Annotated in this window: 34 protein-coding genes and 1 pseudogene (1 of these 35 cut by a window edge); 15 read left to right on the forward strand and 20 right to left on the reverse strand. The window is 62.3% G+C overall.

The features are described 5' to 3' along the window. Both tssM and HU750_RS14850 read left to right on the forward strand, forming a co-directional pair. Positions 1 to 1,166 carry the 3' portion of a type VI secretion system membrane subunit TssM gene (tssM, locus tag HU750_RS14845; RefSeq protein WP_186680840.1) on the forward strand. The gene continues 2,458 nt to the left of window position 1, outside the view, so 1,166 of the gene's 3,624 nt are visible here — the last part of the coding sequence; its start codon lies off the left edge, out of view; its stop codon occupies positions 1,164 to 1,166. A 63-nt stretch (positions 1,167 to 1,229) separates the two neighbouring features. After that, positions 1,230 to 1,412 carry a hypothetical protein gene (locus tag HU750_RS14850; protein ID WP_186680842.1) on the forward strand — a complete coding sequence of 61 codons (183 nt, stop codon included), beginning with the start codon at positions 1,230 to 1,232 and terminating at the stop codon, positions 1,410 to 1,412. Between the two features lie 38 nt (positions 1,413 to 1,450). Here the strand turns inward: HU750_RS14850 and HU750_RS14855 are convergent, their stop codons facing one another. Next, on the reverse strand, positions 1,451 to 1,966 hold the full coding sequence (locus HU750_RS14855; RefSeq protein WP_186680843.1) for a DUF4880 domain-containing protein: 516 nt from the start codon (positions 1,964 to 1,966) through the stop codon (positions 1,451 to 1,453). 434 nt (positions 1,967 to 2,400) lie between these two features. After that, positions 2,401 to 2,712 (reverse strand): DUF6124 family protein, encoded by a 312-nt coding sequence (locus HU750_RS14860; protein WP_027592789.1) that lies wholly within the window; start codon positions 2,710 to 2,712, stop codon positions 2,401 to 2,403. An 88-nt stretch (positions 2,713 to 2,800) separates the two neighbouring features. Between HU750_RS14860 and HU750_RS14865 the strand changes: the two genes are divergently transcribed. Further along, entirely contained in the window at positions 2,801 to 3,499 is a 699-nt protein-coding gene (locus HU750_RS14865; protein WP_186680845.1) for a LexA family transcriptional regulator, read from the forward strand. A gap of 113 nt (positions 3,500 to 3,612) precedes the next feature. Here HU750_RS14865 and HU750_RS14870 read toward each other — a convergent pair whose 3' ends face one another. Genes HU750_RS14870 through HU750_RS14885 form a run of 4 tightly spaced genes read right to left on the reverse strand, consistent with a single transcriptional unit; the run spans position 3,613 to position 9,171 of the window. Continuing rightward, a complete protein-coding gene (locus HU750_RS14870) occupies positions 3,613 to 5,565 on the reverse strand; it encodes an acetyl/propionyl/methylcrotonyl-CoA carboxylase subunit alpha (RefSeq protein WP_186680847.1) in 1,953 nt (650 codons plus the stop codon). Continuing rightward, on the reverse strand, positions 5,562 to 6,377 hold the full coding sequence (locus HU750_RS14875; RefSeq protein WP_099454772.1) for a gamma-carboxygeranoyl-CoA hydratase: 816 nt from the start codon (positions 6,375 to 6,377) through the stop codon (positions 5,562 to 5,564). Before HU750_RS14875 ends, HU750_RS14870 begins: the two co-directional genes overlap by 4 nt. Positions 6,378 to 6,380: 3 nt before the next feature. Then, positions 6,381 to 7,988 carry a carboxyl transferase domain-containing protein gene (locus HU750_RS14880; protein WP_027592785.1) on the reverse strand — a complete coding sequence of 536 codons (1,608 nt, stop codon included), beginning with the start codon at positions 7,986 to 7,988 and terminating at the stop codon, positions 6,381 to 6,383. A 19-nt stretch (positions 7,989 to 8,007) separates the two neighbouring features. Beyond that, positions 8,008 to 9,171: an isovaleryl-CoA dehydrogenase gene (locus HU750_RS14885; protein ID WP_027592784.1), complete on the reverse strand. Its 1,164-nt coding sequence runs from the start codon at positions 9,169 to 9,171 to the stop codon at positions 8,008 to 8,010. 239 nt (positions 9,172 to 9,410) lie between these two features. Here HU750_RS14885 and HU750_RS14890 point away from each other — a divergent pair, with 239 nt between their 5' ends. After that, complete coding sequence (locus HU750_RS14890) at positions 9,411 to 11,087, forward strand: AMP-binding protein (RefSeq protein WP_186680850.1); 1,677 nt, start codon at positions 9,411 to 9,413, stop codon at positions 11,085 to 11,087. 123 nt (positions 11,088 to 11,210) lie between these two features. On the opposite strand, the gene HU750_RS14895 is transcribed toward HU750_RS14890, so the two are convergent. The 4 genes from HU750_RS14895 to HU750_RS14910 all read right to left on the reverse strand — a co-directional run bounded on the left by HU750_RS14895 (position 11,211) and on the right by HU750_RS14910 (position 20,594). Continuing rightward, entirely contained in the window at positions 11,211 to 11,444 is a 234-nt protein-coding gene (locus HU750_RS14895; RefSeq protein WP_186680852.1) for a hypothetical protein, read from the reverse strand. A gap of 70 nt (positions 11,445 to 11,514) precedes the next feature. Continuing rightward, positions 11,515 to 19,980, reverse strand: a complete 8,466-nt coding sequence (locus tag HU750_RS14900) for a Tc toxin subunit A-related protein (protein ID WP_186680854.1) — start codon at positions 19,978 to 19,980, stop codon at positions 11,515 to 11,517. 145 nt (positions 19,981 to 20,125) lie between these two features. Next, positions 20,126 to 20,335, reverse strand: a complete 210-nt coding sequence (locus HU750_RS14905; RefSeq protein ID WP_225935621.1) for a hypothetical protein — start codon at positions 20,333 to 20,335, stop codon at positions 20,126 to 20,128. Between the two features lie 97 nt (positions 20,336 to 20,432). Beyond that, positions 20,433 to 20,594 carry a hypothetical protein gene (locus HU750_RS14910; RefSeq protein ID WP_186680856.1) on the reverse strand — a complete coding sequence of 54 codons (162 nt, stop codon included), beginning with the start codon at positions 20,592 to 20,594 and terminating at the stop codon, positions 20,433 to 20,435. Positions 20,595 to 20,735: 141 nt separating this feature from the next. Between HU750_RS14910 and HU750_RS14915 the strand changes: the two genes are divergently transcribed. From HU750_RS14915 to glgB, 3 genes are all read left to right on the forward strand, one after another. After that, positions 20,736 to 22,754 carry an alpha-1,4-glucan--maltose-1-phosphate maltosyltransferase gene (locus HU750_RS14915; RefSeq protein ID WP_186680858.1) on the forward strand — a complete coding sequence of 673 codons (2,019 nt, stop codon included), beginning with the start codon at positions 20,736 to 20,738 and terminating at the stop codon, positions 22,752 to 22,754. Between the two features lie 212 nt (positions 22,755 to 22,966). Further along, on the forward strand, positions 22,967 to 26,284 hold the full coding sequence (gene treS, locus HU750_RS14920) for a maltose alpha-D-glucosyltransferase (RefSeq protein WP_186680860.1): 3,318 nt from the start codon (positions 22,967 to 22,969) through the stop codon (positions 26,282 to 26,284). Then, positions 26,285 to 28,495, forward strand: a complete 2,211-nt coding sequence (gene glgB, locus HU750_RS14925; RefSeq protein ID WP_099454766.1) for a 1,4-alpha-glucan branching protein GlgB — start codon at positions 26,285 to 26,287, stop codon at positions 28,493 to 28,495. Positions 28,496 to 28,654: 159 nt separating this feature from the next. On the opposite strand, the gene HU750_RS14930 is transcribed toward glgB, so the two are convergent. The 10 genes from HU750_RS14930 to HU750_RS14975 form a co-directional block, all read right to left on the reverse strand. Beyond that, entirely contained in the window at positions 28,655 to 29,731 is a 1,077-nt protein-coding gene (locus HU750_RS14930) for an autotransporter domain-containing protein (protein ID WP_186680862.1), read from the reverse strand. Between the two features lie 317 nt (positions 29,732 to 30,048). After that, positions 30,049 to 30,843 (reverse strand): endonuclease/exonuclease/phosphatase family protein, encoded by a 795-nt coding sequence (locus HU750_RS14935; protein WP_085272611.1) that lies wholly within the window; start codon positions 30,841 to 30,843, stop codon positions 30,049 to 30,051. Between the two features lie 64 nt (positions 30,844 to 30,907). Next, complete coding sequence (glgX, locus tag HU750_RS14940) at positions 30,908 to 33,061, reverse strand: glycogen debranching protein GlgX (protein WP_186680864.1); 2,154 nt, start codon at positions 33,059 to 33,061, stop codon at positions 30,908 to 30,910. Positions 33,062 to 33,213: 152 nt separating this feature from the next. Beyond that, entirely contained in the window at positions 33,214 to 33,462 is a 249-nt protein-coding gene (locus tag HU750_RS14945) for a DUF2934 domain-containing protein (protein WP_186680867.1), read from the reverse strand. 14 nt (positions 33,463 to 33,476) lie between these two features. Then, positions 33,477 to 36,251, reverse strand: coding sequence for a malto-oligosyltrehalose synthase (locus HU750_RS14950; RefSeq protein ID WP_186680869.1), 2,775 nt, complete (start codon positions 36,249 to 36,251; stop codon positions 33,477 to 33,479). Continuing rightward, positions 36,248 to 38,317 (reverse strand): 4-alpha-glucanotransferase, encoded by a 2,070-nt coding sequence (gene malQ / locus HU750_RS14955; RefSeq protein ID WP_186680872.1) that lies wholly within the window; start codon positions 38,315 to 38,317, stop codon positions 36,248 to 36,250. The genes HU750_RS14950 and malQ overlap by 4 nt, the downstream gene beginning before the upstream one ends. Beyond that, positions 38,314 to 40,056, reverse strand: coding sequence for a malto-oligosyltrehalose trehalohydrolase (gene treZ / locus HU750_RS14960; RefSeq protein WP_186680874.1), 1,743 nt, complete (start codon positions 40,054 to 40,056; stop codon positions 38,314 to 38,316). The genes malQ and treZ overlap by 4 nt, the downstream gene beginning before the upstream one ends. Before the next feature lie 14 nt (positions 40,057 to 40,070). After that, on the reverse strand, positions 40,071 to 41,630 hold the full coding sequence (gene glgA, locus HU750_RS14965; RefSeq protein ID WP_099454759.1) for a glycogen synthase GlgA: 1,560 nt from the start codon (positions 41,628 to 41,630) through the stop codon (positions 40,071 to 40,073). 510 nt (positions 41,631 to 42,140) lie between these two features. Next, complete coding sequence (locus tag HU750_RS14970) at positions 42,141 to 42,614, reverse strand: SgcJ/EcaC family oxidoreductase (protein WP_186680876.1); 474 nt, start codon at positions 42,612 to 42,614, stop codon at positions 42,141 to 42,143. Between the two features lie 94 nt (positions 42,615 to 42,708). Continuing rightward, positions 42,709 to 42,876: a DUF6026 family protein gene (locus tag HU750_RS14975; RefSeq protein WP_177323874.1), complete on the reverse strand. Its 168-nt coding sequence runs from the start codon at positions 42,874 to 42,876 to the stop codon at positions 42,709 to 42,711. A gap of 201 nt (positions 42,877 to 43,077) precedes the next feature. On the opposite strand from HU750_RS14975, the gene gnd reads away from it, so the two are divergent. The 8 genes and pseudogenes from gnd (at position 43,078) to HU750_RS15015 (ending at position 49,473) form a co-directional block, all read left to right on the forward strand. Then, a complete protein-coding gene (gnd, locus tag HU750_RS14980; protein ID WP_186680879.1) occupies positions 43,078 to 44,061 on the forward strand; it encodes a phosphogluconate dehydrogenase (NAD(+)-dependent, decarboxylating) in 984 nt (327 codons plus the stop codon). Continuing rightward, positions 44,058 to 45,563: a glucose-6-phosphate dehydrogenase gene (gene zwf, locus HU750_RS14985; RefSeq protein WP_186680881.1), complete on the forward strand. Its 1,506-nt coding sequence runs from the start codon at positions 44,058 to 44,060 to the stop codon at positions 45,561 to 45,563. Before gnd ends, zwf begins: the two co-directional genes overlap by 4 nt. A 148-nt stretch (positions 45,564 to 45,711) precedes the next feature. Further along, entirely contained in the window at positions 45,712 to 47,508 is a 1,797-nt protein-coding gene (locus tag HU750_RS14990; protein ID WP_186680883.1) for a glycoside hydrolase family 15 protein, read from the forward strand. A gap of 138 nt (positions 47,509 to 47,646) precedes the next feature. Beyond that, positions 47,647 to 47,733 (forward strand): annotated as a pseudogene (locus HU750_RS14995) (type II toxin-antitoxin system RelE/ParE family toxin); the annotation flags it as partial. Positions 47,734 to 47,748: 15 nt separating this feature from the next. After that, a complete protein-coding gene (locus HU750_RS15000; protein ID WP_099428796.1) occupies positions 47,749 to 48,036 on the forward strand; it encodes a HigA family addiction module antitoxin in 288 nt (95 codons plus the stop codon). 62 nt (positions 48,037 to 48,098) lie between these two features. Beyond that, positions 48,099 to 48,455 (forward strand): VOC family protein, encoded by a 357-nt coding sequence (locus HU750_RS15005; RefSeq protein WP_186680885.1) that lies wholly within the window; start codon positions 48,099 to 48,101, stop codon positions 48,453 to 48,455. Continuing rightward, positions 48,455 to 49,075, forward strand: coding sequence for a TetR/AcrR family transcriptional regulator (locus HU750_RS15010; RefSeq protein WP_027592763.1), 621 nt, complete (start codon positions 48,455 to 48,457; stop codon positions 49,073 to 49,075). Before HU750_RS15005 ends, HU750_RS15010 begins: the two co-directional genes overlap by 1 nt. 2 nt (positions 49,076 to 49,077) lie before the next feature. After that, positions 49,078 to 49,473, forward strand: a complete 396-nt coding sequence (locus HU750_RS15015; RefSeq protein ID WP_099454753.1) for a DUF4440 domain-containing protein — start codon at positions 49,078 to 49,080, stop codon at positions 49,471 to 49,473. The last annotated feature ends 165 nt before the right edge of the window (positions 49,474 to 49,638 follow it).

Here is a 49,638-nt window from a genome sequence, read left to right on the forward strand (position 1 = left end):
TGCACAGATTGCTGGAAACAGTGAAAGACAATACTTCGCTGTCTTCTTCGGTGGCTATCGAGGTGCCCGACGAGACAACTGGCCTGCGGCCTACCAACAGCAAGCCCGAGCAGCTACAAGCCGTGGCCATCCAGCGTGCGTTCGCTGGCCTGAATGCCATGCTGCAGGCAACGGGAGAAAAGCCGAGCTACTACGATGAAACGGTCGCTGCCATTGCCGCTGTTCATGATTACGCCAAGGCCGTGCAGGACAGCCCGGAGCGCGGCAAGGCGGCGTTGCACGCCGTGCTTCAACGTTTCTCCATGACCGGGCACGACCCGATTGGCACGCTGCAGCGGGTCGCTACCGGTTTGCCGGAACCGATCAATCTACAGGTCAAGAAAGTTGCGGACCAGACAGCGCGAGTGCTGAACGTCGAAGCGCTCCGTGAGCTGGAACGACGTTGGGATGCCGAGGTATACAGCTTTTTCCAGCAGCGCTTGGCAGGGCGTTACCCCTTCGTGGTGCGAGCGCCCGATGCTTCTTTGGATGACTTTGAGGCGTTCTTCGGGCCGAAAGGGCGCCTGCAGCAGTTTCATGACCAATACCTCAAAGTCTTCCTCAAGGACAATCTCGAAGCCTTGCAGGCCAGTCGGCAGGGGCAGTCCTTAATCCGCAGCGATGTGATCGAGCAGTTGGAACTGGCGGATCGCATTCGCGAAACCTTCTTCGATCAGCGCGGCAACCTGAGCGTGCAGTTCAGTATCGAACCCTTGGGACTGAGTGCGAACCAGCGCACCAGCTTGCTGGATCTGGATGGCCAGCTGATTTCCTACACGCATGGGCCCACCCAGATTGTTGGCGTCGTCTGGCCCAATACATTGGGGCAGCAAGTGCGCAGCAACCTCACCTTGCTCCGGCAGAACGGCAATAGCAGTAGTTTGGAGTATCGCGGCCCTTGGTCGATGTTCCGCCTGCTCAGCCGAGGTTCGCTAAATGGCCGTACAGCCACCAGTGTGGACTTGAGCTTTAGAACGGGAGACGGCGTTATGCGTTATCGCCTGAACGCCGAAAAAGCATTCAACCCCATTACCCAGCAGCCCTTCAAAGGTTTCACGTTACCGCGAGGTTTGCTTGAGCAGTCAGCGTCAAGGGGGGGAGTGGCCGAAGTACCTCCGGTCCTGTAGTGCTAGCCCACGCTTTACGGAGCGAGAGGCAATTCGACAATAAGAACTAAAAAGGAATTGATCTTGGATATATTGATGGGTGTCGTAGCGGCCCTGTGCTGGGGCGCTACAGACTTTCTGGTCGGCCTGAACGCAAGGCTATTTGGTGTCCAGCGCTCGGTATTCCTCGGGCAACTGCTGGGCCTGAAGATTGCAGGCGTCTGTCTCGTTTTACTGGGCGCGGTGGTGCTGCACTTCGTAGCCTGAGTCAGCACGAGCCAATGTATGCGAATGTCTTAGCGTCATCAGGCCCAAAAGCCAAACAGCACCAACGCCGCCACACCCAGCCCAACCGCAATCGAACACCCACCCAGCGACAGTGCCGCCCGGCCTTGCCGGTACCAACCGTCATGGCCCAGCTGCCGTGCTGGGGCCAGCAGGCTGCGCCAGCGCAGCTCTGTATCGTGAAACGCCTGCAAGTTAGCCTGGTCCGCATCCAGCCAACGGCGAAAGTCGATTCGCTCGCAGGCCGTCACCTGGGGGCTCTGTAACCGCACATACCATTGCCCGGCAACACTCGCCAACACATCGCGGCGGGAGCGGCCTGCTTGCAGTGCCTGGTCCATATGCCGCTCGATGCTCGCCAAGGGCAAATCGAGCCGGGCAGCAATGCTGGCAAAGTCCAGTTGGTCGAGGCGGTTGAGCAGGAACACTTGCTGAACACGCCGAGGCAGCCGTTTCAAGCCGTGCAACAGTTCATTGTCGGCATCGTGCTCTGTAGTAGGGGATTCGTGCTCAAGGGGCAGCAGCAGACGGGTCATGGACAGCTCCTTGCTCAAAGGGGGAGGGATGGGGGCATCTTCCTTGATGCGTAATCAGCGTAGTGGAAACGAGATTGATTCTCAAGTGCTGATTCCGCAAAGTTTTGTAATGAGCGTTCACGGTCTGACACACTTTTGCTATCATGCCGGCCATTCACGATCTTCATTAGCCTGAAGAGCCAAAAAAAAGACCCGGCAAAAAGCCGGGTCAAAAACCGTGATTAGCCTGATGAGGAGATAATCTGAGAGCGACCTAAGCTCCAGGTTATCCAGCAGATCTCGCGATCAGCTGAGTGCAATAATAATCGTTATCATTTGCCAGTCAAATGATATTTCGCTAATTCGGTAAAAAAGTTTTACCGATGCGCTTCCTTGTCCCGGCAATCGGGGCCATTGCCGTTACACGGCCATCACGTCTCTCCCTTCCTTTTTACCTACAGACCCGTCTGCACGGTGCGTTTGTGCTCCAGCAGTGCGCGTGCCATGTCCATCATGTGCATCAAGGCGAAGGTCAGTTCGCGCTGCGTGCCGTGCTGGTGCACGGCGGTTTCTTGTGCGGTGGCGGCGGCGCAGCGGAGCAGGGCAATGGCGTGCTCCTGGGCTTGGTCACCGGTTACGCCTTCGTGCAGGGTCCAGATTTTGTTCTCGATGGTGGGGCGTGGCGGGTTGGGGTTGAGGTAGTAGTCGAGGGCGCGGCGGGCCGCTTCGCTGTCGAGATCTGTTTCTTCGTTTTTCGGTGGTTTCATCCTGATACCTGCAAATGCCAATAGGGAAAAGGTTCAGGTCGATACTAATACCTTAAGTATTTTCATGCTTTCTGATAAATAATACAGGATGTTTATTGAGCGCTTGAAGGCAGTCCGTATCGTGCCAGCGATGAATATGGATAAATGGATTGCCCTCGTCCGTGACCGGATGGAGGAGCTTGGGCTCACCCAAGAACAGCTAGCCGAACGCGTTGGCGTGTCTCAAGGCAGCGTGGGGCATTGGGTGAACAAACGGCGCCAGCCGAAGATCGAGTCGATGAACCGCACGTTCGTCGAGATTGGCATGCCCCACTACAACGTCAGCTTGCAACTGCGCATTGTGGGCCAGGTAGGCGAGGACCGCGGCAGCTATGACATGGATGACACCGACGATGACCTGGACCTCATGCAATACATCGTGTGCTTCCGCTACCCGGTGCTGGGCTGGGATGAGCTAGAGGGGGCAGAGGCGAGCGTATTCGAGCAGACGGACTACCTGGCCAAGGGCAAGGCGTTCTGGCTGACCGTTGAGAATGAAGCGATGAGCGCCGCCAGTGGCCGCAGTGTGCCGCAGGGGATGCGGATGCTGGTGGACCCTGGGGTGGAGGTGGAGCCGGGGCGTTTGGTTATCGCTCGACAGCCGGGCAAACCGGCGATTTTCCGTGAGCTGGCTGAGGAGGGTGGGCAGCGGTATCTGAAGGCATTGAACAGCAATTATCCAACGCTGTTGTGCGAAGACGGCTGTGAGTTTTTGGGGGTGGTTGTGCGGGTGCATGGCACTTTCTAGAGAGAACCCAGCCTGCGCGTGCCAATCGCCGGCAAGCCAGCTCCAACAAGTTTGGCGTTGCTCTGAAAGCCCGCGTCATCCCTGTGGGGGCCGGCTTGCCGGCTCCGGTTAACTTACTCCACCAGCTCGACCAGCACGGTCCCTTCGCTGACCATATCCCCTTCCTGGCAGAACAGCGCCTTCACCGTGCCGGCATGCGGCGCACGAATGCTGTGCTCCATCTTCATGGCCTCCAGTACCACCAGCGCTGTGCCGGCTTCTACCACTTGGCCTGGCTCGACCAATACCCGCACGATGCTGCCGTTCATGGGCGCGCCCAGGCCGCCTTGGTGGCTGTGGCTGGCCTCGGCCTCGGCAATGGGGTCGAAGGCTTCGATGGCATGCATTTCACCGTCCCAGCGCAGGTACAACGTGCCTCCGCGGCGTATCGCCAGGTGCTGGCGGCGCACGCCCGCCTGGTCGTGTACCAGTTGCTCGCCGTTGAGTTGCCAGGTGGATGTCGCGCTACGTTCCAGTGCCACCGCCTGGTCTTGCCCGGCGCTGGTCAGGTGCAGGCTGCTGCGCGCGGGCAAGCCCAGGCGCAGGCCATTGCGTTCAGCCCACGGCGAGCGGTTGTCGTCGTCCCGTTGCTGGCCGGCCTGGCCTTGCAGCCAGGCTTCTGCGGCGGCTTCCCAGAAGGGCGCTGGCAGCGCTTGGGGGGCGGGCAGCAGAACGTCCTGGTGACGTGGGATAAACCCGGTGTCGAGCTCGGCGTCGGCAAACGCTGGGTGCGCGAGGATGCGCCGCAGGAAGGCGATGTTGGTCTTCAGCCCGCCGATGGCAAACTCATCGAGCATCGCCAGCAGGCGCAGGCGTGCCTGCTCACGGTCTTCACCCCAGGCAATCAGCTTGCCCAGCATGGGGTCGTAGAACGGCGACACCACGTCCCCCTCGCTTACTCCGCTGTCGACCCGGCGCCCTTCGCCCGGCGCCGACTCGCGGTACAGCGTCAGCGTGCCAGTGGCCGGCAGAAATTCGTTGGCCGGGTCCTCGGCATACAGGCGCACCTCGATGGCGTGGCCAATCAGCGGCACTTGGTCCTGCGTGATTGGCAACGCCTCGCCACAGGCGACGCGGATCTGCCAGGCCACCAGGTCGAGGCCGGTGATGGCTTCGGTGACCGGGTGCTCGACCTGCAGGCGGGTGTTCATCTCCATGAAGAAGAACTCGCCACGGGCATCGAGCAGGAATTCCACCGTACCTGCACCCACATAGCCGATGGCCTGGGCGGCGCGCACCGCGGCCTCGCCCATGGCCCGGCGTAGCTCGGGCGACAGGCCGGGTGCGGGGGCTTCTTCAACCACCTTCTGGTGGCGGCGCTGGATCGAGCAGTCACGTTCGTTGAGGTACAGGCAGTTGCCGTGCTGGTCGGCGAACACCTGGATTTCTACGTGACGGGGCTTGAGTACGTACTTTTCAACCAGCATGCGGGCATCGCCGAACGACGATTGCGCCTCACGCTGCGCCGAGGCCAGGGCGTCGGCCAGTTGGCTTTCGTCCTCGACCACTTTCATGCCCTTGCCACCACCGCCGGCGCTGGCCTTCAGCAGTACCGGGTAGCCGATGCGCTCGGCGGCGGCGCGGAAGGTCTCCAAATCTTGAGCTTCGCCATGGTAGCCCGGTACCAGGGGCACGCCGGCAGCTTCCATCAGTGCTTTGGCCGCTGACTTACTGCCCATCGCGTCGATGGCGCTGGCCGGTGGGCCGAGGAAGATCAGCCCGGCGTGTTCGATGGCGCGGGCAAAGCCTGCGTTTTCTGAAAGAAAGCCATAGCCCGGGTGGATGGCCTGCGCGCCGCTGGCTTTGGCGGCGGCCAGCAGTTTGTCGACCTGCAGGTAGCTTTCGGCGGCCTTGGTGCCGCCGAGGTCGACGCGGATATCGGCTTCGCGGCTGTGCCGGGCGTCACGGTCGGTGGCGCTGTGCACGGCGACGGTGGTCAGGCCCATGGCCTTGGCGGTGCGCATCACCCGGCAGGCGATTTCACCGCGGTTGGCGACCAGCAGGGTGGTCAACGGGGTGCGGCTCATGGGCGCGGCTCCTTGTTGTCGTCGGTTTGCCAGGCAGGGCGGCGCTTTTCGAGGAAGGCGCGCAGGCCCTCCTGGCCTTCGGCGCTGACGCGGATGCGGGCGATGGTGTTTTCGCAGTAGCGGCGCAGGGCAGGGCTCAGCTCGCCATCGTCGACCTCGCGCAGCAGGTCTTTGCTGGCGCGCAGGGCTTGCGGGCTGTTTAGCAGCAGGTTGGCGACCCAGGCCTCGACGTGGGCATCCAGCTCGTGGGCGGGGTACACCTCGGCCAGCAGGCCCAGTTCACGGGCCCGCACGCCGCTGAAGCGCTCGGCGGTGAGGGCGTAACGGCGGGTGGCGCGTTCACCGATGGCCTTGACCACGAATGGGCTGATCACGGCCGGGGCCAGGCCGATGCGCACTTCCGACAGGCACAGTTGAGCGTCTTCGGCGCCGATGGCCATGTCGCAGCAACTGATCAGGCCCAGGGCGCCGCCAAAGGCCGCGCCTTGCACCACGGCCAGGGTCGGCGCCTTGAGCCGGTGCAGGGCGTACATCAGTTCGCCGAGCTCGTGGGCGTCATCGAGGTTGGTGTTGAAGTCCAATTGCGCAGACTGCTGCATCCAGGCCAGGTCGGCGCCGGCGCTGAAGTGCCGGCCACGGCCACGCAGCAGCAGAAAACGCAGGCTGCTGTCTTCGGCGATCTGGCCGAGGGCGACGATCAGTTCGCGGATCATCTGTGCGTTGAAGGCGTTGTTCTTGTCTTCGCGGCTGAGCCACAGGGTGGCGAAGCCGCGAGGGTCCTTGACCACTTCTAGGGTGCTGAAATCGCTCATGGGTCACATCCGGAAAATGCCGAAGCGGCTCTGTTCGATCGGGGCGTTCAGCGCGGCAGACAACGCCAGGCCGAGCACGTCGCGGGTTTGCGCCGGGTCAATAACGCCGTCGTCCCACAGCCGGGCGCTGGAGTAGTAAGGGTGGCCCTGGTGTTCGTACTGGTCGAGGATCGGCTGCTTGAGCTTGGCTTCGTCTTCGGCGCTGAACGGCTGGCCGCTGCGCTCGCTTTGTTCGCGCTTGACCTGGGCCAGCACGCCAGCGGCTTGTTCGGCACCCATCACGCCGATGCGTGCGTTGGGCCACATCCACAGGAAGCGGGGGTCGTAAGCGCGGCCGCACATGCCATAGTTGCCGGCACCGAAGCTGCCGCCGATGATCACGGTGAACTTTGGCACCTGGGCACAGGCCACTGCGGTTACCAATTTGGCGCCGTGCTTGGCGATGCCGCCTTCTTCGTACTTTTTGCCGACCATGAAGCCGGTGATGTTCTGCAGGAACAGCAGCGGGATGCCGCGCTGGCACGCCAGTTCGATGAAGTGCGCGCCTTTTTGCGCGGCTTCGGCAAACAGGATGCCGTTGTTGGCCAGGATCGCGATCGGGTAGCCGTGCAGGTGGGCGAAGCCGCATACCAGGGTGGTGCCGAACAGTGCCTTGAACTCGTCGAACACCGAGCCATCGACCAGGCGGGCGATGACCTCGCGCACATCGAACGGTTGCTTGGCGTCGGCCGGCACCACGCCGTACAGCTCATCGGCAGCGTACAGCGGGGCGATGGGCGCCTGGCACTGCAGTTTGCCCAGCTTGTGCCAGTTGAGGTTGGCCACGCTGCGCCGGGCCAGGGCCAGGGCGTGTTCGTCATTGTCGGCGTAGTGGTCGGCCACGCCGCTGATGCGGCAGTGCACGTCGGCGCCGCCGAGGTCTTCGGCACTTACCACTTCACCGGTCGCGGCCTTCACCAGCGGCGGGCCAGCTAGGAAGATAGTGGCCTGCTGGCGCACCATGATCGCTTCGTCGGCCATGGCGGGCACATAGGCGCCACCGGCGGTGCACGAGCCCATGACCACGGCGAGCTGCGGGATGCCCAGCGCGCTCATGTTGGCCTGGTTGAAGAAAATGCGCCCGAAGTGCTCGCGGTCGGGGAACACTTCGTCTTGGCGGGGCAGGTTGGCGCCGCCGGAGTCCACCAGGTAGATGCACGGCAGGCGGTTCTGCAAGGCGATGGTCTGCGCGCGCAGGTGTTTTTTGACGGTCAGCGGGTAGTACGAGCCGCCTTTGACCGTGGCGTCGTTGGCCACGATCATGCATTCCACGCCTTCTACCCGGCCAATGCCAGCAATCACGCCGGCGGCCGGCACGTCTTCGCCATACACCTCGTGGGCCGCCAGCTGGCCGATTTCAAGGAAGGGGGAGCCTGCGTCCAGCAGGCGGTCGATGCGTTCACGCGGCAGCAGTTTGCCGCGTGAGGTGTGCCGTTCCTGGGCCTTGGGGCCGCCGCCCTGCGCAATGTGCGCAAGCAGGCCACGCAGGGCCTGGACCTGTTCGAGCATGGCCGCGCTGTTGCCGGCGAATTCCGCCGATCGCGGGTTGATCTGGGTATGCAAGGTAGCCATGTGCGCCCGTCCCTTGTGCTCAGCGGGTTTCGTTGAACAATTCGCGGCCGATCAACATCCGGCGGATTTCGCTGGTGCCAGCGCCGATTTCGTACAGTTTGGCGTCGCGCAGCAGGCGGCCCGCCGGGAACTCGTTGATGTAGCCGTTGCCGCCCAGAATCTGGATCGCTTCCAGGGCCATTTGCGTGGCGCGTTCGGCGGTGTACAGGATGACCCCGGCGGCGTCCTTGCGGGTGGTTTCGCCGCGGTCGCAGGCCTGGGCCACGGCGTACAAGTAGGCGCGGCTGGCGTTGAGCTGGGTGTACATGTCGGCGATCTTGCCTTGGATCAGCTGGAACTCGCCGATGCTTTGGCCAAACTGCTTGCGGTCATGGATGTAGGGCACCACCAGGTCCATGCAGCTTTGCATGATGCCGGTCGGGCCGCCGGACAGCACCACGCGTTCGTAGTCCAGGCCGCTCATCAGCACGCGCACGCCGCCGTTGAGTTGGCCGAGGATGTTTTCTTCCGGTACTTCGACGTCATCGAAGAACAGCTCGCAGGTGTTGGAGCCACGCATGCCCAGCTTGTCGAACTTGTTGCTGCGGCTGAAGCCTTTCCAGTCGCGTTCAACGATGAACGCGGTGATGCCGTGCGCGCCCTTGTCCAGGTCGGTCTTGGCATAGATCACATAGGTGTTGGCGTCGGGGCCGTTGGTGATCCAGGTCTTGCTGCCGTTGAGCACGTAGCGGTCGCCGCGTTTTTCGGCGCGCAGCTTCATCGACACCACGTCGGAGCCGGCGTTAGGTTCGCTCATGGCCAGGGCGCCGATGTGCTCGCCGCTGATCAGCTTGGGCAGGTACTTGAGCTTTTGCTCATGGGTGCCGTTGCGGTTGATCTGGTTGACGCACAGGTTGGAGTGGGCGCCGTAGGACAGGGCGACCGAGGCCGAGGCGCGGCTGATTTCTTCCATCGACACCACGTGGGCCAGGTAGCCCAGGCCGGCGCCGCCGTACTCTTCCGATACGGTGATGCCCAGCAGGCCCATGTCACCGAACTTGCGCCACATGTCGGCGGGGAACAGGTTGTCGTGGTCGATCTGCGCGGCGCGCGGCGCCAGTTCGGCGGCGACGAAGGTGCTGACCTGGTCGCGGAGCATGTCGATGGTTTCGCCCAGGGCGAAGTTCAGGGAGGGGTAATGCATGCGTGGGCACCTTCTTGTTCTTGAAATTGGGTAACACCGTAGCTCATGGACTTTTCATCGTCCCCTGTGGGAGCGGGCTTAGGTCGATAGATGCGATGTCGCTATAACCTTTACGTTAACGTAAACCTGCATGCCATTACTGTCAATCGCCTCATCACCTTTACGTAAACGTAAATCTGCGCCAGAGTATCTCCCGCTTGCTTCAGTCGTGCCCAGAACAACCACAAGAAGGGACACCCATGAGTCAACCGAGCTATACCCGCGGTCGCCAGGACCGGCCCTTGCTGACCCAGACCATCGGCCAGGCCTTCGATGCCACCGTGGCCCGCTGCGCCGATGGCGAAGCGTTGGTGGCGCGCCACCAGGGCCTGCGCTACAGCTGGCGGCAGTTGGCCGAACAGGTCGATGTGCACGCCCGCGCCTTGATGGCCCTGGGCGTGAACACCGGCGACCGCGTGGGCATCTGGTCGCCCAACTGCGCCCAGTGGTGCATCCTGCAACTGGCCAGCGCCAAGGTTGGCGCGATCCTGGTCAACATCAACCCGGCGTATCGCGTCGGCGAGCTGGAATACGTGCTGCGCCAGTCCGGCTGCCGCTGGCTGGTGTGCGCCGATGCCTTCAAGACGTCGGATTACCACGCCATGGTCCAGGGCCTGGTGCCGGAGCTGGCCAGCGTTGCCCCCGGTGAATTGGCCAGTGAAGGCCTGCCCGAGCTGCGCGGGGTGATCAGCCTGGCTGCCCAGCCGCCGCAGGGCTTCTTGCCGTGGCAGGCGCTGGCCGAGCGGGCAGGGCAGACCACGCTCGAGGCCTTCACGGCCCGCCAGCAAAGCCTGCAGTTCGACCAACCGGTGAACATCCAGTACACCTCCGGCACCACCGGCGCGCCCAAGGGCGCCACGCTCAGCCACTACAACATCCTCAACAATGGCTTGATGGTCGGCGAAAGCCTGGGCCTGACCTCGGCCGACCGCATGGTGATCCCGGTGCCGCTGTACCACTGCTTCGGCATGGTCATGGCCAACCTCGGCTGCATCACCCACGGCAGCACTATGATCTACCCCAACGACGCCTTCGACGCCGAGCTCACCCTGCGCGCCGTGGCCGAAGAACGCGCCAGCATCCTGTATGGCGTGCCCACCATGTTCATCGCCATGCTCGACCATCCGGCCCGCCAGGCCATGGACCTCTCGAGCCTGCGCAGCGGCATTATGGCCGGCGCTACCTGCCCGATCGAAGTGATGCGCCGGGTTATCGATCAGATGCACATGGCCGAAGTGCAAATTGCCTATGGCATGACCGAAACCAGCCCGGTGTCCTTGCAAACCGGCCCGGACGACGAGCTTGAGCGGCGCGTGACCACGGTCGGGCGCACCCAGCCGCAGCTGGAAAACAAGCTGGTGGACGCCGACGGCTGCATGGTTGCCAGGGGCGAAATCGGCGAGCTGTGCACGCGGGGCTACAGCGTGATGCTCGGGTATTGGGACAACCCACAGGCCACGACGGATGCCATCGACCCAGCCGGCTGGATGCATTCGGGCGACTTGGCGGTCATGGACGAACAGGGGTATGTGCGCATTGTCGGGCGCAACAAGGACATGATCATCCGCGGCGGCGAGAACATCTATCCGCGCGAGCTGGAGGAGTTTTTCTATACCCACCCGGCAATCGCGGATGCCCAGGTGATCGGCATCCCGTGCAACCGTTATGGCGAAGAAATCGTGGCCTGGATCAAACTGCACCCCGGGCACAGCGTCACGGTCGATGAGCTGCAGGGCTGGTGCAAGGCACGCATCGCGCACTACAAGGTGCCGCGGCATATCCGCTTTGTTGACGAGTTTCCGATGACCGTTACCGGGAAGGTGCAGAAGTTCAGGATGCGAGAGATCAGCGTTTCGGAAATCAACAGGACCTGTTGATTCAAAGCACCGTTCTTGTTCATAACAGCTAATGCGAGCATGAGTCGACGTTGACCCTCCGTGCACCAGGCTGCGTACACACTGAGAAACCACTCAGTGTGTACGCAGCCTGGTGCACGGGGGCTATTCAGTCCCGTTTATCTTATTCAGCAATTTACCAACGGTCTCAAGTTCGGACAGTTCGCTATGGGAAATGTTGAGCCCGTTGAACCCTCTCGCCAGGGCCTTGGCCCATTTACTTCCATCTCCATTAATGTCAAAGAGCGATGTTGTCTCGTCTATGGCGTATTTATAGTCTAGATACTCTTCCAAGAACGCTTGGAATGTCTCAAGCGTTGTGTTTTCTGTTGTGCTCATTGTGGTGTCCTTGTGTGGGTTGAAATGCATAACCTGTTTACGGTCCGGGGGCTGTAAGCATTACAGGTTCTCAGTCAAGGGGCGCGTCTGTTATGGGGAATGTGTAGCTTGTTTGATAGACCTCGCTTTTTAATGTGAACGTATTATTTTTTTTGTCGATACTGATCAGAATGCCACGGTCGTAATATTCGTTGCCGTTCCCTGTCCATCGGGTGATTTTGATTTCCTTGTTCATGTTTTTTTCCAGGTACGCAATTTTCTTAGTGATCAGTTCAGCCTCTTGATCTTTTTTAAGCCTGTAAGCGTCTTCGGCTTCCTTGCGGGCGTCGGCGGCTTTTTTCGCTGCGGCTTTCGCCTCGTCGGCCGCGCTTTTGGCTTCCTCCGCCGCTTTTTCTGCGTCACCCGCTGTTGTTGCGTTGTCGGCTTTTTCTCTGGCAGCCTTGGCTTTGCTGGCTGCAGTTTTGGCTTCGGTTGCCGCTGTATTGGCCGTCGCCAGTTGATCTGCAGCTTCGGTGGCTTTGAGTGCATCGGCGTTGGCGTCGTCCTGCGCGGCCTGACTCGACGCAGCAGCCTCCTGATCGGCCATCCTGGCCTTGGCCAAGGCGCTAGCTCGGCGCTGGATTTCAAGACCCTGCGCAGCCAGGCTTGCAGCGACTGCGTCAGCGGCTGCTTTGAGTGCGTCGTCTCTCGCCGTTTCTGCTTTGGTGGCTTCGGTATTGGCTTCGTTCACCTTGCCAGAGGCAGCCGCTTCCTCGGTTCTTTCTCTGGCTATTGTGGCTGCGTTAGCAGCGTTCTTCGCATCAGTGACTGCCTGCGTCGCTTTGAGCTTCTCGCCCGCTGCCACTGAGGCATTCAACGCCGGGGTAGCGGCAGCGGCTTCGGCGGCGAGCTGGGCTGCGATAGCCGCCTGTTCGGCCTTCTTGGCGCGGGCAACTGCCTTGTCGGCCTTGCCAGTCGCTCCAGATGGATTCTTAGTCGGGGCGGGGGGGTCGACGACGTTAACACCGGTTATCTGCAGTAATTTTTTTACATGCTTACGAAAGTCGGCCGAGCCGTCCAGCGCTGAGTAGATGACATGCACTTTAATATCATCGAGCTTACAAGTGTCACCCTCAAACAAACTGGAATTATTTTTTGCGCCACGCGGAAATTCGAGCCTCCAGCTGGAAAGCAATCCGGTCCCTTCGAATGGCTGGTAGCGAGACTTATCGGGAATTGAGGGTTGCAGGTCGTAGTTGGTGAATTCTTGTTTAGGTGACCAGATGGCAATCTTTTGGCCGGGGTTCAGATTTAGCATTATGTTATTGGGGTCGCCACCGTCGACACCGTAAAGGAACGTCGCGCCGTCGGAATCATCCTTTAGCAACACCCTGTTGGCGGTCTGGTAGAGCATGCCCGAGGGCGAAGAGGGTTTAGTGCTACCCCTGTATGTGAACGTGAGAAAGATGCGCTCGATCCTGCGCAGATAATGGCCGGGGAAGTGCTTGTCGAAATGGCGGGGGGCCAGATCGAAAAGAATTTCATCTTTTTTCAGCGCTTCTTCAAGTGTCTTTCCGCTGAAGCCGAGGTCCGTCACCAGGGAGAGCTCAGCGTGAATATCCAGTGGCCGATGGTTCTCACTAATGGCGGCCAAGTCCATCAGCATCAGGTCCCGTGCCAGGGCTTCGCCGGCTAGCATACCGCGCCAGTTATCCAGCCAGGCGCCGGGTTTGATCCAAGTGCTCTTGAAATTACCCAGCTCATACTGCAGGCAAGACTCGGCCATCAGGCACAGTGACAGCGTGGCATCATAGGCGGCGGCGTAGATTTGCGAGAGCCGGCCGATCAGCCACAGGTAGGTGGTGCGGCTGGGGAACACCGAGGTCATCACCTCATACTCGGCCTGGTGGGCTGCGCGGGTGGCGTGGGCTTCTTGCAGGGCGATGTTGGCGGCCTTGAGCTGCACGTCCCTTTCGCGCAGTTGTTTGTCGAGGACGGCGAGTTCGAGGGTGGCTTGCTTGGCTTCGTACTGCCATTGTTTGGCACGGAGTTGGAATTCAGCACTCTTGTCGAAGACGTTACCCTGTGTTTCCAGTAGTTCTGAGACTGATTCGATGAGGTTGGCGACCGCCTCGGGTGCCTCTTCAGGTGACCAACCACCTATTGCAGCTCCACCGATAGTGGGTAGAAAAGACATAGCGGAAGTAAGGGCATAGAACGGAGATGCGGCTATGCGGGTGCCATATGAAGCGGTCCAATACGAGAGCGCAGACTCCTCCAGGCTTTTAACCCCGACGTCGTTCAGTTCCTGGTAGTAATCCAGACGTTGCTGCACCATCGCTTTGCTGGTGAGTAACGTCTCACGCTCGCGCTTGGCCAACTCCAGCGCCTGTTGCTGAAGCTGGTAAGGGAAGTCCAGCAGTTTGATCAGGTTGCACTTGCTGAGCAATTCAAGCTGCTGGTTGGCTTCGGCCTGGTAATAGCCCAGCAGCGTATGCCCCATGCCGATCAGCTGTTCCACGGCCTCCCGGGCGAATGTGCGCGCCTCGTCATAACGGCAAGGTGGCACCTGCGGGGGCGTGAGCCTGGCTACCGGACTCTCGCTGGCGCTGGTGTGCCCCTGGGCGAGGCGCTCCAGGAAGTCGGGGTCGAGCATGATCGGCACGGGCTTGCCGTCCAGGCTCAGGCCGTGGCGCAGGTTGAACAGGCGGTTGCGCAGCAGGTTGCGCAGCTCGACCAGTTTGTTGTTCAGCGGCGGGGTGAACTGGTCCGGGGTGGCTTGTGCCAGCGTCGGCGCATCGGCCGGGGCGCTCGACAGGTGCTCGGGCAACAGGCCGATCAGTCGCAGGGCCTTGTCGTAGCATTGCGCGGCGGCCTCCAGCGTGGCCAGGGTGAGCTGGCGGTACAGTTCGTCACCCTCGCGTTGCCAGTTTTCCACCACGAACAGGTGAAGCGCTTTGCGGTAGCGCTCGGGCTCGGCATAGGCGATCAGGTCGGGATCGTCGGTTTCCGCTATTTTTCGATAGGCGCCATGGTCATCTCGGATCGGCTTGCTCAACCAGTACTGCGGGGTGTCCTGGTCTGTTCTCCAGGTACGGTAAGGGTCGAACAAGCGGCCGGTGCACCACTGCCAGGCACCCCGGTAGTCGCGGTTTTGCCGCAGCAGCCAGGCAATCAGCAGCGGGGCATGGAAGAACAATTCCCAGAAATACATGCCGTTGGCACCGCGGAAGTCGACGGTACTGCTGGTGCCGCCAGGTTCCAGGCGCGGTTCGGGCAGGTGCTGGGTCGGCCAGGACAACACCTGCATGACCGACTGCGTGGCCTCAGCGACCAGGCGCTTGCCGAACAGGGTGTTCAGGCGCAGGTAATTGACCGATAGGGCGTTTGTGGGGTCCGCTTGATTGACTTCGGACAAATCCAGGTAGAGGGCCTGCTCGGCATTGCGCCTGATGTGTACGCTGTCCACGGCATCGTCGGCGTCGTCCACCAGATTGTAGATCAGGGTCGTTTTCCAACGGCTAGCAAGATAGTAGAGCTCAAAGTCAAATGAATAGCTTTTGATGGCCCGATCACGGCTGATGGGGAGCTGAAAAGCAATCGTGCTCTGGCCATCGAGGGGGACTTCATCGGTGAAGACGGGTGGATGCTCGGGGCCGAAACGGAGCAGGATGCGAACGCAGGCCTCAGGTTCAAAGTGCCGAAGGCGAATGAGCGAGTCCAGAAGCTGCACCAGGGCCTGGTCAAGGGGCGCGTTTACTTCAGCCAGGATGGCGGACTTTTCCATTGCGATGTACGTGCTAACGGCATCGAGCTGGCCTGCGTGCTGCGCGCGAGTGATGGCCGCATGGACCGAAGTCCTGCCAGTAGAGCGCTTCGTAATATCTTTGGGCGGGTCCTCTGAATCCGGGTTTGAAGTGTAGCGGGCGCTCAAAATGGAGCGCTTTATTTTGCCTAGATTGTCCAAGTGAGTGGGGCTGGTTAAGGCAGATTCTAGGTCTGTTAGACTGTATTCTTTGAGATTGTTTGAGTCTGCGATAGATAAAGGTTGTTGGAGGGTGGCTAGGGTTTTAGTTGTTGGTGATACTGTGGCTGTAAGCGTTGGGGTTGCTAGGATTAGATTCTTTTTTTCAAGTATGACGCTTAATTGCGTGGTGGCTGCATCGTGTTCTAGGGCTAGTTCTAAGGGTTCATCAGAGGAAGTATAGATGTAAGCGCTAGTGTGGTTTCTCGGTACGGGCTTGCTGTATGGGTCAGAGGTGCTGTTGAATAGGTTGATGGAAGTTGATGTACCTTCATCTACTCTAGCGTGCGTGGAAAGGTTGGTGATTTCAACGCTGTTGACGGTTGTATTTGTTATGAGTATTTCGGTTTTATGTATGAGGAAGCTTGTTGTTGTAGAGTTGGCGGAGGTTGTAATACCTGCCATTGCGAGTTCTAGGATTTTTAGTGTACCAATGGTCCCGAGTTCATTATCGATTAAGGTGATCTCTGGGTGTTGATAGAATGGACGCCCTTGAAGATTATCAGGGGTTATTAGTGTTCTAAGTATGTGTTTTTTTTCGTCTATCAGGTTTTTTTTACTAATTTTATTCGCGTGGTTATCAATGAGCATTTTGGCAAAATTGGCATGTTCAAGGCGTTCCCATTTGGGCTCGTCTTTTTGGTCTTCTACAATCTGACGAGGCCCAATATAGGGATGCTGCACCGTGCGCGGGTCACGGAAAAGGGCTATCCAGTTTTTTACCAGTCTTTTCTCAATGGTATTGTCTTTCGAACTGGCCTCATCCAATGTCTTGGTGTCGAGCAGTAGGAGATCCTTGCCAATCAGGAAATACTCGTTGTCTCGCTCCCAGGTGCTGGTATTGACGTTGCCCTTCGAATCCTTGACCTTCTCCACATCGAACAACATCACCATCAACCAAGGGTCATTTTCGCGTCCCCCCAGTTGATTCACCATCACCATCAAACCCGCCTGGAACTTCTTGGTCTTCAAGAATTTGTTCAGAGTGCCTTTGCTATCTTTACTTTCATCAAAATGTCCTGCCGCATCATGCCCATCCAGCCGCATCAACACATTGGCCGGGCTCCAGTTCCCGTCGATCTGCTGGAAGGCGAAGCTCACCCGCAGCGCATGGTACTCGCTCGGTTTTTTGTCCGGTCCCATGGGAATTGCCGCGGTGTCCCGCTCGACCCACACCACATACCGGCGCCCGGCGATGATGACCGGTCGGATCAGGTCTACTTCCGTACGTTGGTCATCTTCGTTTTTTTGCTTCTCCAAGAGTTCCTGTGCAAGGGTCTCAGCGGTTTTGTCTTTAGTTGCTGGGTCGTTCTTCTTAGTCGTAATTTCTTTCTTGACACCCTCGACCACCGGCAATGGCCCCTTGACCATCTCGCCATTCATTGCCAGCGTGATCTCCTCCCACTCCCCCCAGGCCAGCATGCTCGGTGCGTTGTCGGCGTCGCGTTGTTTCATGTCCAGCGTGCGCCAGTAGTACTGGGGTGGCTCGACATTGCTCTTGCCGATGAAGTGGTAGGTATCGCTCAGAGGATCAATACCGCTGGCGTACGCCGAAAGCGGCTGGATATTGCTGACGTGCTCGAAGGTACTCAGGTAGCCGAGCAGGGCGGTCTGGATTTCGTCCGGTGTGCACTTGCCTTGGGCCAGCTGGGTTTCAAGCTCGGCGAAGGCGCTGCTCGTGCGCGTGCGGCGCGAGGGGTCGATGAAATTCTGCGGTTCGTTTTGGGCATCCTTGCGCAGTTTCCAGCGCTCGAAGCTGCAAGAAAAATTATCCCACTCGTCGCGCATGGCTTGGGGGATTGCCTTGTCGCCATAGCCGTCCTCCAGGCGTGAGTGGATCTGCTGCAGGTAGCGCTGCAGGCTGGCGATCGCCGAGAGCACCCGGGTGGTAAGCGGTTCGTGAGAGACCTGCAGGTCGATCAGCAGGTAATCGGCCAGGGCTTCAGGGCTTTTGATCCGTTTGAGGTCCTTGTGCGGGGCGGCCCAGTGCACCAGCATCCATTGCATCAATGCATCGCGCCAGGCCAGCTTGAGCTGGGCATCCAACGCCTGGCATTGCTGGCTGGAGCAGCTCTGGCGCAGCGCGATGGCCGCCTGTTCGAAGGCGTTGTCATCTGTCGACTCGGTGAGTGCGCCGATGACCAGCAAGCCATCCACCGACAGGCCTTGCCGGCTCGCCAGCTGTGTCAGTTGCAGTACCCGGGCCAAGGCGTGCAGCGTGGTGGGCAGAGGGATGCCGAGCTTGGCCAGGCCACCCTGGTCGTGCCCTAGCAGTGCTTCCAGGTCGGCCCAGGCCTTGGCCTCGCCTGAGGCGTCGAGCGGGGTTCGCACCTGCTCGAGGTAACGCAACAAGTCCGGCTCGTGCTTGTCGGTGGCCAGCCCGCCCAGCAGTGTTGTGTAGCGACCAAGCTGGTGCAGGGTGGTGAGGTCGAGCGGGCGAGGGATGGCGCCGAGGTTGAAGTGGTGCGGCATGATCTGGTCAAGGGCGGCATGCCCGATGCCGAACAGGCTGACCGCGCGGCTGTAGCGCTGCAACGTCAACCACTGCGCCCGGTCGTCTGCGGTAAAACACTCGAGCGGTTGGCGTTTGCCTTTTGACTTCTGCACTTCTTGGTGAACGGCATCGATGCGGTTTACCAATACGTCTTCATCGACTGCGACCCATTGCAGCAGTGGCAGCAGGTGCTCCTTGCTTGGCAGGCCCAGCGCGGTGCTCAGTTCCTGGCGCAGGTCGAGTTTGCCAGAGGCTGCTTTCTTCTTGGACGCGTACAGGTCGAACAGGGTTTTTAACCCAGGCTCTTCCAGTGGCCCGTCGTGGAGGAGCACTGCCATGTCCAGGGCGTTGACGCTCTGTTGGGCAACCCACTCCATCGTTGCCATCACCCCGGCGATGGTATCGACAATGTCTGCTTGCGGTTGCGTGGCAACGGCGGCGTCGGCGATGCTCGCCTTGTCGTCCTGCAAGGGTTGCGGCTGTGCCCCTAGGCTCGGGCGGCCGGCCAGTTGCTGCTGGTAAAGCGGGGACTGCTTCATCAACAGCTTCAGGACGATCCAGCCTTCCAGCTGCGAGGTGCCGAACAGTTGCGTGAGCGTGGCCAGGCGGTAGCAGGCCGACACCACCGCAAGCGAGCGCTGTGGTTTGGCCAGCGCTTGTTCGGTCGTGACGGTGTCGAGGATGGCGCGCAGCACGAGGGGGTCGACTCGCAGCGCCAACCCCAGGCGCTTGACGGTCAAGGCATCCTCACCCGTGGTGGCATTGGGGTCGAACGGCTGGTCATCGAGCACCAGCACATCCGTCAGTTTTTGCCCTTCGCTATCGTGCCGGGGCGCGAACACGCTGTCGTAGAACGACAGCTGACGCTCGGTGCCATGGCAGGGGATTTCGTGCAGCAGTGCTGCAAACTGCAGCGGCTGTACCTGGTACTTCTGTTGCAGATGGCGGAACAGGCCCAGGGCGCGCAGGGTGCTGGTAGTCAGCTGGTACTGGGCGGGGCGTTGGCCTTCGGCGTGCAAGGCCGCCATGACCAGGGCATCGGCCTCGTCGGAGGCCAGGCCAAGTGCACGCTGCAGGCGCAGGATGCGTTGCAGGCGATCGATATGCTGGGTGCTGATCCCAGCGATCGTGATGGTCTTCTTGGCGGTTTTATTTGCACCGCTCGATGGCGCATCGGCCTTCTCGGTCTCGGCGGCGTCCAACAGATACAGAGGGGCGCCTCCAGCGTTGATGAACGCTGCGCCGTAGGCTTTGCTCGAAGCCTCAGCCACCGTTTGGCTGGTGACGTAAGGGCTGCGGGTCACAGAGGTGTTATGTTTGCCGAGGGCGCTCACGGCCAGCAGACGGCGCAGCTCCCTGCGTGTCAGGCCCAGTGCCCGGGTCAGTTGGTAGGTGGTATCGAGGTTGCCTTTCGGGCCCGTGGCGAGGATGTGGAACTGCGTCTTGTAGAAGTCTTTCGCCGCGCTGGCGGGGTGCAGCAGCAGGGTCCGCAATTGCGGCGAGAAACCGCTGCTCAGCAGCGCGGCGTTGTGCTGGGCGTTAAGCGTTGCAGCATCGAAGCTGAAGGCGGGCATGCCCATGTTCACGCTGTACAGCAAGTCCCACAGGGGCAGCTGCTTCATGGCCAGCGTGGCCTTGATCGCTTCCCAGGCGTTGTGGAAGGGAACATTACCCTTGTACACGCCCTCGGCCACAGCCCTTGGCAAGTCCTTACGCGCCACCCCCGCATGCCGCTCGAGCACCTCGAGCACGATGTCGATCTTCGCCAGGCTTTTACGGATGTTCCTGTTGTTCAGCTTGAGTTGCAGCAAGTCCGGGCGGCGAGTCTGCAGGGTTACCGGCTCGGCGACCTTTGCCTGTATCTGCAGTTCTTCTATCAGGCCCTTGAGATGGACCAAGTAGGCTGGCCGCTCATTGTCCGCCCATGGCGAGGCTGGTGCGCAACGTTCCCGGGTATCGGGGAACAGCTTCATGTAGGTGGCAGCGTCCGAGCGCTCCGCGGGCGTGTCGTTACTGTTCGCGGTGATGAGGTCGTTCATGCCCAGCTCCCTTGCGCTGCGGTCGGCGGCCCAGGCTAGGGCCAGTGATCGAAGCGTATAGGGAGAGTGGAACGTGCACACCTAGCAAAAATGACAGGTGTAGGGTGGGTCGTAAGAGGGGGGAATCATTGATAATCCGGCGGTGTCAGCGAAACCTTATCGCCTCGCCAAGCGCTTCGGCCAGTTCGCCTAGCGTGCGGTAATCGCGATCCAGAGGGATACCGTGGCATATCTCCAGCCACATTAACGCGAACTCACACTTGTCCTTGTCCAGGTGCGCAAGGCGAGTGCCCGTGTCGGGATCGACCACACCAGCATTCTGGAAGCAGTCGATTACATGCCGTGTGATGTCCACGATGATGAGTTCTCCTGCCCGCAATAAGGAGAACTCATCTTCAGCACAACCGGCAGGCGCCGCTACTGGCAAAAATATCAGTAGCGGTGGTCTACCCTTAAGCCTTCACCGGTGGCTCCTGGCTCGGCGGGTCGCCCACCGTTGGCGGCACGGTCGGCTTGATCGGCAGCTCGTCCGGATCCTTTTCCGGCACGGGTGGCGGCAAGCTGGGGTCGTCGATGTTTGGATCGGGGGTTTCCGGTGGAATGGGAATGTTCATGGCCTGACCTCGCGTGGGTGAATGAAGAGGTGCTGCAGGCTCTGACTGTCAGGGGCTGCCGTTCGCTCAATTTATTTGAACCCCTACGCCCGCGCCCGGCTCTGAACCCTTACCGCCACCAGCCTAAGGGAGCAAGGTCCGATGTCACGAAACGAGCCCTTCGAAAGCGTGCCCATGGCGAACGATCACCCAGACCAGGCCATCAGCCTGGCCCAGGCGCTGCTGGCGCCGCGCATCGTGATCGAAAGCACGCAACCTGCGCTCGACGGCGGCACGTTCGCCACCAAGGCCATCAGCGGCCAGGCGGTCGCGGTCAGCAGCAAGGTGTACAGCGACGGCCATGACCGCCTCGCTGTGATGCTCAACTGGCGCCAGGCCCACAGCCGACGCTGGCACTGCGTGCCTATGCATTCGCCCGGCAATGACCTGTGGCTGGGCGAGTTCACCCCAACGGAGCTGGGCCCGCACCTGTTTAGTATCGAGGCCTGGATCGACCCGTTCGCCACTTATTGCCACGACCTGGAGAAGAAGTACCACGCTGGCGTCGAGGTCAAGCTGGAGCTTGAGGAAGGCCGTCTTCTGCTGGGCAAAGGCGCAGAGCGCAGCGAGGGCTTCTTGCGTGAACAGATCGTAGCCTTGCAGGCGCGGCTGCCGACACTGCCTGAGGATGACCAGGTGGCGCTGTTGCTGGGCCCTGAAGCCACACGGCTGATGACCGAAGCCGAGCACCGCAGCTACCTTACCCGCAGCAGCGAATTCCCCGTCGACGTCGACCGCCCGGCGGCGCAGTTCGCCAGCTGGTATGAATTGTTCCCGCGGTCGATCACCGACAGCCCCGAGCGCCATGGTACCTTCAACGACGTGCACGAACGCCTGCCGATGATCCGCGACATGGGCTTTGACGTGCTGTACTTCCCGCCCATTCACCCGATTGGCAAAAAACACCGCAAGGGCCGCAACAATGCCTTGCAGGCAGCGCCCAATGACCCAGGCAGCCCTTACGCCATCGGCAGCCCCGAAGGCGGCCACGACGCCATTCACCCGGAACTGGGCACCCGTGAAGACTTCCGTCGCCTGGTGGCCGCGGCTGCAGAGCATGGCCTGGAAATCGCCCTGGACTTCGCCATACAGTGCTCGCAAGACCACCCTTGGCTCAAGGAGCACCCCGGCTGGTTCAGTTGGCGCCCCGACGGCACCATCCGCTATGCGGAAAACCCGCCGAAAAAGTACCAGGACATTGTCAACGTCGACTTCTATGCCCCAGAGGCCGTGCCTTCGCTGTGGTTGGCCCTGCGTGACGTGGTGGTTGGTTGGGTCGAGGAGGGCGTGAAGACCTTCCGCGTCGATAACCCGCACACCAAACCGTTGCCGTTCTGGCAATGGCTGATCGCCAATGTGCGCAGCCAGCACCCGGACGTGATTTTTCTGGCCGAGGCCTTCACCAAGCCGGCGATGATGGCGCGCTTGGGTAAGGTCGGTTACACCCAGAGCTACACCTATTTCACCTGGCGCAACAGCAAGCAGGAGCTGCGCGAGTTTTACGAAGAGCTCAACCAGCCGCCGTGGAGCCTGTGCTACCGGCCCAATTTCTTCGTCAACACGCCAGATATCAACCCGTTTTTCCTGCACACCTCGGGGCGGGCGGGCTTTCTTATTCGCGCGGCCTTGGCGACCATGGGCTCGGGGTTGTGGGGTATGTATTCGGGTTTCGAGCTGTGCGAAGCCACGCCGCTGCCCGGCAAAGAGGAATACCTGGACTCGGAGAAGTACGAAATCCGCCCGCGTGATTTCACCCAACCCGGCAACATCATTGCCGAAATCGCCCAGCTCAACCGCATCCGCCGGCAGAACCGTGCCTTGCAGACTCACCTTGGGGTGGCGTTTTTCAATTGCTGGAACGACAACATCCTGTACTTCGCCAAGCGCACGCCCGAGCGCGACAACTTCATTTTGGTGGCGATCAGCCTCGACCCGCACAACGCCCAGGAAGCCAGCTTCGAGCTGCCGCTGTGGGAGTTGGGCCTGGACGATAACGCCGACACTGTTGGCGAAGACCTGATGAACGGCCACCGCTGGACCTGGCATGGCAAGACCCAATGGATGCGCATCGAGCCCTGGCATCAGCCGTTTGGTATCTGGCGAATTGAAAAGGCCCGTTAGGCCTTCAAGCCGGGGGCCGCTGTGCGGCCCATCGCCGGCAAGCCGACTCCCACAGGGGCCGGCGTCGGCTGCGAGCTTTGCAGTCAAATGACAGGCCCGGTGCTGCCTGTGAAACCAGCACAAAACCTGGGGGAGCTGGCTTGCCGGCGATGGGCTGCGCAGCAGCCCTAAAACCAGGTAGCGCGCATCCGCAGAATTGAAAGGAGTCACCCATGGCCAAGCGTTCCCGACCAGCAGCCTTTATCGATGACCCGCTGTGGTACAAGGACGCGGTGATTTATCAGCTGCACATCAAGTCGTTCTTCGATGCCAACAACGACGGCATCGGCGATTTCGCCGGGTTGATCAGCAAGCTCGACTACATCGCCGAACTGGGCGTCAACACCCTCTGGCTGCTGCCGTTCTACCCCTCGCCACGGCGCGATGACGGCTACGACATCGCCGAGTACAAAGCTGTGCACCCCGACTACGGCAGCATGGCCGATGCCCGGCGCTTCATCGCCGAGGCGCACAAGCGCGGCCTGCGGGTGATTACCGAACTGGTTATCAACCACACCTCCGACCAGCACCCGTGGTTCCAGCGCGCCCGCCTGGCCAAGCGGGGCAGCAAGGCACGCGACTTCTACGTGTGGTCGGATGACGACCAGAAATACGACGGCACGCGCATCATCTTCCTCGACACCGAGAAGTCCAACTGGACCTGGGACCCAGTCGCCGGCCAGTATTTCTGGCACCGCTTCTATTCGCACCAGCCAGACCTGAATTTTGATAACCCGCAAGTGCTCAAGGCGGTGATCGGGGTGATGCGCTTCTGGCTCGACCTGGGCGTCGACGGCCTGCGCCTGGACGCCATCCCCTACCTGATCGAGCGCGACGGCACCAACAACGAAAACCTCCCCGAGACCCACCGGGTGCTCAAGGCGATCCGTGCCGAGATCGACGCCAACTACCCCGACCGCATGCTGCTGGCCGAAGCCAATCAATGGCCCGAAGACACCCGCCCGTACTTTGGCGAGGGCGATGGCGACGAATGCCACATGGCCTTTCACTTCCCGCTGATGCCGCGCATGTACATGGCCCTGGCCATGGAGGACCGCTTCCCGATCACCGACATCCTGCGCCAAACCCCGGAAATCCCCGCCAACAGCCAGTGGGCGATTTTCCTGCGCAACCACGATGAGCTGACCCTGGAGATGGTCACCGACCGCGAACGCGACTACCTGTGGAACTACTACGCCGAAGACCGCCGCGCCCGCATCAACCTTGGCATCCGCCGCCGCCTGGCGCCGCTGTTGCAACGTGACCGACGGCGCATCGAACTGCTGACCAGCCTGCTGCTGTCGATGCCGGGCACACCGACCTTGTACTACGGTGATGAACTGGGCATGGGCGATAACATCTACCTGGGCGACCGCGACGGCGTGCGCACCCCCATGCAATGGTCGCCGGACCGCAATGGCGGGTTCTCTCGCGCCGACCCGCAGCGCCTGGTGCTGCCACCGATCATGGACCCGCTGTACGGCTACCAGACGGTCAACGTCGAGGCCCAGTCCCACGACCCGCATTCGTTGCTCAACTGGAACCGCCGCCTACTGGCGGTGCGCAACCAGCAGAAGGCGTTTGGCCGTGGCAGCATCCGCATGCTCACGCCGAGCAACCGGCGCATCCTCGCGTACATCCGCGAGTACACCGACCAAGAGGGCAACAGCGAAGTGATTCTTTGCGTGGCCAACGTGTCCCGCGCCGCCCAGGCCGCGGAACTCGAGCTGTCGCAATACGCCGATAAAGTGCCGGTGGAGATGCTAGGCGGCAGCGCCTTTCCCCCGATCGGCCAGCTGCCGTTTTTGCTGACATTGCCGCCCTATGCTTTTTACTGGTTTCTGCTGGCGTCGCACGACCGCATGCCCAGCTGGCATATCCAGGCCACCGAGGGGTTACCCGAATTGACCACACTGGTCCTGCGCAAGCGCCTGGAAGAGCTGCTCGAGGCGCCTTCCAGCGAGATGTTGGAAAGCTCGATCCTGCCGCAATACCTGCCCAAACGGCGCTGGTTCGCCGGCAAGGAAGGGCCCATCGACCAGGTTCGCCTGCGTTATGGCGTGCGTTTCGGCACGGCCACCACGCCGGTATTGCTCGGCGAACTGGAAGTGCTCAGCGATGGCGTCGCCAACCACTACCAACTGCCGTTCGGCCTGTTGCCCGAAGAGCTGATCAACAGCGCCTTGCCCCAGCAGCTGGCATTGTCGCGCGTGCGCCGTGGCCGACAGGTTGGTTTGATCACCGACGCCTTCGTCCTTGAGCCATTCATCCGCGCTGTACTGCGGGCCTGCCAGGAACGCCACCGGCTGCCCTGTGGCAATGGCCTGGGCGAGCTGCGTTTCGAGTGCACCGAACAGCTTGCCAAGCTGGGGCTCACCGAAGAGAGCCCTGTGCGCTACCTCAGCGCCGAGCAGTCCAACAGCTCGGTGGTGGTTGCCGATCGGGTGGTGCTCAAGCTGATCCGCCGGGTCAACCCAGGCATTCATCCAGAACTTGAGATGAGCGCCTACCTGACTGCGGCGGGCTTTACCAATATTTCACCGTTGCTGGGGTGGGTCAGCCGTGTGGACGAGCACGCCACCCCGCACCTGTTGATGATCGCCCAGGGCTACCTGAGCAATCAGGGCGATGCCTGGGCCTGGACCCAGAACACCCTGGAACGGGCCATCCGCGACGAGATGGAACCGACCAGTTCCGCCAGCGAAGCCCATACCGATGCTTTGGCCGAACTCGATGGCTTTGCTGCCTTGTTGGGCCAGCGTCTGGGCGAGATGCACGTGTTGTTGGCAGCGCCAACCGAAGATGCGGCCTTTCAGCCGCGCATAAGCGATGCCCAGGACAGCGAGCGCTGGGGCACCCAGATCACTGCCGAGCTGACCCACGCCCTCGACCTGCTGGCCCAGCACCGCGACAGCCTGGACAGCGACAGCCAGGCGTTGGTCGACGACCTGCAGCAACAGCGCGACGGCCTGACCCAGCACATCGACAACCTCGCCCGGCAAGCCCAAGGCGGCCTGTTGATGCGCGTGCATGGCGACCTGCACCTGGGCCAGGTACTGGTGGTGCAGGGTGATGCTTACCTGATCGATTTCGAGGGCGAACCGGCGCGCCCACTGGAAGAACGCCGGGCGCGTCACAGCCCCTACAAAGATGTCAGCGGCGTGCTGCGATCCTTCGACTATGCTGCTGCGATGATTCTGCGCAACGCCTCTGCGGTGGACCTTTCCGACCCGGCGCGCAAGGCTCGGCAACGGGTTGCCAGGCACTACCTGCACCAATCCCGTCATGCGTTTGTCGAGGCCTATGGCTTGGCTACCGCTGCCATGCCCCACGCCTGGCAACAGGCCGAAGGCGAGCGCGCCGCGCTGGAATTGTTCTGCCTGGAAAAGGCCGCGTACGAAATTACATACGAAGCTGAAAATCGACCGAATTGGCTGGCCGTGCCTTTGCATGGCTTGCATGGACTGATCAGTACCTGGGGAGAGTCATAGATGAATGCAACCACGCGTGATACCGGCGGTCTTCGGCAACGGGACCTCGACGCCCTGGCCCGCGCCGAGCACGCCGATCCATTTGCGGTACTTGGCCCCCATGGCGACGGCGCCGGCGGGCAGTGGGTCCGCGCCTTCCTGCCCAATGCCCTGAATGCGCGCGTACTGTCGCGCCACGACGGCCGCGTGCTCGCCGAAATGGTGCAGGCCAGCTTGCCTGGGCTGTTTACCGCGCACCTTGATGACGCACAGCCCTACCTGTTGCAAATCGGCTGGGCCGGTGGTGAGCAGGTGACCGAAGACCCGTACAGCTTTGGCCCGCAGTTGGGTGACATGGACCTTTACCTGTTCGCCGAAGGCAACCACCGTGACCTGTCCGGGCGCTTTGGTGCCCAGCCGATGCAGGCCGATGGCATCGACGGCGTGTGCTTCTCGGTGTGGGCGCCGAATGCGCGGCGGGTGTCGGTGGTGGGTGACTTCAACAATTGGGACGGCCGCCGCCACCCGATGCGCCTGCGCCACAGCGCTGGGGTGTGGGAGCTGTTCGTGCCGCGGCTTGGCGTGGGTGAAACCTACAAGTTCGAAGTGTTGGGCAAAGAGGGCGTGCTGCCGCTTAAAGCCGACCCGCTGGCCCGCGCCACCGAGCTGCCGCCGAGCACCGCGTCGAAGGTCGCCGGTGCCCTCAGCCACCCCTGGCAAGACCACGACTGGATGGCGCAGCGTGCGCAACGTCACGCCTACAACGCGCCCCTGTCGATCTACGAATTGCATGTCGGCTCGTGGCAGTGCGAGCTGGATGACTTGGGCGAGGTGGCGCGTTACTACAACTGGCGCGAGCTGGCCGAGCGCCTGGTGCCCTATGTGCAGGCGCTGGGCTTTACCCACATCGAACTGATGCCGATCATGGAGCACCCCTTCGGCGGCTCCTGGGGCTATCAGCCCCTGTCGATGTTCGCGCCCACCTCACGCTACGGCAGTGCCGAAGACTTCGCCGCCTTCATCGATGCCTGCCACCAAGGCGGTATCGGCGTGATCCTCGATTGGGTGCCGGCGCATTTCCCTACCGACGAGCACGGCCTGGCACGCTTCGACGGCACGGCCCTGTACGAATACGAAAACCCCCTGGAGGGCTACCACCAGGACTGGAACACGCTGATCTACAACCTTGGGCGCAACGAGGTGCGTGGCTTCATGCTGGCCTCGGCATTGCTCTGGCTCAAGCAGTTCCACATCGACGGCCTGCGTGTCGATGCCGTGGCGTCGATGCTGTACCGCGACTACTCGCGCAAGGCCGGCGAATGGGTGCCTAACCGCCATGGTGGGCGCGAGAACCTGGAGGCCATCGATTTCATCCGCCACCTCAATGGCGTGGCGGCACACGAAGCCCCTGGCGCGTTGATCATCGCCGAAGAATCCACCGCCTGGCCCGGCGTCAGCCAGCCGATCCAGCAGGGCGGCCTGGGCTTTGCCTACAAGTGGAACATGGGCTGGATGCACGACACCTTGCACTACATCCAGAACGACCCGATTCACCGCACTTATCATCACAACGAGATGAGTTTCGGGCTGATCTATGCCTATTCCGAGCACTTCATCCTGCCGATTTCCCACGATGAGGTGGTGCACGGCAAGCACTCGCTGATCGACAAGATGCCAGGCGACCGCTGGCAGAAGTTCGCCAACCTGCGTGCCTACCTCACGTTCATGTGGGCGCACCCGGGCAAGAAGCTGTTGTTCATGGGCTGTGAATTTGGCCAGTGGCGCGAGTGGAACCACGACAGCGAGCTGGACTGGTACCTGCTGCAGTACCCCGAGCACAAGGGCGTGCAGCGCCTGGTCGGCGACCTTAACCGCCTGTACCGCGAGGTGCCTGCGCTGCATGAGCAGGACTGCCAGCCCCAGGGCTTCCAGTGGCTGATCGGTGATGACGCGCAAAACAGCGTGTATGCCTGGCTGCGCTGGAGCAGCAATGGCGAGCCGTTATTGGTGGTGGCCAACTTCACCCCGGTGCCGCGCGAGGGCTACCGCATTGGCGTGCCATTTGGCGAGCGTTGGGAAGAGCTGCTCAACAGCGATGCCGAACTGTATGCCGGCTCCAACGTGGGTAACCTGGGGGCGGTGGTAAGCGAAGCCGTCACCAGCCACGGGCAGCCGTTGTCGCTGGCGCTCAACCTGCCGCCGCTGGGCGTGTTGATCCTCAAGCCTGCCTGAGCGGGGCAAACATTGCCCGTGTAGGAGCAGCCTTGTGCTGCGAAGAGGCCGGTGAAAGCACAGTGACTCTAGGCTGCTTTCACCGGCCTCTTCGCAGCACAAGGCTGCTCCTACAGGCAGGCATACCATCGCATGCGCAGCACAAGGGCTATAGGCCGGCTACCACCGCATCCGCACCCCAAGGCTGCCGATCAGCCCATTGAGGTCATTGTCATCCACATCGCTGCTGTAATCCGCACTCACGAACAGCGCCACATTCGGCGTCACCCGCGCCACCAGGCCCAACCCTAATTCCACAGTGGTCGAGTACCGCGAGCTGGAGATCTTGTCGACCTGGTCCAGCTTCACCTCTTCAGCATTGCTGAAGTCATACCAGACGTTGGTGCGTACATAGGGTTCGATGGGCATGCCGCGCACTTCGTAGCGCCCGGACAATTTGGCACCGACCCGGCCGCTCCAGCTGGGCTGGCTGTCGAACGCCTGCAGCGTCTCTTCCTGCACGCGGCTGCCGGGGAAAAACTGTTGGTTGATCAACTGCGCCTGTGGCTCGATCACCCAACCGCCGCCCAAGCCGATCGGGAAGCCGCCTTCCAGGGAGAAGGTCATGGCATGGCCGCTGTCGTCCAGGCGCTGGCCGCTTTCGCCACGGCCATTGATATCGATGCGCGAACCCATGGCCACGGCATCCAGGTGCCAACCCCGTTCATGGGTCATGCTCCAGTACACCCCCAGGCTCTCGCCACTCAGGTTCACCGCATTGCGTTGCTTGTCGCCCAGCAGCGGGCGAATACCGTTGAAGCTGCTTTGCAGGTTGTTGTGGCCGACAAAAATCCCCGCGCGGTGCACATTGCCTGCGCCGGTCTCGCGCAGGAACAGGTCTGGGCCAACCAGCAGTTGCTGGCTGGGGGCTTCGAGCTGGTCAGGCGGTTGTGCACCGGTGCGCGTGGCACCCGGGAAAAACTGCGACCACTGGCTGGCGACCAGGTCCGATGCCGCCTGCCCGTGGCGTTCGGTCATTTTCTCCGAAAACGCGTTCAATGTGCCGAGGCTCACGCCGCTGGCGCTGACCGGGTCGAGCGATAGCTGCGGCATCGCCGGTTGTTGTAGGAAGCTGGGAGAGGTCGGGTCGTCCTGCAGTTCGAACGCGAAAGTTTCCACTGGGGTTGCCAGAAGCAGCGACGTGGAAACCGCGTAGAAAATGCTGTCGAAGCACAAGGGATTCGAGGTTCTTTTCATGGCGGATCTCCGTTTATTTTTGTGGTACAGCCCAAGGACCTGGCCTGTTGTCACGAGCTGTACGGCAAAAACAGTGGGCGACCCAAACCAGCACGCCTGCTTTTGCAAACGCGCACGAAGGCGCGAGCTAGAGGCCCGGCGCGAGATCTTTACGACTAGATAATGTTCAGCTAAGGAGAGGGAGCGGCTTGCGTCAAGAAAGCGTGAAGGTTGTGTTCATTGCACATGATTTGGTTCAAGTGGCTGATTTGTTGAGTTAAATGGTCGGGTATAGCAAGGTTCGCTATTTGTGGATGCCTGGCTATGAAGAATGATTGCTACAGCTTGACCTCGACCGACAGCGGCAGATGGTCGGAGAGGTGCGTCCAAGGTTTATGCCCCAGAATCTGCGGCGCATGGCTTTGCGCATTGCGCAGGTAGATGCGGTCCAGGCGCAGCAGCGGCATACGCGCCGGGTAGGTACGTGCGAGGTGGCCGTGGTGCCGTTCGAACGCTTCGTGCAGGTCGTTGCGCAGGCCCAGGGTGCGATTGCCGCGCAGCTTCCAGTCGTTGAAGTCGCCAGCGATGATAACGGGTGCACCTTCGGGCAGAGACTCGAGGAGCCTGCGCAGCAACTGCAGTTGCTGTTGGCGATGGCTCTCCAGCAGCGACAAGTGCACGCAGATGGCATGCACCTGATGCGGGCCAGGTACATCGAGCACGCAATGCAGCAAGCCGCGGCGCTCGGGGCCGGTGATCGACACGTCGAGGTTGCGGTGTTCGATGATCGGGTATTTCGAGAGCAGGGCGTTGCCGTGGTGGCCGTCGGGGTATACGGCATTGCGGCCGTAGGCGAAGTCGCTCCACATGCTGTCAGCGAGAAATTCGTACTGGGACGTCTGCGGCCAGCCGGGGTAGCGCGCGGCGTGGCGATCGTGGCTGCCGAGCACCTCCTGCAAGAACACGATATCGGCCTGGGTACTGCGCACCGCTTCGCGCAGTTCCGGCAGGATGAAGCGCCGGTTGAAGGCGGTGAAGCCCTTGTGGGTGTTGACCGTCAGCACCCGCAGCCGGTGCACGGCTGGGGCCTGGTCAACAGTGGCGAAACCGGGGCTGCTGGCTTCGAGCTTCACAGGGGCTCCCACAAGGTCATCATCGGGGCGGTTTAATGCTAGGACCTGCCTGGGGTAGGTGGGTTCACTCGTCCTCGTGCTGCAACACCATCAACAACATCGAGCGCCCCTTCACCTCGAAGGTACTCTCGAACTGCAAGTGCTGGCCCTTGCGCAGCTCTGGCCGATCCGTGTCGACCAGGCAGCTCCAGTAGTCCCCGTCGGGCACCGCCGGCAGCTGGAACGGCACGGTGTCGTGGTGGGCATTGACGATCAGCAGCACCGTCGCCTCGGCGCCGGGCCGGGCGATGCCGCTGACCTGCGCGCGCCCGTCGATCAGCATGCCCAGGCAGCGGCCATGAGGGTCTTCCCACTGCTCGACGCTCATCTCGCTGCCATCCGGCGCCAGCCAGGTGACATCCTTGACCCCGATTGCCTCGTTGTAGTCGCCGACCAAAAAGCGTGAGCGGCGCAGCACCGGGTAGGCCAGGCGCAGCCGGGTCAGGCGCTTGACGAAGGCCAGCAGCGCGGTGCCGTCTTCGTCCAGGTCCCAGTTGACCCAGCCGATCTCGCTGTCCTGGCAATAGGCGTTGTTGTTGCCATGCTGGGTGCGGCTGAACTCGTCGCCAGCGACAATCATCGGCGTGCCCTGGGCGAACAGCAGGGTGGCGAAGAAGTTGCGCATCTGGCGCATGCGCAGGGCATTGATTTCAGGGTCTTCGGTAGGCCCTTCAGCGCCGCAGTTCCAGGACAGGTTGTTGTCGGTGCCGTCCTGGTTATTCTCGTCGTTGTCCTCGTTGTGCTTGCCGTTGTACGACACCAGGTCGCGCAAGGTGAAGCCATCGTGGGCGGTGACGAAATTGACCGAGGCATAGGGGCGCCGACCACGGTTGTTGAACATGTCCCCTGACGCGGTCATGCGCGAGGCGAAGTCGGCCAACTGGCCTTCGTCACCTTTCCAGAATGCCCGCACGGTGTCGCGGAAGCGGTCGTTCCACTCTGCCCAGCCCGGCGCGAAGTTACCCACCTGATAGCCGCCAGGGCCGCAGTCCCAAGGTTCGGCAATCAGTTTGACCTGGCTCAGCATCGGGTCCTGGCGGCACGCCACGAGGAAGCCGTGGCGTTCGCTGTAGCCGTCGTGGTAGCGGCCGAGGATGGTGGCCAGGTCGAAGCGGAAGCCATCCACATGCATCTCGCCGGCCCAGTAGCGCAGCGAGTCGGTGACCAGTTGCAGCACGCACGGGTGGCTCAGGTCGAGGGTATTGCCGGTGCCGGAGTCGTTGATGTAGTAACGCTTGTCGTCGGGCATCAGCCGGTAGTAGGAGGCATTGTCGATGCCGCGCATGGACAGCGTCGGGCCACGCTCGTTGCCCTCGGCGGTGTGGTTGTAGACCACATCCAGGATCACCTCCAACCCGGCGTCATGCAGGTGCGCGACCATCTCCTTGAACTCGGCGATCTTGCCGCTGGCGAGGTAACGGGGGTGTGGTGCGAAGAAGGCGATGCTGTTGTAGCCCCAGTAATTGTTCAGGCCTTTGTCCAGCAGGTGCTGGTCGTTGACGAAGGCATGGATCGGCAGCAGCTCGATACTGGAAACGCCCAGCTCTTTGATGTGCTTGAGCAGCTCGTCGTTGGCCAGGCCAGCGAAGGTGCCGCGCAGTTCTTCCGGCACCGCCGGGTGGCGCATGCTGATGCCGCGGGTGTGGGCTTCGTAGAGGATGGTGCGCTCCCACGGCACCTGCACGCGCTGATCGCGGCCCCAGGTGAAGGCCGGGTCGATGACTTTGCATTTGGGCACGAAGGGCGCGCTGTCGCGTTCATCGAACGACAGGTCGCCGTCGGGGTGGCCGATGGTGTAGCCGAACAGCGCCTCGGACCATTTCAGGCTGCCGACCAGTTGTTTGGCGTACGGGTCGATCAGCAGCTTGTTGGGGTTGAAACGGTGGCCGTTCTCGGGCTCGTAAGGGCCGTAGACGCGGTAGCCGTAGACCAGCCCCGGGTGCGCGTCGGGCAGGTAGCCGTGGTAGATCTCGTCGGTGTATTCCGGCAGCTCGATGCGTTCGATTTCCTGCTCGCCGGTGGAGTCGAACAGGCACAGCTCGACCTTGGTGGCGTTGGCCGAGAACAGGGCGAAGTTGACCCCAAGCCCGTCCCAGGTGGCGCCAAGGGGGAAGGGCATGCCTTCGCGAATGCGCGAGGGGGCGACCGAGCGGGTTTTCTTCGGGGTACGGGGGCTCATGGCAGTCCTCGAGTGACCGTGGTGGAAGGGGGATATGTAGGCCTGACCGGGCCCCTTCGCGGGGCAAGCCCGCTCCCACAGGATCATCACCACGCTTGAGGCAGTGGGGCCCTGTGGGAGCGGGCTTGCCCCGCGAAGGGGCCCGGTCAGGTTTAACCGGCGGCGGGCTTTTTCACCGCCCGGGGCTTCTTCACAGCTGCAGGTTTTGCAACCGGTTCTGCCGCTGCCTTAGGCTTGGCCGCCGCCTTTTTGCGCGGTGCTGCCTTGGGGGCAAGTGCTTCAGCTTCGGCAAGCTTGCGCGCCATCTCCCAGTGGCGTTCCTCCTCACCCACAGGCTTACCTTCCGATTCCCAGATCTGGTAGGCAAATTCACGGATACGTTTCTCATCGACACTCATCATGACGCTCCTGATGCTCAAGATTGTTGTATCAACACATTGACCGGAAATTCCGACAGTACGGCGCTCAACAGCAGCTCCTTTGTAGGGCTGACCGCAGCACTGGAGAAAAGTCCCGTCGAGTTGGCAGGCGACAAGGCAAACGGCAGTATCAGCCGGGTATCGTCCCAGTTATGGGCCGGGATCAACGGTGTAGGGGCGCCGCCGAGCAGGCTGCTGGCCACGCGTGGCGCAATGACAATGGCGCGTTCGTCGTCACCCAGGCGGGCAAAGGCCAGCACCTTGTCGGCATGCCGACCCTGCACGTTCAGCGGCAGGTAGGCGCCACGCCGGAACAGCTCGGCATGCGCCTGGCGGCAGTCCAGCACCCGCGCGATCAAGGCCTGCTTGATGCGGCCGTCGCGCCAGTGCGCCAGCAACTCGGCGGGGGTAGTGGCGTCGTCCAGGGTGCGGCGCCTGAGCGCGTAATCGACGGGGCGGCGGTTGTCCGGGTCGACCAGGCTGAAGTCCCAGTATTCGTTACCCTGGTACAGGTCGGGCACGCCGGGCATGGTCATGCGCAACAGCGTCTGGACCAACCCATTGAGTGCGCCAGGGCAGGCGATGAGCTGGGCGGCATCGGCCACGGACTTGCGCAGCTGCTGGTTCTCGTCATCCAGCAGCAGGCCGTCGATGTAGCTGGCGCAGGCGGCCTCGTAGGCCTCGTTCGGGGCATTCCAGCTGCTGCGCAACTTGGCTTCACGCAGGGCCTTCTGTTGCCATTGCCGCAGGCGCTCGGCGTACTGGCGCAGGGCGCCGTCATCGTGCGGGTCCAGGTTTAGCGGCCAACTGCCCAGCAACGTCTGCAGCAGCATCAGCTCATCGCCAGGGCTGGGGGCCAGGCCGTCATCCAGTTGCGCCCGCAGCGGCGCCGCCAACTCGCGCCAATGCTCCACCCGGCTGGCCAGCCACGGGCCGCGTTCGCTGAGCACGGCCAGGCGGGCGCGGGTGTCTTCGCCGCGCTTGTGGTCATGGGTGGCGGTGGCCAGCAGGCTGTCGGGGAAGTCGCGCAGGCGCCGCTGGGCTTCGTTATGGAACACTTCGCTGCCTGCGCTGAAACGCTCGGCCTCGAAGCCCACATCGTTGCGCGACAGCAACCGGGCGCTGCGGTAGAACGCCGTGTCTTCCACGGCCTTGGCGGCGCTGGGCGCGGTCAGTTGCTGGAAGCGCACACAGGCATGGCGCAAGTGCTTGCGTGGCCGGCCCGGTGGCAGGCGGCGCCAGGGCTGGCCACCGAGCCATTGTTCGAGCTGGTCGAGCAGCGGCCAGTCCGCTTCGCTGAGGTCTTGGCGGGCATTGGCCAGGGCTTGCTGGAAGAAGGCTTCATCTTCTGCAGGGCGGCCGCAGGCGTTGAAGTAGGTGCGGTACACCGGGTAGTGCGCGACCAGCGCCTGCAACGCCCGGCGGATTGCGCCTAGGGTCAGGTCGCGGGTCATCAGGTCGTCGCGGGCCACCTGCAGCAAGGCCTGGGCCACCGATTCGCAGTCACCGGCCAGGCTGGCATTGAGCACCAGGTGGCGAGCCAAGCGTACTTCCTCGGGGAAGTCTGGGCGCTCGCTGACGTTGGCCCACAATTCGGTTAACGGCGCCTCGCCGGCCGGGTCGTGTTGCAACAGCGAGACCTGGTTCATGAACTCGTAGCCGGTGGTGCCGTCGGTAAGCCAGTCTTGGTGCAGGTGCTCGTCGGCGCCGAGGATTTTTTCCACGTAGAGAGGGAAGTGTTCCAGCGCCGCGTTCAGTGGCCGCCGCGCCAACAGGCTGTCGACCCGGCGGCGCAGCTTGCGGCAATAGCCGCGGGGGTCGGCCAGGCCGTCGATATGGTCGATGCGCAGGCCATCCACCAGGCCGCGCTCGATCAGCTCGAACAGCTTGGCGTGGGTGGCCTCGAACACCGCTGCACGCTCGACCCGCAGGCCGCCCAGCTCGTTGATGTCGAAGAAGCGCCGCCAGTTGATGTCGTCGGCGGCGGTGCGCCAGCTGGCCAGGCGATAGGTCTGGCGTTCAAGCAGCAGGTGCAGGCGTTTGAGGCCGGCCTCGCTGCGGCTATCGAACGCGATGAGGGCCGATTCGAGGTCGGCGCCGTCGTTTACCAGGCGCGCCAGCTCAGCCTGCAAGGGCAGGGCATCGTTCAGCGGTTTGGCACTGTCGCTCAGCGCGGTGAAGTGCGCGGCCAACGCCTGCAAGGCGGGCTCAGGGCTTTGCGCGAGGATCCAGCCATAGTCGATTGGGCAGATCGGGAAGCGATGGTCGTAATGGGCAACTTCCAGCACGCCGTGCTGCTTGTCGAAGGTCAGCGGGATCTCGCCTTGCTTCAAGGCTGCGCCGTAGTCGCTGCCGAGGAAGGGCAGCAATAACTGGCCGGCCAGCAGCGGGTCGCTGGAGTGCCACTGAATGTCGAAAAACTCCGCATATGGGCTGCGCCGGCCCCAGGCCAGCAGGCTTTGCCACCAGGGGTTGTCGGCACCGCCCACGGCCATGTGGTTGGACACGGTGTCGAGGATCAGCCCCATGCCGTGCTGGCGCAGGGCAGCGACCAGGCGCTGCAGCGCCGCCTCGCCGCCGAGCTCCGGGTTGACCTGGGTCGGGTCGACCACGTCGTAGCCGTGGCGTGAGCCGGCGCGGGCTTTGAGGATCGGCGAGGCATACAGGTGGCTGATGCCTAACTGGGCGAAATACGGCACCAGCGGCACCGCGTGGTCGAGGGTGAAGTCGCTGTGAAATTGCAGGCGTAAGGTCGCGGTCAGGGGTTTCATCGGTCACGCTCCCAGGCTTGTTCGCGGGCCTGGGCCAGCAGTTCCAGGCGCCGTGCGGCGTCTTCGTCGTCGAGCAGTTCGCGCACCGGCATAGCAAAGCGCCGGCGCCAGTTGGGGTGGCCTGCGGTGGTGCCAGGCAGGTTGGGTTGCTCGTCGCAGCCCAGCAGGTCTTCGAGGGGCACCAGCACCAGCGGGGCGCGGGTGTGGCCGACGTAGCGGATGGCGGCGTCGATCACCGCGTCGTTATCGGGTAGCGGGCCGTAGTTGGCCTCCAGGGTGCGGCGCAGGCCGTTGTGTTCTTTTTGGCGGTCGTGGCGCCAGTGCAGTTCGTTGGCGGCATCGATCAAGTGCAGGCGATGGAACCAGTCGATGTCGCGGTTTTCCAGCCAGCCGGCCAGCGGCGCCAGGTCATGGGTGCCGGTGGTGGCCAGGGCGCTGTCGGGCCAGTCGAGAATGGGCTTGAAGTGGCCAGGTTGAGTCTGTTCGAAAGGCAGCACGCGCATGCCCAGCACGGCCTTGTCGGCCAGCTGTTCGCGCAGGCCTTCGGGCACGGTGCCGAGGTCTTCGCCGAGGATGACCGCCTGGTGCCGAACCGATTCCAGCGCCAGCAGGCGCAGCAGGTCGTCGAGCGGGTAATTCAGGTAAGCGCCTTCGCTGGGTTTGGCGCCACGCGGGATCAACCACAGCCGGCGCAGGCCCATGACGTGGTCGATGCGCAGGCCGCCGGCGTGGGCGAGGTTGGCCCGCAGCATCTCGATGAACGCGCGGTAGCCGTTGCGTTTGAGGCCTTCGGGCGAGAAGGCGCAAATGCCCCAGTCCTGCCCCGAACGGTTGAGAATGTCGGGCGGCGCGCCGACTTTTAGGTTGGCCAGCAACTCGTCCTGGCGGCTCCAGGCCTGGCTGCCGGCGCCGTCGGCACCCACCGCCAGGTCGGCGATCAGGCCAATGGTCATGCCATTGCCTCGTGCGGCCTCCTGGGCGCGTTGCAGGCTACGTTGGGTCAGCCACTGGCAAAAGGCGTGGAACTCGACCTTGGCCGGGTAGGCGTTGGCGAAGGCCTCGACTTCGGGGTGGTAGGGGTCGTGCCAGGCGCGGGGCCAATTGCGCCAGTCAGCGCCCAGGCCATGCTCCACCGCTTGCGCTTGCAACACTTCGAAGCGGCAATGGTGTTCCAGGGCTTGGCCAGCGGCCGCGCGGTAGCTGTCGAAGTCCTTGCGCAGCGGGTGGTCGCCCTGGCTGAAGTCCTGGTACAGGGCTTCGAGCAGGCGCAGGCGAGCAGCAGCGGCGCGCGGCCAGTCGACCAGCGGCTGCTGCTCGAGGTCTTCGAGCACCTGTTCCAAGCCGCAGGCTTCGATCGCCATGCGCACGGCGCGCTCGCCGAACAGCGCGGCTGGGCTGGCATAGAGGGTATTGAGTAACAGGCGGCTGGAGGGCGAGTAGGGGCTGTAGTGCTCCTGGTCGATGGCCGACAGCGCGTGAATCGGGCTGATCGCCAAGGCATCGGCGCCGCGCTCGGCGGCGGTGCGCGCCAGTTGTTCCAGTGCCAGGCAGTCGCCATAGCCACCATCGCCAGTGCGCCGCAGGCTGTACAGCTGCACGGCCAGGCCCCAACAGCGTGGGGGCGGTTGCGCCACGCTGTCGGCCAGGCTGTAGCAGCGTGAAGGCGCCACGGCCACGGTGCAGGTGCGGCCGTCGATTTCCAGTGCGTGGTAGCCGAGGGGCAGCTCGGCAGCCAGGCGCCCCTGGTTGTCCAGGGTAAGGGTGCGCTGGCTGTTGTCTTCCAAGGTGCAACGCACGGTGCTGTTGGCGCTGAAGTAGCGGCCCAGCGCCAGGGGTTGGCCAAGCTCGACGGTCAACAAGGGCGGCAGGTGTTCGCTGTCTTCGGCGGCCTCCACGGCGCGCAGGCTGGCTTGGATGGCGTTTTCGTCGGCGGCGGGGTGGCCGAGGCCTTCGAGGACATTGCGCAGTACGTCATCGCTGACTCGCTGCGGCCGGGCATTGGCATCGATCCAGTCGCGGCTAAGCCCGACGCGGGCCGCCAAACGGTGCAGGGCGGTTTCGCTCATGGGCGCTCCTGGCCAGGGGGAAGCAGGCTGACCACGCAGCTATACGCGGTCAGGGACGTATCGGGGTGGCGGGTGTCACTGCTGTCGAACAGCCGGCTTTCGGCGGGCGGCAGCGCGACGGCTTGGGGGCTTGCGGACAGGTTGAGGTCAATGCGCAAGGTGTTGCCGTCGCCCAACTGCCAACGTGCGGTCAGCGCTTTGTCGCCGTGCACGTCAACGCCCAGCGCGCGGCTGCCCGGCAAGTACGGGATGACGTGGCGGCGGCGCAAGTCGAGCAACTGATGATAGAGGCCATGCCAACCGGCAATGACGTCCTTGTTTTGCGGCCGTGACGAGGCAAAGGTCTGTGCGGCATTGGGGTCGGGGATGCGTTCACGCTGCTCGGGGTCGGCGAACGCGGCGAAGTGGGCAAACTCGCCCCGCCGGCCTTCGCGCACCGCATCGGCCAATTCGTCATGGAAGTCGGTAAAGAACAGGAACGGGCTGCAACTGCCATCCTCCTCGCCCATGAACAACAACGGGATCATCGGCGCCAGCAGCAACAGGCCGGTGGCTGCCCGCAAAGCCTGCGGCGGGCAGAGGCGGGTCAGGCGCTCACCCAGTGCGCGATTGCCGATTTGGTCGTGGTTTTGCAAGAACAGCACGAATGAACTGGGCTCGAGATGCCCGCTTGGCTCGCCCCGTGGCGTGCCATGGCGGTTGGCCTGGCCCTGGAACACGAAGCCTTCCGACAGGCAGCGGGCCAACTGGTCGATGGGGCGGTGTTTATAGTCGGCGTAGTAGCCTTCGGTTTCGCCGGTCAGCAGCACGTGCAGGGCGTTGTGGCCATCGTCGTTCCACTGGGCATCGAAACCCTGCTCTAGCAAAAAGGCTTGGTTGTGCTCGTTCTCCAGCACCAGCCAGATATGCCGGCCGGGCGCCACGGCAGCACGCACCCGTTGCGCCAGCTCGACCAGAAAGTCCGGCTGGTCGATGGCATGCACCGCATCCAGGCGCAGGCCGTCGCAGCGGTAGTCGCACAGCCACATCAAGGCGTTCTGGATGAAAAACTCGCGCACTTCTGCGCGGCGGAAGTCGATCGCCGCGCCCCAGGGCGTTTGCCGGTCTTCGCGAAAGAACGGGCTGGCGTACTGGTGCAGGTAATTACCATCCGGGCCAAAGTGGTTGTAGACCACGTCCACCAACACCATCAACCCTTCGCCGTGCGCCTGGTCGACCAGCGCGCACAGTTGCTGCGGGGTGCCGTAGGTGTTTTGCGGCGCGAACGGCAGCACGCCGTCGTAACCCCAGTTGCGTTCGCCCGGGAACTGCCCCAGCGGCATCAGCTCGATGGCGCTGATGCCGATTTCGGCCAGGCGCGGCAACTGCCGGGCAACCCCGGTGTAACCGTCCAGCACGCCGACGTGCAATTCCTGGATGACGGCCTCATGCCACGGTCGGCCCTGCCAGGGGTGTTGCCAGGCATAGCTGGCAACATCCACCACTTCGCTGGGCCCTTGCACCCCTTCGGGCTGGTAGCGCGACGCGGGGTCGGCGACCAGCAATGTGCCGTCGACCCGGTAACGATACCGATCACCGGCCTGACACGGGGCAACGCCCGTGTACCAGCCATCATTGTCGGGCAGCAGTGCTACAGCAGGCTGCTGCTCCAGTTCCACGCTCACGCTGCGCGCATCCGGCGCCCAGAGGGCGAAGCGCGCCGACGTGGCGTCCAGCAAGTGTGCGCCATGCCTGTGCATCTTCGGTTCTCCGCTCAGTAATGGCTGACCTGTGCCTGCTTGACCAAGTCCTCGTAAAGGCGGGCGTAGGGTTCCACCGCCTGGCACCAGTTGAACGGCTGGGTCATCGACAGGCAGCGCATGGCGTTGAGCAGGTCTTTCTTGCCGTAGACATAGAAGGCGCGGCTGAGCGCCTCACGGTAGCTCTCGATGGTCGATTCGTTGAACAGGAAACCGGTGACACCGCACTCGATGGTATCGGCCAGGCCGCCGGTATTACGCGCCACCGGCAGCGAACCGAAGCGCTGCGCGTACATCTGGCTGAGGCCGCACGGCTCATAGCGCGAGGGCATCAGCAGGAAATCACTGCCGGCGAACATGCGCCGGGCGTCGGTTTCGTTGAAGCCGATGCGCACGCCGATGCGGCCGGGGTGACGCAGCGCCAGTTCGCGCATGGCCTGTTCTTCTTCCGGCTCGCCACGGCCGATGATCGCGATCTGCCCGCCTTGCTCGACGATGTAGTCGGCCACGCCCAGGGTCAGGTCTAGGCCTTTCTGGTAGACCAGGCGCGAGACCACGGCAAACAACGGCCCTTCGGAAGGTTCCAGCTCGAACAGCTGGCGCACCGCTTCGGCGTTACGCGCCTTGCCGGCCCAGTCGTTGATGCTGAAGTTGTGTTGCAGGTGTTTGTCGGTGGCCGAATCCCAGCTTTCGTCGATGCCGTTGGGAATGCCGCCCAGCAGGCCTTGCTGGGCCTTGGCCGAGAGGAAACCATCCAGGCCGCAGCCAAACTCCGGCGTGGTGATTTCCCGGGCATAGGTGGCGCTGACCGTGGTGATGTGGCTGGAGTAGGCCAGGCCCGCCTTGAGGAACGACAGTTTGCCGTAGAACTCCATGCCTTCTTGCTGCATGGCATGCTCGGGGATCGCCAGTTCCGGGCTGCAGCCACGGCTATAGACGCCCTGGTAGGCCAGGTTGTGAATGGTGAACAACGTCGGCGTGTTCAGCCCGCGCCAATGCATGTAGGCGGGCGCCAGGCCGGCGGGCCAGTCGTGGGCATGCACCACTTCGGGCTTCCAGTGGATCATGCCTTCGCCTGCGGCAATTTCGGCGGCGGCCAAGCCCAGGCGTGCGAAGCGGATGTGGTTATCGGGCCAGTCGCGACCATTGTTGGCACCATAGGGAGTGCCATCACGCTGGTACAACTCAGGGCAGATCAACACATAGATGACCAGGCCGTCAGCCAAGTCCATACGCCCGATCTTGCACGGCGGCAGCGCCGCATGGCCGCCCAGTTCGCCGACAATGTGAATCGGGTTGTCGCTTTCCATCACCTGGCGGTAGCCGGGGATCAATACCCGTACATCATGCAGATGCGCCAAGGCGCGAGGCAGGGCGGCGGAGACATCGCCCAGGCCGCCGGTCTTGACCAGGTCGGCGATCTCCGAGGTGACGAACAGAATCTTGCGTTTGTTCGGGTTGTGCTGGCGCTGGGCGCCGGGTGCCTTGCCTGTCGTGGCGAAATCCGGGGTAAGCGGCTCGCGGTTGTCCGGGTTGAATGAATCTACGTGAGGCTCGACAGCGGCACTGATCATACTTCTCTCCGTCCCTATGCTTGGCCGGGTGCTGGCACCCGTGGTGTTATCTCGTGTTGGTTCTCTCTAATACAAAACTGTGTAGTGCTATCCATGCCCCTGAGTCGTGCGCACAGGCTCAACGCGATCAGCATTCCGGCCGACGGCGATTGGACTGATTGGGGTTGGCGGGCCCTGGTGGGGAAGCCCCCTTTGCACGTGCCCTACTTAATTGCTGACCCACCGCCGTTTGTGAAAGTTCGACTTTTCTACGTCACTCTTCCTCTGAGCAAATGGCGGGCCGAAAGCTGAGTGTAGGAGAGAAGAAGTAAAAAAGGTGACCCACTGGTCACTTTCGTTATGGCTGATTTAGACGCAAACGTTGGCGAATGTGACTGGATGTGAACAGGGGTGATCGAGGGTGGGGCAGGCGGGAAGGGCGGCGCGTCGTCATGGGGCGCGTGCGTGTTTTCTCGCCCTCTTATGGGGCGGGTAAAACACGCAATTTGCAGGTGTCTTGCTAAGGCGACCTCAGCTTTGTGGCAACAGTGAGGAATGGTGGTGGCTGATCAGCCAGGCCTGCCCGTCCCAGCGGTAGGTGAAGGTGTAGCGCGCGGGTACCTGCTTGCCGTTGGCGGCAAAGTCGAAGGTGTACAGCCCTGCCAGGGTCATCTTGTTGCAACCAGGGGTCAGGTGAAGCGTGTCCAGCGTGCCACTTGGCCGATCAGCAAGAAAGTGCTCAAAGTAGTCGATTCGCTCGTCGGGGGTCAGCCGAGGCACCTTCGACACCGTGGGCAGCAATACCGCATCGTCGCTGTACAGTTTGGCGACGGCCGCCGCATCGCCAGTCTGCAGGCTGGCATTCCATTGCTCGAACAAGGCGCGGGACTCGGCCTCAGTCAGCGTCTGGCATTGTTGTGGCGGGTTTGTTTGTGGCGTGCTCGCCTGCGCCGGCAGGCAGGCGATGAGCAGGGCGGCAGGGAGCAAATAGGCAACGGGGGACATACGCGTATCCATCGGCGGATGCAGGCTCCGGAGCGGGCCTGCGGCGGATGCTACGGTAAGGAGGGCGTGCCCCCGTCAACGAGTAGAAAGTTCGTCAGCGGCTGACGGATTTTTCGCCAATATTGGCTTGTTCCAGCATTTGGCTGAGTTGCGCGACACGTTGTTGCAGCTGATCGCGTTCTTGCTTCAGGCGGGCCAGTTCATCACGGCGCACTGAGACGTAGAGTGTCTGGATGGGAGTCGCTGGCATCAAAGTACCCATTGCACACCTCGCAATTGGTGGAGACATTTTCAAGCGTAGTCGCTTCATGCGGGGCGCATTCTGAATTCTTTCACCGCCCGTGGGAACTTTTTTGTTTATCGTGGTCTTGCCGTTCGTCGCTGAACCCTTCGGCGGTACGCTGGACTAATCTGAAACGCTGAACTGTAGTCGTCATCTATTTCGCAAGGGGAGCATCGGCTCATGCAATTGGGAATCGTCGGGCTGGGCCGCATGGGCGGCAATATTGCAAGGCGCCTGATGCGCGCCGGCCACCGCACCGTGGTGCACGACCGCAACCGTGACGCCATCGTGGGGCTGGAGGGCGAGGGAGCCCAAGGTGCGCACGACCTCGGTGCACTGGTACAGAAACTCAAGGCACCGCGCGCGGTGTGGGTGATGCTGCCGGCCGGGGAGCCTACCGAGCAGACCATCGCCCAACTGGCCGAGCTGCTGGAACCGGGCGATGCGATCATCGACGGTGGCAACACCTTCTATAAAGACGACATGCGCCGTGCGGGCGAATTGGCCAAACGTGGCCTGCATTACCTGGACGTCGGTACCTCAGGGGGTGTGTGGGGGCTGGACCGTGGCTACTGCATGATGATCGGTGGCGAAAAGGACGTGTTCGAACGCCTCGAGCCGCTGTTCAAGGCGTTGGCACCCGGCGTTGGCGACATCCCGCGCACCCATGGCCGCGAAGGCGAGCACCAGCGCGCCGAGCATGGCTACATTCATGCAGGCCCGCCCGGTGCCGGTCACTACGTGAAAATGGTCCACAACGGCATCGAATACGGCCTGATGCAGGCCTACGCCGAAGGCTTCGATTTGCTGCGCAGCAAAGGCGGCAACGAGCTGCCGGAAGACCAGCGTTTCGACCTCAACGTGGCCGAAATCGCTGAAGTCTGGCGTCGTGGCAGTGTGGTGACCTCGTGGCTGCTCGACCTCACTGCCGACGCATTGGTAGCCGACCCGCAGTTGGCGCAGTTCAGTGGTTCGGTGTCGGACAGTGGCGAAGGCCGCTGGACCATCGACGCCGCCGTTGAGCAAGCCGTGCCAGTGCCAGTGCTGTCTAGCGCGCTGTTTGCACGCTTCCGCTCGCGCCAGCAGCAAGGCACTTACGGTGACAAGATCCTCTCGGCCATGCGCCTGGGCTTCGGTGGCCATGTCGAGAAGAAAGGCGAATGACTAAACAGACGATCCCTGCTGCACCGCCTTGTACCTTGTTTCTGTTTGGCGCCAATGGCGATCTGGTCAAGCGCCTGCTGATGCCGGCGCTGTACAACCTTAGCCGCGACGGGTTGCTGGACCGCAACCTGCGCATTGTCGGCGTCGACCACAATGCGGCCACTGCCGAAGCGTTCGCCGACCGCCTGCACGCGTTCATGCTGGAGCGGGACAAGGACAGTGAGGGGGGCGCCAAGTGCCTGGACGAAAAACTCTGGGGCCGCTTGGCCAAACAGCTCGACTACCAGACCGGCGACTTTCTGGACCCGGCCACTTACCAGGCCATCGCCAAGCGCATCGACGCGACCCGGCATGGCAACGCGATTTTCTACCTGGCGACATCGCCACGCTTCTTCCCCGAAGTGGCCCAACGCCTGGGCCAGGCCGGCTTGCTCGACGAGTCCGGCGGGGGCTTTCGTCGGGTCGTGGTGGAGAAGCCTTTCGGGACCGACCTTGCCAGCGCCGAGGCACTCAACGCCTGTTTGCTGAAGGTGATGGGCGAGCGGCAGATCTACCGCATCGACCATTACCTGGGTAAAGAGACGGTGCAGAACATCCTGGTCAGCCGCTTCTCCAACGGCCTGTTCGAGTCGTTCTGGAACAACCACTACATCGATCATGTGCAAATCACCGCCGCCGAGACCGTTGGCGTCGAGACCCGGGGTGCGTTCTATGACAACACCGGGGCCCTGCGCGACATGGTCCCCAACCACTTGTTCCAGTTGCTGGCGATGGTCGCCATGGAGCCACCGGCCGCCTTTGGCGCCGATGCGGTGCGTGGTGAAAAGGCCAAGGTGATCGGTGCCATTCGCCCGTGGTCGACGAAGATGGCGCTGAAGAACTCCGTGCGCGGTCAGTACAGCGCTGGCAAGCAGGGGCGCAAGCGCTTGGCCGGTTACCGCCAGGAGGCCAACGTAGCGCAAAACAGCCAGACCGAAACCTACGTAGCGCTGAAGGTGATGATCGACAACTGGCGCTGGGCCGGCGTGCCGTTCTACCTGCGTACCGGCAAGCGCATGAGCGTGCGCGACACCGAGATTGCTATCTGCTTCAAGCCTGCGCCGTATGCGCAGTTTCGCGAGTCGGAGCTGGAACGGCCCAAACCCAACTACCTGAAAATCCAGATCCAGCCCAATGAGGGCATGTGGTTCGACTTGCAGGCCAAGCGCCCAGGGCCGGAGCTGGTGATGGAGAACGTCGAGCTGGGCTTTGCCTACAAGGACTTCTTCAAGATGACCCCAGCAACGGGCTACGAGACGCTGATCTACGACTGCCTGACCGGCGATCAGACGTTGTTCCAGCGCGCCGACAACATCGAAAACGGCTGGCGCGCGGTACAGCCGTTTCTCGATGCCTGGGCCAAGGAAGGGGAGGTGCATGAATACCCGGCGGGTGAGGATGGGCCCGAGGCTGGCAATGAACTGCTGACCCGGGACAAGCGGGAATGGCACCGCCTGGGGTGACCTGATCAAGCGGTGTTGCCTGTGCCGGCCTCTTCGCGGGCAAGCCCGCTCCCACAGTCTTGAGCACTGTGCAGAACCTGTAGGAGCGGGCTTGCCCGCGAAGAGGCCAATACAGGCAACAGACCCGGCTCAATTGAAAGGAGATCCAATGCCCGCAGCTATCGAAGACTACGCCCTGCTCGGCAATTGCCGCAGCGCCGCCTTGGTCAGCCGGGATGGCTCGCTCGACTGGTTGTGCCTACCGCGCTTCGACGCCCCGGCGGTATTCGCAGCGCTGCTAGGCAACGATGAAAACGGCCGTTGGCGCCTGGCCCCCTGCGACCCGGTCGAACACACCAGCCGGCAATACCTGGACGACACCCTGGTGCTGGAAACCACCTGGGTCACCGCCTCAGGCCGGGCCCGCGTGCTGGACTTGATGCCTTTGGGCGAGGTCAACTCGGTCATCCGCATCGTCGAGGGGCTTGCTGGCGAAACCAACTTCGAACTGGACCTGGTGATGCGTTTCGACTACGGCCGCAGCGTGCCGTGGGTGGAACGGCTCGACCCCTTGACCCTCAGCGCCGTCGCCGGCCCAGACCGGTTGATCCTCAGCAGCACCGTGCCCCCGCATGCCCGCGACCACCACACCGTTGCACGTTTTCGCGTGCGTGCCGGTGAACGCCAGGTCTTCAGCCTGCGCCACCAGCCCTCGCACCTGCCTGTTCAGCCCGATTGCGATGTCGACACCGCGCTGGGGCAAACCATCGACCAATGGCAGGCCTTTGCCGCCCGCTGCCCGGAGGTCGGCCCTTATACCGCCCGGGTGCGTCGTTCGCTGCTCACGCTCAAGGCGATGACCTACGCGCCCACCGGCGGGATCGTTGCCGCGGTTACCACGTCGCTGCCCGAACGTATCGGCGGTGAACGCAACTGGGACTACCGCTTCTGCTGGCTGCGCGACGCCACCATGACCTTGTTGGCGTTCATGAACCTTGGCTACTTCGACGAAGCCCAGGCCTGGCGTGAATGGCTGCTGCGTTCGGTCGCCGGCAACCCCGAGCAGATGCAGATCATGTATGGCCTGGCCGGCGAGCGCGACTTGCAGGAATACACCTTGCCGTGGTTGGCCGGTTACGAGCACTCGCAGCCGGTGCGGGTGGGCAACGCGGCGTCGGGGCAGCGGCAGCTGGATATCTACGGCGAACTGGCCGATGCCATGAGCCAAGCAATCAAAGGCGGTTTGCCCCGCCACCCACGGAGCGCCGCGATTGCCCGGTTGATCCTGCCGTATGTCGAGCGCATCTGGCGTGAGCCCGATGAAGGTATCTGGGAAGTGCGCGGCGGCCGGCAGCATTTCGTGCACTCCAAGGTGATGGCCTGGGTGGCATTCGACCGCGCCGCAGGGTTGGCCGACACCACCGAAGAAGACCGCGCGCGCGGGCGGCATTACCGCCAGGTGGCGGATGAGATCCATCGGGACGTGTGTGAGAACGGGTTGGACCCCAGCGGCACATTTTTCGTGCAGGCCTATGGCGCCAACGAGTTGGACGCCAGCCTGCTGCACATCGCCTTGACCGGTTTTTTGCCAGCGGATGACCCTCGTTTTCTGCGCACCCTGCAGGAAATCGAGCAGCGTTTGCTGAAAAATGGCTTGCTGTTGCGCTATGACACCGACAGCTGCAGCGATGGCCTGACCCCGGGCGAGGGCACCTTCCTGGTGTGTTCGTTCTGGCTCGCCGACGTCTATGTCCTGCTGGGCCGGCAAGCGCAGGCGCAAGCCTTGTACGAACGGCTGAGCGGCCTGTGCAACGACCTCGGCTTGCTGGCGGAACAGTACGACCCGGCCGGCAAGCGAATGCTGGGTAACTTCCCGCAGGCGTTCAGCCATATCGGCATCATCAACACGGCACTGAACCTGCACCGTGCGCAGTGCCCGGCGCGGGACCGGGCGCGGTGTGGATAGTGTGCTACCCGCATGTGTTCTGGTCTCAATCAGCGTGTGACGCATGACGTCACATGTGATACTTTGCCATGTGTGATGTATAGGGTCACGCTATGCGTGTCTCCCAAATGGACGCGGCGAGCTACCCATGATCATCAGTCAGTCAGTGTTTCGGGTAACTGGCGGCTGATTTTTCGTTTTGTGGGTTCGGATGTCGAACTGGTTGATTACCTTGATTATCACTGAACAGGAGGGCTGATCATGCCTTTGCACAATCCGCCACACCCCGGCGAAACCTTGCGTGAGGACGTTCTGCCGGCGTTGGGCCTGACGGTGAAAGCCTTTGCGTCGCACCTGGGGTTCTCGCGTGAAGCGCTTTCTCGGGTGTTGCATGGCCGTGCCGCAATGTCTCCAGACCTCGCATTACGCCTGGAAATGGCCGGTATCAGTACGGCCAGGCTCTGGCTTGCCATCCAGGCCGATTACGACATTTGGCAAGCGCGTCACCGTCAGCAGCCCGTGGTCACGCGATTGTTCCAGGCTGCCTGATTCGATTGGGCGAAACGACCGGAGTAGACTGGGGCAATTACCTCTCTCAGCAAGGACTATGCATGAGCGTTCGTGGCCACGATCGGCAGATCGACAACATCGAATTCAACGTCGGCGATATCGCACGGAGCAAGGCGTTTTATGGCAGCGTGTTCGGCTGGCGTTTCACCGATTACGGGCCGAGTTACACGGAGTTCAGCGATGGTCGCCTGACCGGGGGCTTTACCACGGGTGAGCCGGTGCGCCCGGGTGGCCCGCTGGTCATCCTGTATGCGGACGATCTGGAGGCAACGCAGCAGCGGATTAAGGCGGCGGGGGCGGTGATCAGCCGGGCGACGTTTGCGTTCCCGGGTGGCCGGCGGTTCCATTTCGTGGACCCGGACGGCTATGAGCTGGCGGTGTGGACGGCCCAACCTTAATGGCCAACCACAAGATCGAGATCCGTCGGCGCAATATCGAGAAGATTCTTCAGGCAGCAGAAAAGGTATTCGCCGAAAAAGGCTACGGCGCTACCTCTATGGGCGACATCGCCGAACAGGCCGAGTTGCCGCGCTCCAACCTGCATTACTACTTCAGCACCAAGGACGAACTGTTCCGCGCGGTGCTGCAGGACCTGCTAGACGTGTGGAAACAGGACGCGCTGTGCTTCGAAAATTTCGATGACCCGCGGGTGGTGCTCACCAGTTACATCCGGGCCAAGATGGGCCACTCGCGCTCGCGCTCGCTGGGCTCCAAGATCTGGGCTGAAGAAATGCTGCACGGGGCGCCTGTGCTGGGCGTGAGCCTGGATGAAAGCCTCGTGCCATGGGCAAAGCTGAAGGAGGCCAAGATCCGCCGTTGGGTGGAAGAGGGCCGCATCTTGCCGGTGGAGCCGTCTGCACTGCTGTACATGATCTGGGCATCGACCCAGCATTATGCGGACTTCGGTTATCAGGTGGCGTTGCTCAATGGCGGCGAGGCATTGTCGGACAGGGCGTTTGAAAACGCGGTGCAGACGGTGACCAGCGTCATCCTGCGCGGCATTGGTTTGGAACCTTGAATATGACCTTGAGTGAACGGGCTGTACGCAGCATCCACGATGTACATGATCTGATCCATGCGGTATTCACCCGGCCCGCTGCGCAGACCGAGGCGCTTCGCAGCGAGTTGATGGCGGTGTTTGCCGACAACTTCAGTATGGTTACCACGACGGGCGCGATTGTTGATCACCAGCAGGTGGGGCAGTTGTTCGAGCGGGGGGCCGGCGTTCGACCAGGGCTGGAAATCGAGGTCAGTGACGTGCAGGTAGTGTGGCAGGCGGGTGCGAGTGTGGCGGTGCGCTACAAGGAGACCCACCGCTTGCCGGGGCAGGAGACTGCGCGGTATTCGTTGGCGATTGTGGAGTGTGACGAGCAGCGGGTGGTGTGGGTGTACTTGCATGAGACAGCGGTGGTTTGACCAGAGTTGGGGCCGCTTCGCAGCCCTTCGCGGGGCAAGCCCGCTCCCACAGGCTGGACTGCCCCCAAGAAGTTGGACACCAATCCAACCCTTGGGGGATCTATGGGCAAGTACACCGAGCAGTTCAAGCTCAAGGCGATTGCAGCCTACCTTGATGGCAGCCAC

This window comes from Pseudomonas sp. SWRI50 (assembly GCF_014269095.1).
Taxonomy (GTDB): domain Bacteria; phylum Pseudomonadota; class Gammaproteobacteria; order Pseudomonadales; family Pseudomonadaceae; genus Aquipseudomonas; species Aquipseudomonas kermanshahensis.

What these genes read in the sequence shown, in the direction of transcription:
- HU750_RS14855 (WP_186680843.1), bottom strand. Translation starts at nt 1,966, where the DNA reads ATGACCCGTCTGCTGCTGCCCCTTGAGCACGAATCCCCTACTACAGAG.
- HU750_RS14860 (WP_027592789.1), bottom strand. Translation starts at nt 2,712, where the DNA reads ATGAAACCACCGAAAAACGAAGAAACAGATCTCGACAGCGAAGCGGCC.
- HU750_RS14865 (WP_186680845.1), top strand. Translation starts at nt 2,801, where the DNA reads ATGTTTATTGAGCGCTTGAAGGCAGTCCGTATCGTGCCAGCGATGAAT.
- HU750_RS14870 (WP_186680847.1), bottom strand. Translation starts at nt 5,565, where the DNA reads ATGAGCCGCACCCCGTTGACCACCCTGCTGGTCGCCAACCGCGGTGAA.
- HU750_RS14875 (WP_099454772.1), bottom strand. Translation starts at nt 6,377, where the DNA reads ATGAGCGATTTCAGCACCCTAGAAGTGGTCAAGGACCCTCGCGGCTTC.
- HU750_RS14880 (WP_027592785.1), bottom strand. Translation starts at nt 7,988, where the DNA reads ATGGCTACCTTGCATACCCAGATCAACCCGCGATCGGCGGAATTCGCC.
- HU750_RS14885 (WP_027592784.1), bottom strand. Translation starts at nt 9,171, where the DNA reads ATGCATTACCCCTCCCTGAACTTCGCCCTGGGCGAAACCATCGACATG.
- HU750_RS14890 (WP_186680850.1), top strand. Translation starts at nt 9,411, where the DNA reads ATGAGTCAACCGAGCTATACCCGCGGTCGCCAGGACCGGCCCTTGCTG.
- HU750_RS14895 (WP_186680852.1), bottom strand. Translation starts at nt 11,444, where the DNA reads ATGAGCACAACAGAAAACACAACGCTTGAGACATTCCAAGCGTTCTTG.
- HU750_RS14900 (WP_186680854.1), bottom strand. Translation starts at nt 19,980, where the DNA reads ATGAACGACCTCATCACCGCGAACAGTAACGACACGCCCGCGGAGCGC.
- HU750_RS14910 (WP_186680856.1), bottom strand. Translation starts at nt 20,594, where the DNA reads ATGAACATTCCCATTCCACCGGAAACCCCCGATCCAAACATCGACGAC.
- HU750_RS14915 (WP_186680858.1), top strand. Translation starts at nt 20,736, where the DNA reads ATGTCACGAAACGAGCCCTTCGAAAGCGTGCCCATGGCGAACGATCAC.
- treS (WP_186680860.1), top strand. Translation starts at nt 22,967, where the DNA reads ATGGCCAAGCGTTCCCGACCAGCAGCCTTTATCGATGACCCGCTGTGG.
- glgB (WP_099454766.1), top strand. Translation starts at nt 26,285, where the DNA reads ATGAATGCAACCACGCGTGATACCGGCGGTCTTCGGCAACGGGACCTC.
- HU750_RS14930 (WP_186680862.1), bottom strand. Translation starts at nt 29,731, where the DNA reads ATGAAAAGAACCTCGAATCCCTTGTGCTTCGACAGCATTTTCTACGCG.
- glgX (WP_186680864.1), bottom strand. Translation starts at nt 33,061, where the DNA reads ATGAGCCCCCGTACCCCGAAGAAAACCCGCTCGGTCGCCCCCTCGCGC.
- HU750_RS14945 (WP_186680867.1), bottom strand. Translation starts at nt 33,462, where the DNA reads ATGATGAGTGTCGATGAGAAACGTATCCGTGAATTTGCCTACCAGATC.
- HU750_RS14950 (WP_186680869.1), bottom strand. Translation starts at nt 36,251, where the DNA reads ATGAAACCCCTGACCGCGACCTTACGCCTGCAATTTCACAGCGACTTC.
- malQ (WP_186680872.1), bottom strand. Translation starts at nt 38,317, where the DNA reads ATGAGCGAAACCGCCCTGCACCGTTTGGCGGCCCGCGTCGGGCTTAGC.
- treZ (WP_186680874.1), bottom strand. Translation starts at nt 40,056, where the DNA reads ATGCACAGGCATGGCGCACACTTGCTGGACGCCACGTCGGCGCGCTTC.
- glgA (WP_099454759.1), bottom strand. Translation starts at nt 41,630, where the DNA reads ATGATCAGTGCCGCTGTCGAGCCTCACGTAGATTCATTCAACCCGGAC.
- HU750_RS14970 (WP_186680876.1), bottom strand. Translation starts at nt 42,614, where the DNA reads ATGTCCCCCGTTGCCTATTTGCTCCCTGCCGCCCTGCTCATCGCCTGC.
- HU750_RS14975 (WP_177323874.1), bottom strand. Translation starts at nt 42,876, where the DNA reads ATGGGTACTTTGATGCCAGCGACTCCCATCCAGACACTCTACGTCTCA.
- gnd (WP_186680879.1), top strand. Translation starts at nt 43,078, where the DNA reads ATGCAATTGGGAATCGTCGGGCTGGGCCGCATGGGCGGCAATATTGCA.
- zwf (WP_186680881.1), top strand. Translation starts at nt 44,058, where the DNA reads ATGACTAAACAGACGATCCCTGCTGCACCGCCTTGTACCTTGTTTCTG.
- HU750_RS14990 (WP_186680883.1), top strand. Translation starts at nt 45,712, where the DNA reads ATGCCCGCAGCTATCGAAGACTACGCCCTGCTCGGCAATTGCCGCAGC.
- HU750_RS15000 (WP_099428796.1), top strand. Translation starts at nt 47,749, where the DNA reads ATGCCTTTGCACAATCCGCCACACCCCGGCGAAACCTTGCGTGAGGAC.
- HU750_RS15005 (WP_186680885.1), top strand. Translation starts at nt 48,099, where the DNA reads ATGAGCGTTCGTGGCCACGATCGGCAGATCGACAACATCGAATTCAAC.
- HU750_RS15010 (WP_027592763.1), top strand. Translation starts at nt 48,455, where the DNA reads ATGGCCAACCACAAGATCGAGATCCGTCGGCGCAATATCGAGAAGATT.
- HU750_RS15015 (WP_099454753.1), top strand. Translation starts at nt 49,078, where the DNA reads ATGACCTTGAGTGAACGGGCTGTACGCAGCATCCACGATGTACATGAT.